Below are 55,727 nucleotides of genomic sequence, written 5' to 3' on the forward strand. Positions count from 1 at the left end.
TGCGACCGGCAGTCGAAAAGAGCAGGCCAACACCCGTTCAGTGAGACTCAGGCACGCTGACACCCAACCCGCTGACACCACACCACACAATCACAGGCGGCACCAGCCCCCTCCTTCGGCTTCATCCGATGCGGAGGTCCGTGTGCCCCACCCCGTTCGCGCCTATAGATCCGGTAGCACCGCCCTCGTCCGCGCTGTCGCCGACCCGCAGCCCGCTGCCTCGGCCTGGCCCGACCTGGGCGACCTCACTCCGGCCGGAGTGGCGTCACAGGCCGCGTGGCTGCGGGGTGTCTGGCGTGTCTCCGGAGTGACGGAGGGGATCGACCACGCCAGCCCCGTCCTCGCCGATCGCGTGCGGGCGCTGTGCGCCATCGAGCACCCGGCTCCGCGCGACGTGCGGCGCGCGGCGATGTCCGTCGCCCGCTACCTGCTGCGCGCGGAGAGTCGAGCGACGCCCTTCGGGCTGTTCGCCGGCGTCACCACGGCGTCCTTCGGCCGGGATGCGGGTGCTGTGTGGGGAGCGGAGCACCGGGCGGTGGTCCGGGCGAGCGCCGAGTGGCTCACCGCGATGGTGGCCCGCCTGGAGAGCAACCCCCCGTTGCTGGCGCACCTGCCGGTCGTCGCGAACAACGCGCTGACGGTGCGAGGCGACCGGATCGTCGTGCCGTACCAGGTGGACGCGCGCGGGCAGGGCACGGCGGCCGTGGACGTGTCGCTGCGCCACACCGCCCCCGTGCGAGCGGCGCTGGACGCCGCGCAGGCCCCGGTCCGCTTCGCCGACCTGGCGGCGAAACTGGCCGCCGACTTCCCCGAGGCGGGCCCGGAGCACGTCACAGCCCTTCTCACCCAACTGATCCGGCTCGGGGAACATCGGTACAGCGGTTATCGGTGAGAACGATCATGGGCGTCTAGCACAGTGATCCACTGCGCCGCTGGGGTTCGGTGAAACGCTTCCGGGCCCGGTCGGGGGCTGGCTACGGTCCGGCTCGTGCCGGTGGGATTTCTATGCGATGAGCAGGCCGAGGCGTACGGGACGTTCGCCGAGGAGCCGACGAGGCCCGAGCTGGAGCGGTTCTTCTTCCTGGACGACGTGGACCGGGACCTGATCGCCTTGCGGCGTACGAAGCATCACCGGCTCGGGTTCGCGCTCCAGATGTGCACGGTGCGGTACGTCGGGCTGTTCTTGGAGGACCCGCTCGCGGTGCCGTGGCCGGTGGTCGAGCACCTGGCCGTGCAGCTCGGCATCGAGGACCCGTCCGTGGTCAAGCGGTACACGGAGCGGCGCCAGACGCTGTACGACCACGCGTGGGAGATCCGGGACGCCTACGGCTACCACCCCTACGAGGATGCCGAGTGGGGCCGGCGGTCCGTACGTTCCTGCACGGGCCGGCGTGGACGCACGCCGAGGGTCCGAAGGCGCTGTTCGACCACGCGGTGGGCTGGCTGCGCCGTCACCGGGTCCTGCTGCCCGGGGTTTCGGTGCTGGCCCGGCAGGTATCGGAGGCGCGGCAGGTCGCGGAGAAGCGCCTGCACGCCACGGTCGCGGGCGCGGCCCGCCGCGCGGATCCGGCGCTACAGGGCGAGTTGGTGGCGACGTTGAAGACGCCGGAGGGCTCGCGGTTCTCGGAGCTGGAGCGGCTGCGCCGGCCGCCGACGCGGACGACGGGGACGGCGTTCGCCCGCGCGCTGGAGCGGGTGGACGAGATCGGCGCCTACCGGCTCGGGCGGCTGAGGCTGTCGCAGATCCCGCCGAACCGGATGGCGGCGCTGGCCAGGTACGCGCTGGGGTCGAAGGCGCCGCTGCTGGAGCGGGCGGCGGAGCCGAAGCGCACGGCGATGCTCACCGCGGTGATGCGGCACCTGGAGGCGAAGGCGATCGACGAGGCCCTGGACCTGTTCCAGGTCCTGATGGCCACCCGGCTGCTGAATACGGCGAAGCGGAAGACGGAGAAGGAGCGGCTGTCGACGCTGCCGCAGTTGGGAGAAGGCGTCACGGGTGCTTGCGCGGGCGGCGAAGGTGCTGTTCGAGGAACTGGAGCTGGTCGAGGAGCAGGCGACGGACCTGGACGTGGCCGCGCTCTGGGCAGCCGTAGAGGAAGTCGCTCCGCGCGCCGCCGTGATGACCGCGGCGGCCACCGTGGTCTCGCTGGTGCCCGAGGACGAGAACTCGGCCGAGGTCGCCATGCGGGTCGCGCTCACGAACCGGTACGCCACGGTCCGTCCGTTCCTCGCGTTGCTGGGCGAGTCGAAGGCCCTGGACGCGGCGAGTGCCGGGAAGCGGGTCCTGGCCGGGGTGCGCGGACTGCCGGCGCTGGCCCGGCGGAAGGTGGGCGTCAAGCCGCTGCTGCCGCGTGAGGTGGACGACAAGCTCGTGCCGTCGGTCTGCTCGCCCGGCTCCGGGAGAGCTTCGGCGAGTGCCACCGGCCCGTCGCCCACGGCGGCGCCGCCCCGGCGCACGACCTCGCGGCCTGCCCGTCGGCCCGCGCACCCCACTGACCGCCCGACAGCATCACGAAAAGGAAGTTCATGGCCAAGACCACACCGCCAGGTGTGCGGGACAGCCACACCGATCACGGATGTTCGCCGTCGGCCAGCTGCGCGTCCACGACCAGGCCGCGCTCGCCGGGATCGACCTGGGCACCACGACGCTGGTCGAGGATCGCCCTCGGCTACAGCAGCCCGGCGGCGAAGCAGGCGATGCACTGGTCGGTGGCCCGGATCGTGCTCCGCAACGGCCTGACCGGCGTCGCCAACATCACCAGCGAACACGTCGCCGAGGTCCTGGAAGCGATCCGCCTGTTCCCCGAGAACCCTGAGTTCGCGGCCTTCTCCCCATCGGCCGAGCAGTTCTACGAGGACCCGGCGAAGTGCTGGATCACGCACCTGCACCAGCTGGAGGTGGTGCTCTTCCACCGTGGCCAGGTCGCCGTCCAGCCGCGCAAGCTGATGCCGTCGTGGAAACCGCCCCTGGTGCTGCCGCCCCGGATGCAGGCCGTCGCGGAGAAGTGGCTCGCGGCCCGCCGGCTGACCGACGCCCCCTCGACGGTGGAGAAGCTGGAGCTCGCGGTCAGGGTCTTCGGGCAGTGGCTCGGCGAACACCACCCCGGCATCACGACGTTCGCCGACGTCACGCGCCAGCACTGCCTGGACTGGATCGGCCACATCGCCGAGGCACCGGCCCCGACCACGGGCAAGCCGCTGGGCGTCATGTCGCGGATCCAGCGGATCTCCGGGCTGTCGCAGTTCTTCCGGGACACCGCGCTCTGGCAGTACGACGACGTGCCCGGCCACACCCTCATCGGCGCCGGGGACGCACCGAAGTACACCGAGAAGGTGCCGCGGTTCATCCCCGAGCAGGACCTCGACCGGCTGATGCCCGCCATCGATGCGATCGCCTGCCCGTTCCAGCGGGCCGCTCTGCTGGTCGCCCGCTGGTCCGGAGCCCGCCGCACCGAGATCCAGCGTCTGCCGCTGGACTGCCTGGACCGCTACCCGGACGGCACCGCGCGGCTCCGCCTGTCCGGCCGCAAGACCTACAAGGAACGCGTCGTCCCCCTGCAGGAGGATGCCGCCGAGGCCCTGCAGAAGGTCATCGACCTGCGCAGACACGCACCCGAGCGGCCGTTCACCGATGAGCGGACCGGCGAGGAGATCCGCTACCTGTTCATGAGCCACGGCAAGCTGCTGTCGACGTACTACCTGTTCGAGACCCCGATCCAGGCAGCTTGCAAGGCCGTTGGCCTCGTCCGTCCCGGCGGGCGAGGCGGTACCGGCCGCGGCACCGTCTCGGCCCACCGGTTCCGCCACACGGTGGGCACCCAGCTCGCCGAACGCGGCGCGAAGCTCCACACCATCATGAAGGTCCTCGGGCACACCTCCGTGAACATGGCCCTCGTCTACGCGCAGATCAGCGACCAGGAAGTCCTGCGCGACTACCAGGCCGTGCTCGGACCCGGCGCCACCATCGCCGGCCCGGCCGCCGACGAACTGCGCAACGGCACGCTGCCCGACACCTCGGTCGACTGGCTCAAGACCAACTTCTTCAAAACCGAACTCGAACTCGGCCGCTGCCTCCGGCTCCCCGCCGAAGGCCCCTGCGAGTGCGACCTCTACCTGACCTGCGCGAAGTTCGTCACCACACCCGAGTACGCACCACGGCTGCGAGCACGACGCGAGGTCGAGCAGACCCTCGCCCGCGACGAGGCCGACCGCGGCTGGGACCGCGAAGTCGAACGCCACCACTGCACCAGCGAACGCATCGAGAGGCTCCTGGCCGACCTCGGCCAACCCGTCGACACACCGGAGACATGATCAACTTGAACTGTCCACATAAACTCGGACATGGTGTTCGGCCTGTTCAAGATCCTCGGTTACAACTTCAGCCCCCCGGTTCCGCGACCTGGACGACCAGCGGTTCTGGCGGGCCACGATGCCCGGCGTCGAGACCGGTACGTACGGCCCGGTGGAGGACTTGGCCCGCAACCGCGTGAACCTGAACGAGGTGATCACGCACTGGCCGGACATGCTGAAGGTCGCGGGTTCCCTGGTCACCAACCAGGTCCGCGCCTACGACCTGCTGCGCATGTTCGGCCGCGACGGCCGCCCGACCCTGCTGGGGGCGGCGTTCGCCGAGTACGGGCGGATCGCGAAGACCGAGCACCTGCTGCGGGTCGTCGACCCGTTGGACGACACCTACCGTCGGCAGATGAATCGGCAGCTCACCGTCCAGGAGTCTCGCCACAAGCTCGCCCGGGACGTGTGCCACGGCAAGCGGGGCACCATCCACCAGGCGTACCGGGACGGCATGGAGGATCAGCTCGGCGCGCTCGGCCTGGTCCTCAACGCCATCGTGCTCTGGACCACGAAGTACATCGACGCCGCCGTCGCCCAGCTCCGCGCCGGGGGCCATGAGATCCGGGACGAGGACATCGCCCGACTGTCCCCGCTCAAGCACCACAACTTGAACCTGCTCGGCCGCTACAGCTTCGCCGCCAGCGTGCCGGACGCCGGGGCTCTGCGCCCGCTGCGCGACCCGGATTCCCCGGAACTGGACGAGGATGAGATCGGTATAGGCGGAGAGTGAGAGCACCCTGCGCTCCGCGCTGAGCCTGTGTAGCGAGCGCCGCACCCCGAGGTGAGGGGTGCGGCGCCCGGATGGTGTGGGGATCCGGGGCATCCTGGTCGGTGGTGGTTACTTGGTATAGCGGTCGGCGAGGGTGGGGGCCTGGGCTCCGAAGGCGGCAAGGTCGGCGGTGAAGACGTCCTGGAGGACCTGGTAGTCCTCGACGCCGGGGGCGCTGACGGTCTCGCCGAGTTCGAGGCCACGCAAGGCGCCGGTGACGAGGTCGTCGGCGCTCATGCGGGGCACGGCGCTCATGTCCAGGCCCTGGGAGGAGTGGAACTCGGTGGCCACGACGCCGGGGCAGACGACGCCGACGGTGACGCCGGAGTCCTCGACCTCTGCGGCCAGGGTCTGGGTCATGGCGACCAGGTAGGCCAGGGTGCCGGCGTAGACGGCGCGGCGGGGCATGACGCTCTTGTCGGCGGGGCCGGAGAAGGCGATCATGCCGGCGACGTTGAGGATGGTGCCCGTGCCGCGCTGCTGCATGGGGCCTATTGCGGCGCGCATGAGCTGGGTGGGGGCGAGGACCTTGACGTTGACGAGTTCCTGGGCCTTGTCGGCGGGCAGGTCGGCCAGCGGCATGTAATGCGAGACGCCGGCGTTGTTGACGAGGATGTCCAGCGGCTCGGTGGCGCAGATCTGCGCGAGGGTGTCGATGCCGGCCGCGGTGGACAGGTCGGCGGTAACCGTACGCACGGCCGTGCCTGGGTGGGCGGCAGCGAACTCATCGAGGCGTTCCTGGCGGCGGCCGACGATGATCAGGTCGTAGCCGTCGGCGGCGAAGCGCTCCGCGAACGCCTTGCCGATGCCGGAGGTCGCGCCGGTGACGAGAGCGAGCTTGCTCATGAAAGAGGTGTCCTTTCGGTTTCCGGCTTCAGAGGGCCGGGGCGGTGGGGATGGCGTGCAGCCAGGCGAACTCGCTGCGGTACTGCTGGGCGACGCGTTCGGGCTGGTCATCGCCCAGGTCGTCGCCGGTCAGGGGGTATCCCTGGCGGTTGAGGAACCAGGACAGGAACCGGTAAGAGGGCCGGTAGGAGGCCAGCTCGGCGGGGTCCAGGGGCAGGGATGTGCCGGGAAGGACGGGGGTGAGGGTGTCCTTCTCGTAGATCGAGGTGATGGCGACGATGCGCCAGACCCCGTCCCCGCCGCGGCGGGCGCGGTATTGGGAGCGGCAGGTGGAGGCGAGGTCGGCCTGGACCCCGTCCACGTCGATGCGCCACTCGATGATCAGGGGCAGCTCCGCCAGAGCACGGTCGCCGTCCACGTGCACGGCGGGCGGGCCCAGCCGGTGCACGGCGATGTCCCCGCGCCCAGCCATCGCTTCGGTCTGGGCGGTGAACTCGGCGCACTGCCCGAAAACCAGCTCATCTCGATGCGGCTGTCGGCGCTGTAGCAGGCCGCCATCTGCTCGTACCAGCCGCGGTCGCGGCTCTGGCGCTCGCGCAGCACGAGCCGGGTGACCTCGCTGATGGTGTCCATGGCGGGCTACAGCCGTTCAGGCGGGTCAGCAGGGCAGGCAGGCCGCGTGCCCCGGACAGGCCCCGCTCCGTGACCTCGCCGGCCTCGATACCGGCGTCGCGCATGGCCTGGTCGAACAGTTCCATGTCCAGCGCCTCCACCTTGGACAAGTGGTCGACGTTGGCGGGGTGCACCATTGTGTTCAGCAGGCTCAGCGCGGCGCTGGAGGCACTGCCGAGCTTGAGGACGTCCACCAGGGGGCCGAGGTCCACGTCCAGATGGGCGGCGAGAGCCACGATGTCGGCGACGGAGCGCTGGTTGAGCATCAGCAGCGCGTTGTTGAACAGCTTCGCCGTCTGCCCCGCGCCGGCCTGACCGAGGTGCACGACGTGGGCGGAGAACGCCTCGAACACCGGGCGGCACCGCGCGACGGCGTCGTCGGGCCCACCGGCCATACAAGTCAGGCGCCCCTCCTCGGCCGCCGCTGACCGGGGCGTCCACGACCGCGACCCGACGGGCTGCGCACTGCTCGGCCAGGCGGGCCGCGGTGGCCGGGAGGCCCGTGTCGTGGTCGACGACGATCGCGCCCTCGCGCAGATGCGGCAGCATCTGCGTCACGAGGCGTCCCACGTCCTCGTCGGTGCCCACGCACAGAGCGACGATGTCGCACGCAGCCGCCAGGGCCTCAACCGAACCCTCCGCCGCGTGCGGGACACCGGTGAGGGGTTCCAGAGAGGCAGGGCGCCGGGCCCACACCCGCAACGGGAACCCGGCCTCGGCGATGGCACGAACCATCGGCAGCCCCTGGTCAACCAGGCCGAGGAATCCGACGACAGGAGCGTTCTTCGATGCTGTGGTCTCGTTCATGACCACCAGCATCCTTACTGATCGGATGATCAGGCAGTAGACGCGCTTTCCTGGGACTATCGGTACCAGGCTAGGCAAAAGCCGTTTCTGTCACCATGACCTCATGCCTACCACCGCCCTCGGCGAGGCCCTGCACGCCTGGCGCGACCGCATCACCCCCGACCAGGCCGGCCTGACCGGCACCGGCCGCAGACGGGCCCCCGGACTACGGCGCGAAGAACTGTCCCAGCTCGCCGGGATCTCCGCCGACTACATCATCCGCCTCGAACAGGGGCGCGCCAAAAACCCCTCGTCCCAGATCGTCGAAGCGCTCGCCCGCGCCCTGCGCCTGGACCGTCACGAACGCGAGCACCTGTTCCGGCTCGCCGGCCTCACCGTGCCCGGCCCCGGCACCGTGCCCCGCCATATCCCCCCGGGCGTCCACCGCATCCTCGACCGCCTGAGCACCACCCCCGTTGCCGTCTACGACGCCACCTGGACCCAGCTCTTGGCCAACCCCCACTACATCGCGCTCATAGGAGCATGGTCCGGCCCGGACCTCAACGCAGCCTGGCGCGCCTTCATCACCTCCACCACCCGCGTACGGCACACCACAGAATCCAACGGCGCCCTCCAAAAACTCCTCGCCGCCGACCTGCGCCGCACCAGTGCCCTCTACCCGCACGACACCGCACTCAACGACCTGATCACCCAACTCCGGCGACGCAGCGACCACTTCGCCGAACTGTGGGACACCGGAACCACCGTCGAACACCAGTCGAGCCGCAAAACCATCGACCATCCCAGCGTTGGCACGATCACCCTCGACTGCGACGTCCTCCACGTCGCCGGCAACGACCTGCGCATCATGGTCTACACCGCCCAGCCCGACACCGACGACGCCCAGCGCCTGGCTCTGCTGTCCGTCATCGGAACCCAGACTTTCACAAGCTGAGGGCGTCAAGTCTCGTCCGCGAGGCAGTAACACTGTCGTCAAACGATCGTTTGACGACAGGGGCGGCGGACGTCCAATGAACCCAGTGATTCCGGGACCCGACGGCGGCCCCGATCCAATGAGATCCGATGACGGATGACGACAGGGTTAGATGACACCCAAGGGTCCGATGCGGTGGCAGAAGCGGGGAAACAGCGTGGCCAATCTCGTCTACAAGCGGGTGTCGACCGACCAGCAGTCCACCGCCCGCCGGGACCTCGTCTTGGCCGAGGCCGGGATCGAGAACCCTGCCGTCTTCGAGGAGGACCCGGGCGCCTCCACCCGCTCCAGCGTCCGAAGTTCGGCGAACTGCTCACCTACGCGCGGCCGGGCGACACCGTGCACATCTCCGAGATGTTCCGCCTCGTGCGCGGCAACCAGCACATTCTCGACGTCCTCGAAGTCCTGCACCGCGACCAGCTCGCCCTGCGCATCCACGACGGTGCGTTCTCCGCCATGGACCTCACCGCCCGCCACCCGCGCACCGGCGAGCTGCTGTCCACCGTGAAGTTCATGGTGCAGACTCTCGCCGCCGCCGGCGAACTCCAACGCGACCTCCAGCGCGAGCTGACCTACGACGGACTGCGTGCCGCCGAGGCAAGGGCAACAAGGGTGGACACCGCCCCGCCCTCGCAGGCGGCGCGGTCGCCGATGCGCGCACCGTCTTCCTGGAAGGCCAGTCCAGCGCCGCCCTGGCCCGCGAGCACAACGTCAGCCGCGGCGCCGTACGCACCGCCGTTGACGACCTCCTGCCGGAGCACGTTGCCACAGCGGAGAAGACGCCGGCGCCGGAGCTGTCGGTCACCCTCGACATGCCGGGCAAGGTGGCCGACTTCCTCCGGAGCTCCGGGCTGGACGACGTCGAGCGAGCCGCGCTCGACCAGGGCGTGACCGTACGGCGCGGCCAGGGCTACACCCTGCGCGTCAGCGCCGTCCCCGCCGTGCACCGCCAGCTTCTCGCCCGCTGCTAGCCGCTCAACGGCGGCCAGGGCCTCCCCGCAGTGCCAGCCCAGCGCAAGGCCCGCCGCGAGTACGAGAACAGGGTCAGCGCCCTCGCCCCCTGACCATGATCGTTCTCACCGATAACCGCTGTACCGATGTTCCCCGAGGCCGAATCCGTAGTCTCCAGGCGCCCGGGCGGGGAGCGTGACGGCCCCCGCCCGGGCGCCTGGCCATGAGTCACGGCACGCGGGGCGCTGGCGCTGGGCTGCGGTGACGCTAGCCAGGTCGACTTACCGCTTCTCCGCCACGGACACGGCCTTGCTCGCGACCACGACGATGTCCTCGTCGCACAGCTCGGTGCCGGTACGGCTCAGGACGCCGGTGATGGAGCTCGCCAGGTCGTCGCCCAGTTGGAGCTCGGGGAAGGGCTCCAGGGCGAAGGCGGAGAAGCCGGAGGTCGGAGCGGTGGTCATCGGCCGGCCCTTCACCGCGGTTTCCTGAGCAGCGGCTCGCTGTAGAGGAGTTCGACGAACTCCTTGGAGGGCGGATAGCCGCCGGACCGATCCTGTGCGAAGGCCCGCAGGGCAGCGCGGCGAGCGGCTGCTGTGGTGGCATGTTCGAGGACACCGGCCTCGAGTGCGTCCCGGGCAAGGTCCGGCAGATGCGCGGTGAAGTCACCGTAGGCCTTCCTGGCCGCCTCAGCAACCCGGGCTGTGGCCTCCTCAAGGGTGTCCCAGCCGAGTCGGCCCAGCCCGTTGAAGCGCTGTGAGCGCAGTTGGGGGAACTCTCGGAGCAGGACCCGTTCCCGTTCGCTCCTCTTCGTCACCTCACGGAAAGCCGGCAGTCTCTCAAGATGGCTGGCCAGGCGGTCGACCTCTTCCGGTGTGGAGGGCGCTTCTTCGGGTTGGGGCTTCTCCTGTTCGATGCACTTTTCGCCTAGCTCGTCCAGTTCGTTCTCGAGCTGGTCCCACCACAGAGCGTCGGCGTGCCAGGTGTGAACGATGCCGCCCGCGACAAAGTGCAGGCGCAGTTCCTGGCATCGGCCGTGGTGTGTCCGGGCTCGTGCGAGGAGCGCGGTCAGTCGTTTGCGTCCGCCCGCGTCCAGGAGAACGAGGGTTTCCTCCTCCAGGCCGAACTCTTGGGCGTTGAAGAGCGCGTCGTAGTAGTAGATGAAGGGCGCACGGGCACGGGCTGCCAGGGCGACGAAGTCCTGTGCACTCATCGTGCCCGGGCTGATCACACATTCAAGGTGCTGTCCCCCCAGGCGCGTGCGGAGCAGTTCCAGGCTGTGGGAGGTGGCCCAGCCGGGGAGCTGATCGCGGACGGTGTCCAGCTCCGGCAGGACGTCCAGCTCAAGGGCCTGGGCGACTGCTATCGGATCAGCCTCGGGCGACGTGGTTCCCAGAGCGTGTTCAAGGGACATGACGGAGATCCTTCCCTCATCAGGGGTCCTGGTGGGGCCAGGTCAATGCCGGGATACGGAGGGGGGTGAACAACATCCCTTCCCGGAAGCCCGGCGACAACACTCGCCGACCGCGTCCTCTCCGGCGGCCGGCCTGGGTGAGTCCGCAGGTGAGGTCGACGAGATGATGACCTTGCCGTTCACGTGGCAGACCTGCACGGGCCGGATCAGGTATGCCTGCGGCCACGGCGCCCTCGCCCTGCCATGAGTGATGCGAACAAGCTTTCCCAGTTCATACAGCTAATCCCGTGTCTGCCGGGTTGTCAGTGCCTGCTCCTACCCTCGAGGAGGTGATTCTTCCAGCATCGGAAGGCGGTGCACGGTGGCGAACATCGTCTGGCACGAGAAGTGGCGCATCGAACTGGACCTGACCCGCGAGGACCTCGGCTGGAACACAAGGCCTACCAGGAGCGGATCGTGCAGGTGTCCGTGGCGGACGGGCACCGTGCGGACAGCGAGGTGCGTACTCCGGTGGGTCCGCGGTCGTGGATCCAGACCGACACGCTGGTCCAGGGCGCGGGCGGTATCCGGATCGGCTGGGAGATCCAATGGGGCCCGTACCCCGACCCGTTCGTGCGCGTCGGTGTCGAGGCAGGCGCCGTTGATCTCAACCTCGACGCGTCCGTCCGGGCGCGGGTAGGGCTCACGGGTCACCTGACCGTCGGGCCAGGACGCGATCTCGTCCCCCACCGCGAGTTCGCCGGCCAGGACCGGGACCACATCCGGATCGACGTCGAGCACCGTGCTCAGGTGGAGGATCTCCCCAAGCTTCAGCGGCCGCGCCAGAGCCCGCGGTATTCGGGAACGCATGTTCGTCATCGTTCCATGCAGACCTATCCCACTGCCTCGCCCCGGCCGCCAGACAGCTCGGTTGGTCAGATGCGGGGGGCCTTGACGGGTGAATTTTCCCTCGCGTACGCGGACGCAGTTCTAAGCATGCACGGTCAACTCGCCTACATCTTGGGGCACTTGACGCCACTTTAGGCCTTATGTCACGTTCGTTCCGCTTGGTCGGTTGTTAGGCCGAAGAGAGTAGCCGTGAGTGAGGTGTTGACCGCGTCGGCGGTCGGGCGGGACGACGTTGATCCGGACCAGGTGGCCCGGGGCGAGCCGCTAACGTTCGTGGGCGGGGTGCCGGTGTACGGCAGCGGGCGGGCGCCGGCCTTTCTGCGGACGAAGACCCAGTTGCGCCGGGTGCGGCGCAAGCCCGGAGCGGGGCAGCGCCCGGCCGCGTACATCTACACGCGCTGGTACGGGGATCGGGTCGCACTGTGGGATTCGGAGCAGTCGGCGAGGATGCGGCCGCTGCCGGCTCTGCAGCGCCGGCAGATGGAGCAGCGGCGCACCTGCACGGCGTGCGGCGAGGTGCTCCCGTCCCCGGTGTGGGGGACGTGCCGGCCGTGCAGGGACCGCCAGCGGCAGCAGGCGGCCGAGCTGCGGCGGCGTACGTGCCAGGTGTGCGGCACGATCTTCCGGAATCCGACGCCGCTGGGGGGATACAGCGGCGGGCTGCGCCTGGCCTGCGGCGAACACATCGAGTGCGGCCGAAAGGTGGCGCGGTCGCTGGTGGACCGGTCGTGCCAGCGGCGCCTGGTGCAGATAGTCCCGCTCGCGGTGTGGTCCACGATGAGCGAGCGGGAACGCGCCATGGCCGACCGGCACTGCGGTCCGTGTCAGGAGGAGATCGAGTGGGAGCGCGCCGAGGCGCAGCGGCCGACGGGCCGGGAGCGGTTAGACGACCTGGGGCCCACCATCGCGTGGGCGCAGAAGATCCTGGCCGAGCCGGAGGCGTACGCGATCCTGGACACCGAGACGACGGGCCTGGACTGCGACTCGCGGATCGTGGAGGTCGCCGTCACCACGGCGTCCGGGACGGTGCCGCTCAACACGCTTCTCGGCCCCGGCGAGCCGATCCAGGCTGAAGCGACGGCGATTCACGGCATCACCGACGCGATGGTGGCCGACGCCCCCTCCTTCTCCGAGGTCCTCCCCCCGCCTCACCGAGGCTCTCGCCGGGCGGAGGATCGTGATCTACAACCGGGAGTACGACACCGGACGGCTGCTGTGGGAACTCCACCTGCACCACCTCGCCCTGCACACGGCGGACCTGACCAAACCCCCCCGGTACGGCGACTGGCGACACCCAGCCGCACAGGCATGGCTGGACGCGCAGCAGTGGGAGGAGTGCGCGATGGAGCAGTAAGCCGCCTTCTACGGCGCCTGGCACCACTACTGGGGCAACTACACCTGGCAGCCGCTGGGCGGCGGCCACCGTGCCCTGGGCGACTGCCAGACAGTCATCACGCGGCTGGAGGAAATGGCCGCCTACCCCAACCCCTTCGACCCCGCGGAAAGGGTGGACCGCTGAGACGTCGGCGACGGCGTGCCGGGCCCGGAGGGCGGGCGGGCCGCAAGCGGAAGCCTACAAGGGCGTGCCGCTGCGACGGCATCCTGCCGCTCTCGCCCGCGCCAGCCCCTGACCCGCCGCTCCCCGTCCCCGCCCCGGGAACGCGAGAACGCGGCCGGCGAAAGCGCAAGGGCGGGCTGGCCGCAGGTCCGCGGGGACGACTCCGACTGTTGGAAGATCATGTACCCGCGCCGTCCGTACAACGACACCGGCCCCCAGCGCAGCGTCCTGCACCACGCCTCGTGCTTCGTCGCCCAAGGCTCCGCGGATCTCACCACCGACCAGGCGCGCGAGGCTCTGCGCCGGCCGGGCGCACAGGCGTGCGAGATGTGCGGCGCCGACCGGCTCATGGTCTCTTCGGATGGCCTGGGCACTGCCCGCTGACGGACGAGAAGCCGCAGTGCTGTCCCAACCGGGGGCGGGCGCGGCGGGTGGACGGGGCGTCTTGGCCCGTGATCGGCGCCCGCCGGCTTCTTCCTCTCTGGTGGTCATGTGCCGAGCGGGAAGGCGGGATCGCCGGTCAAGCACCAGATAAGGACACCGGTCAGCACCGTCCCCACCGCACTGATCACTTTGGTGGGCCGTCTTTGCAGGGTGACTTTCAGTCCTCCGAGGCGTAGCTGCAGGGTATGGAGGGGGTGGTTCGGTCTTCTCTGTCCGGCTCACGACGACTCCAAGAGGGGGTGTCGGGCGGGCCGGGCGGCTGAGCCGGCCCGCCGGTGAGGGATATGAGTGCTCAGAGGTGGTCGGTGAGCTCGACGAGTCGCTCGGCGAGTCGGTGGTCGGGGCGGCTGACGATGCCGTGGCTCGCCGTGGCAGCCAGCCGGTGGATTTCGTCCTTGAGCCCTTCAGCGGTGAGCGGTCCCCTGGTGCCGCTCTGCCGGATGTGGTGCAGGGCTGCCGTCGCGAGTCCGGCGCGGTTGGGCGGGAGGTGGGGGCAGCCGTGGTCGGAGAGGTGAGTGAACTCGTCGAACCAGAGCCTGGCCATCCTCTGCTCGTCGAACTGCAGGTGGTGCAGGTGGAGGCAGTAGGAGGCGATGCGGTTCCCCGCGCCGGCGGCTATCTGCCACCAGAACTGCGCGGAGTCCAGGTAGCCGGTCAGTCTCAGCAGGCACGCGAAGACCAGGATGCCTTCGACGTCGACCTGGTCCTCATCGGCGAAGTCGCCCAGTTGCGCGGATGCTTCCGGAAGGGTGACCACCCATCGGGAGATCATGTCGAGCCTGCGACGCGCTTCGCGGGACTGACGGAGCTGGACCACGGTGCGGTCCCGCCGGGTGCGGGCGGCGTCGTCCGCCAGGCGGCGCAGCGCCGCGCCCACGTCGAAGCCGTGAGCCGGGGTCGTGGGGACCGTGGCTTCTGCCAACAGGTCGTCGATGCCGGGTGTCACTTGTCCCCCTCGGGACGGTCGAAAATGCCCAGTTGGCGGCCGAGGCGGTCTCTGCCTTTGCGGCCGTGGTAGTCGACGGTGCGGGGGTCCAGCCCGAGGAACCAGGCGATCTTCCGGGTGGGGTAGCCGAGCAAATGACGCAGGACGATGACGTCGAACTGCCGGGGCGGGAGCTGGGCGATCGCCGAGTACAGGCCGATGCTCTCCTCCAGGTCCTTCAGCTGGTCGCGGGCCTTGTCCATGAGGCGGGTGAAGGCGCCCTTCGCGACGAAGGCCGGCCGCCGTTTCTCCCGGCGCAGCCGCTGGACGGTCGCCACCCGCATGATCATCCAGGCTTCTTCCTCGAAGTCCCGGCTGGACAGAAGGTCGTCCCAGGCGTGGAAGATCTCGAGCATGACGTGGTGGACGAGCTCTTCGGCCTCCTCCCGGTCACCGAGGAGCTCGGTGGCGTAGTCGTGGTAGATCTCCTGGCGGGAGATGTAGAACGCCTGGTAGTCCAGCGGCAGATCGAAGTGCTCCCCACTGTCCGGGGTCTGTCCGTCCGGCAGACCAAGAGAACGTCCGTCGGTCATCGGTGCCCCGACGAGGGGGCGGGTGCCGAGCGCACAAGACGGGGGATCGCCGCTGCCCCCCCGGGGGGCGGTGCGCACCGGCGGAGCGGCACAGCTCGTGCTGGTCATAGCCCCTCTTCGTGAAAACCCACGTCGGCCCGAACCGGCCAACGAAGGTGCACACACGGGTGGTTGTGCCGCCAGTTCGCTTACCAGCTAAGCGATTTCGGGTGCCCGACACTCACGCCGCAGGGGACGAAATCCCGCTCAGGGCGACCGTCTGACTACGTATTGCGTACAGTCGCGGGCGAGCGCACGCGTTACCGGCCGACGCATGCGCACCGCATTACTCAATTCGAGCAGGCGAACAGCTACCCAGCGTCACCAACGCCGAGGAGGGAGTAGCGGAGGTCACACCGCGACCCTCCGTCGCACATTCGAACGAAAGCACACATGAGGAATTCGTGAGCGAATCTGCCGCCGACCAGCAACCGAAGGGCTACACGAGGCTGCAGCCCACGCCGCACTCACGTCGCGCTGAGACAAACGTCAGGGTCACAGCAAGTACGAGAAGCGCAGCGCCCCGCCCTCCTCGCGGTAACCACCCCGGCCGCGCTTTCCGTAGGGGTGGGGAAGCACCCGGACAGCCACGATCCCGTAGGGCTTATCGCTCCTGCGGCGGGTCGCGGTGCGCAGTCGGCGACAAGGGCGACTCGGAGTCGAACTCGAAGGTCTCTATGGCAGCACCGGCGGGGAAATTCGGGTGATCATCCCAGACTTCGGCGAAGGCGACCAGGAGGTTCCATGAGGCGGTCGCGTGCAGTTCAGTGGCCGCGGCTGCCGCCGCCGAGGAGTCCCGGTGGAAGCGCACCGCCGCGGCCTGCCTGAGGGCGGCCAGGCGCAGGGCTTCGGCCGCGCGGCGGGCAGCTCGCCCTGGAGCGAGGCCCTGTCGGGGATCCGCGCGAACACGAATTCGATCACCTGCCTGACCTGCTCCTCGGTGATCCGCTCCACCCATTCCTCCCGGTCCGCATGGCCGTTCACCCGGCCCAGCGCTCATTGTCGCAGCTCAGATTTTCCGCCGCGTCGTCACCCGCGCCTTCGTCCCCGACCTCCGCGCCGGCCGTTTCCGCGCGGGTCTTCGCATCAGACGCGTCCGCTGCGCGCCGGGCGTCTACGAACTCACCTGGTCCGGAGCCGGACGCGCGACCTGGTCCTACGGGCCAGAGCGGATACAGGGGGCGCAGCACATCGTCTGGCGGCGTATCGGCGGGCACGGGATCTTCACCGGCCCGTGATGCGGCCACGAACGGTGAATTACCCGTGCCGCAGTCCGACCCCGATTCCCGGCTGGTACTGGCGCGGGAACGGCTGTCATCAGCACTCGCTTCCGAGCGGATCAAGCCAAAATTCCCGCCCCTATGGTGACAATCGCCGCTCTCCGGGGATGGGATGACATTGCCCAGGCTCATTTTCGGAATGGAGCACCATGTCGCATCACAGCACCGCACTCCAGCGCCTCGGCAAGGCGGCTGCCGCCATGGCGATCGCCGCCGCAGCATGCGGTCTCGCCGTGAGCCCCGCCGACGCGGCCCCCCAGCAGACGACCTCGACCTCCTCGGCCCTCGACGAGGGTAACCTCCTCCCCGGTGACGCACTGAGCGCGCACAGTTTCTTCGTCAACGTCGCCGGTCGCCCCGCGGAGTGGGTCCTCGCGGTCTCCGGCAGGGACCATGAGATCAGCTTCCTTCGAGGGAACAACCCTCCCCAGGATGATGTCGACCAGTGGCTCAAGGGGAACGGGATGTTCTGGAAGCCGGCGTTCATCACCATCGAGCTGCGGGACTACCAAGGCGCGGTCGCCCACCGCTATAACTGCATACGCCCTGGTCTCAAGCGGATCGACAACCCGCCGAGGGGAGACGGCAGGTCCAACATTCTGGTCACCGCCTCCTGCGAGAGCGTGAACCGCGAGTGGTAAATCAGACGTCTACGGGCGCTTCCTGAACGCTACTTTGACGTCGGTACGGCCAACGGTTTCGCCAACTACCTACCCGGCGCCGTCGAAGCCGGCGGCCGTACGGTAGTCGATCGGGTCACTGGTCACGAGGCTCCCCCCGGCGAGCTGACGCAAGGCCAGCGCCGGAGCGGTGCTCCTGGATGTCGCGGACCACATCGTCACCTCGGCCACGGTGGCGCTGTGCGTCGGCGCCGAAGGCCCACCGTACGCGCGCTCGTGCGCAGCGGAGGCCCTCGGGCCTGCCCCTGCCGACCTGTGCGGCAGACTCCTTCCGTGACCCCAGCGCAGCCGCGACGCGCCCTCGGCCGAGGACTCGGCACCCTCATCACCCCCGCCCCCGAGCCGCCCGTCACCGAGCCGGCACTGGATCTCTCCGCCGGTGCTGCACCGGGCGTCGAGGAGCACGCCGACGCCGCGGCGGAGGCGGCCTGCCGTCTCGCCGAGGCCGCGCACCCTACGGGCTGGAGCACCGTCGCTGTCGAGGACGCCGTAGAGGCGATCGATGTCCTGGTGGAGGCGCTCTCCACCCTGGACCCGCACTCCGCACGGCTCCTCGCCTCCGATCACGGGCACGACCGCGGCACTGCTCAAGCACCTCGCGCGTTCCCAGAGCGATAACCAGACCGCCGTCATCGCTGACGTCCCCGCCCGACAACGGCGACGTCGGCTCGGCCCCGGCCGACAGCACGGCCACGGGACGCGATAGCCCCGCCCGGCCGGGACCGCGTCCGCCGCGCTGGTCGAGCCCCTCGCCGTCCACGGAACCGGCGCCTGCGGGCTCGTCCTCGCCTCCGGTCGAGCTCAGCGCGAGGGCTGAGGCCGCGCGTGGTGTGGAACCTCGTCGCCGCGTGGGCAGCCGTCCCTCCACCGGTACGCGCACCGACTGGCACTGCGGTCCCGGCCGGGCTGCGAGGGGCTCGCCGGCTGAGGACGCCCGTCCGCCGGCTCCGCTGAGAAAGACGCCGGCCGTCGCGGCCCCGGGGTTCAGCGGGGCGCGGGGCCAGCGGCTACCGCGGCCGCCGCTCTCGGCGACGCGCTCGCCAGGTTCGGACCGAGCACCTACGCCCGCACTCCGGACTCCACCTGAGACGACACATCCCCCAGACGCAGCCGCGGCCGCGGGTGTGCGGTTCAGCGGCCGCGCCGCCGCATATAGAGGTCGAAGGCCCGGTAGACCATCGGCCGCAGCGGCAGGTCCCACTCGCCGACGTACCGCGTCGCCTGACCGCCGGTGCCGACTTTGAACCGGACAAGGCCGACGTGCGGGTCGTCGGCATCGAGGGTGGGGGTGATGCCGCGCAGGTCGTAGACGTCGCAGCCGGCCGCGAGCGAGTCACGGATCATCGCCCACTGGCAGGCGTGGGAGGCACGCACCTCGCGCTTGGCGGTGGAGGAGGCCCCATAGGCGTACACGGCGTGGGCGCCGACGCGGACCAGGACCGTGGCGGCGGCCAAGTCGCCCTGGTGACGGGCCAGGTAGAGCTTGATCCGCTCGGGGTCCTCGGCACTCAGCGCCGCGAACATGGTCTCGAAGTAGCGCAGCGGCCGGGGTGTGAAGTGGTCACGCTCGGCGGTGTGGACGTAGAGGTCGTGGAACGCCTTGAAGTCCTCCGGACCTCCGTGGCCGACCGTGACCTCGACTCCCTCCTTGGCCGACTTCCTGATGTTGCGACGCCACTGCTGGTTCATGCCCCTGAGCAGTTCGTCCTCGGTCCTGCCTATCAGCGGGAGCTCGTACTTGAACTGTGGGTGCCCGACCCCGAACCCGTCCTCCGGGCTCTGCGGCAGCCAGCCGGCGCCCCGGAGGCTGCCGTCCACGCGGGCACCGACCGGGTCGGTCCAGTGGCCGGTGATGTCGGTGAGCCGTTTGCGGCCCGGGTCGGTGATGCCCTCCTTGACCTGGGCGGCGCTCCAGGTGTGGGTGCGCACCGGCGGGCCGAGCCGGATCGCGAACGCGCCGTGGGCCTTGAGGTAGGCGGTCAGCGGATCGAGCCAAGCACCGATGTCGCCGCTCCAGTCGATGACCGGGCCCTCGGGTAGATACGCCAGCGTGAAGCGGTCGAGCCTGGGCACTGGGCGGTGCAGTACAAGCGCAGCACCAACCAGGCGCCGCCCCTCGAACCAGCCGAGGGACTCGCTGCGCCACTCGGTCTTGACGCCGCCCCACGCCGGGGTCTGCAGAAAGCTGACCGACCGCTGTGCCCGTACGAACGCCAGGTGCTCGGCGGCGGTGATCGGCGTGACCATCGGTTTCACGGCTTGGAGGTCGCATTGCTTGGCTTGGGGGGTGAAGGACATGTCGTCAGTCAATGGAGTGGGGTGTTGCCGGGGTGTATGCGATTCTCGATATGCCGACGATATGTCACCACCCGGCGGCTCAGGATCTGGTTCCGGCCGCCACCGGCCGGTGGCCCCATGGCGGGGAGCGGAATTCGGTCGATCCGCGCCACCGCGTCAGCCCTCCGAAGCCGCCCCCGGCCACGTGCCTCCGGCGTGTACGTGCACATCGGTGCATGTCGGGTGTCGACAGGGGCCGTGGTGCCGGCGCCGGAAGGGGCGCTTCGCTGCCGAGGTGCAACTCCAGGTGTTGCGGGAGCACCCTGCGGTACAGGGGCAGGACCGCAGCGCTCGTGATGACGGTGACCAGGACGAGAACAGGGAACGCCGGCTTGGTAAGCAGGCCCTGTGCCAAGCCGATGTCGATGAAGACGATGATCACCATGCCGCGGGCATCAGCCACCCCGCAAAGGCCTCGCGCCAGTCTGAAGCGGAGTGTCTTCATGGCCAGGGTGCTGCCGAGGTATTCGCCCGCCAATCCCGCCGGGAGCGCGGCGACGCCGAACAGCAGGGTGTCGGCCGAGAGGCTTTGCGGGTCGGTGGTGAGGTCGGTCGGGGCGAGAGTTCGAGCCGACCTGGGGGTTGGAATGAGCATGTGGTCCAGGCCGCGGACCGTGGGGAAGGCGGTGGTCTTGGTCATGGGTTCCTTCCCGACGCAACGCGTCGGGAAGGTTCATCGTGGGTTCCCTGTGCCCCGCCAAGTGGCCGCCGGTGGCAGCGCGCGCGGTGCCGGTTCACCTGGCCTCACGGTCCCGCGCGGACCAGGATTCCTCGTCCCGCATGGAACCGCTCGAAGACGCGCATGGGCAGCGATGCGGATTTTGCGTTGTAGGAGTAGCCCGACGGATTATGGAACCGCACGATCCCGCCTCGGACCGCATGAATCAGCACGAGGTGCCCTCCACGTTGCGGTTCGTGGGTTCTCGGGTCGCGAATCTCAGGAGACACCGAAGCGATCAGGACCTGCCCGGGGCGCACCGCTCGGGCGGATGCCTGGAGCGGTGCGTTCTCGACCAGTTGGCATGTGAAGCCGAATTGTGAGCTGACCCAAGCCATGAATGGCCGGTATATCAGTCCTTGGACCTTGCCATCGGGTTCCACCACGTAGCAGCCCCAGTCCAGGGCCTGCGCGAGGAGTTCACGCATCGACAGTCGGACATCCGTCCAGCCGTGCAGCAGGGACTGCAGGCAGGCCAAGCCGCAGATTTTTCGGGACCAGAACAGGTACTCCTCGCGCGAGTGGTATCCGTCGGAGGCCCAGTCGTGCAGTTGCGATGGATCGGTGCGCCTCAGGAAGACGTCGATACCCGATGGTGCGGCACGCCGGATGACGACCTCGTCGTTCCGGTCCAGGCTTCCCCACTGTGAGACGTAAGGGAGGCTTCTGTCATGTGATGGGAAAGTCGAAATAGACATCCGGGTACGGCTCGCTTTCCAGCGTGTAGTGCCACCACTCGCTGTCGTAGCGAGCGAATCCGCAGTCCGTCATGATGGAGCAAAGGCACTCGCGGTTTTCCGCTTCGATGGGTTCTATTCCTCCGGCTCCATGATGCGAGACCGAGTCCATGAGGTCGTGGCCGCCACCCATGGAAGCGTTTTCTCCGGTGGCAAGGGTGTGGAGCGTCAAGTCGACGGAACTGCCTCGGCTGTGGCCCGACTTGGCGGCCACATATCCCTTGTCGAAAAGCTCGGACCTCTCGATATTGGGGTAGTGGCGCTGCTTTGTCCGACCGTCCTCCGGCTGTTCTGACCAGCGCAGGAAGCAGTCGACGGCGCGTTGCGGACGGTATCCGTCCCAGACCAGCAGGCCGAAGCCACTGGACGCGGCTTTCTCCTGCGCTCGCCCCAGGGCTTCGCACAAGGCTTCGGTGCCGACTATCCGATTCACCAGGTATCCGTCTGCCGGCCGTCCGGTGAAGTTGTCCCGGGTGGCGTACTTGGCATCCCAGCGGATGCCGGGCACCAGCTCGTCCAGGTACGCGAAGTCACCGTTCATCGCTTTTTCCGGTCCAGTGTCATCGACACGAGCCGATCGATGACGTCGGAAAGCGGCATCCCGGCGGCGGCCATCATCCGGGGGTAGCGGCTGTAGGAGGTCATGCCGGGAAAGGTGTTGACTTCGTTGAGTACCACCTGGCCGTCGTCCTGGAGGAACATGTCCACGCGGGCAAGCCCCCGGCAGCCCAATGTGCGGTAGATGGTCTTGGCACTCTCCTGGACGCGCCGGCGCGATTCTTCGGAAATGTCGGCGGGAACGATGAACGTCGAGTTGTCCGAACCGGTCTCGGGTGAGGCCTCCTGGTGGATCCTGAAGAATCCGTGGGAGAGGGCTACACGGTCCACCTCGCCCGCGATCGGGGCGGAGGAGTTCCCCAGGATCGCGCAGCCGACCTCGCTCCCGGTCACAGCCTCTTCGATCAGGACCTTCGAGTCGTACTGCCGTGCGGCATCCAGTGCACCCGACAGGCCCTCCGCACCGGCGACTTTGCTGACGCCGAAGGACGAGCCCGAACGAGCCGGCTTCACGAAGACCGGATAAGGAAGCCGGTCGGCGTCGACCTTCTCGTTCTCCGTTACCACCTGGAAATTGGGCGTGGCGATGCCCGCGCTCTTGGCGACGGTATAGGTCAGGGATTTGTCCATGCACATGGCAGAGCTCTGGATGTCACAGCCGATGTAGGGAATGCCGGAGAGCTCCAACAGACCCTGGATCGCGCCGTCTTCGCCACATGTGCCGTGCAGAAGGGGCAACACGAGGTCCAGACGGACCACTTCGAATCGTTCCTGTTCCAGGACGAGCAGTCCGTGGACGCTGTGGTCGGGCGACAGCACGACCGGACGAGTCTCTGCGTTCTCCCAGTCCGTGCCGGGGGAGTCACAGAGCTGCCAGGAACCGGACTGCGTTATGCCGATCCAGTACGGTTCGTATGTGTCGCTGTCGAGGTTGTTTGCGACCTCTTGGGCGGACTTGACGGAGACGGGGTGTTCTTCGGAAGAGCCCCCGAAGATGATTCCGATCTTCAACTTGTTCATGCTTTCCCGTTTACGAAGTCGAGGCAGTTGAGGAGGCTGTTCCTGATGATGTCGCTCAGTGCGTGGTCGGTGTAATAGGCCATGTGCGGGCTGATGAGAACATTCGGCAGCTCCTGTAGCCGCAACAGCGAGCGGTTCTCGATGGGCTTGCTCCGGCAGTCGGTGTAGAAGATTCCTTCCTCACCGTCGAGGACGTCCAACGCCGCGCCACCCAGCCTGCCGCTCTCCAACGCCCACAGAAGAGCTTCGGTATCGATGAGCGGCCCGCGTCCGGTGTTGATGACGAACGCGCCGTGTTTCATCTGCTCGATGCGTCGGCGATCGATGAGACGGTGGGTTTCCGCGGTGAGCGGAGTATGGAGCGTGACCATGTCGCTGTGCCGAAGCAGCTCGTCGATCGGCGTGTGATCGGCGGGGGCCTCGGGGCGATTGTCGTAGGCCAGCACACGGCAGCCGAAGCCTCGCAGCCGGTCGATGACTGCTGTGCCGATACGTCCTGTGCCGACCACTCCGACAGTCAAGTCGCGCAGCTCTTTGCCGCGTGTCTCACTCAGTCGGTAGTCATGAGCGTCGGTGCGACGGATGGTGGCCTTCGCGTGACGCACGGCCATGAGCATCAGCATGAGCGTGTAGTCGGCAACACTGTCGGGAGAATAAGCCACGTTCCCGACGGAGATACCGACGCTTTCCGCATGGCTCACATCGATGTGGTTGTATCCGACGCTTCGTGTGGAGAGATACTCCACACCTACGCGGCTCAGTGCGCTGAGCGTGGCACGCGTGACCTGCGTCTTGTGACCGATGCTGATGCATCGGTTCCCGACTGCCAGGTCGACAGTGGCCTCGGATACCGCTGCCTTCGTGATGGTCGGCACCACGCCGAAGCGAGGCGCTATTTCTCGGAAGAGAAGAACCTCGTCCTGATCGCACCCATAGACCGTGATTCCCGTTGTCGAGACGGTTCGCGAGGTCGCCGCCGGCGCTCGGGTGCGGCACGTCACCGCTCGTGCTGGTCCGCTGGAATTCATGTCTTCCAGCCAAGAGGACCGGATGTTGCCGGCGCGTATGCGTTTTTTGATATGCCGACGATATGTTGCCGGCCGCTACAAGCTCAGGCCGATGCTTGACCCGATCTGCAAGGACGAGTCTCCAGCCCCTGGCGGATGCCGACAAGGCGAACGCGCAAGACCGCCAACGCTGCCGTCGGACTTGACGCTCACGCTGTCGGAGAGCCTGGTCGACCCCACGAGCGAGCCGGCGCGGCCGCCCAGCCGCGGCCATGCTCTCCCGGGGTGTTGGTCGACAACATATCGTCCGCGTATCGAAAACCGCATACGTGCCGGCAACACCAGGTCCTCTTGGCTGGAAGGCATGTTCTCCAGCGAACCAACCTCTGCCATCCGCTGCCTTGCCGCCCCGCCCCCGATCGCCGCCACAGCGACCGGACGGCTGTCAACGCTCTTCATCGATCCGTGCGCGGTCCAGACATGATCCCGCTCAGCCTCGGCGAGATCGCCACAGCAGTGGGTGGAACAGTCGAGGGCGACGGCGCCGTGACAGTGACCGCCCCGGCCGTACTCGACAGCCGCCTGGCCGAGCCGGGCGGCCTCTTCGTCGCCTTCGCCGGCGAACACGCCGACGGCCACGACTACGCCGACCAGGCCGGCCGGGCCGGCGCGGTGGCCGTGCTCGGCTCCCGGCCCACGGCGCTGCCGACCGTCCTCGTCGAGGATGCCAAGTCCGCCTTGCAGGCGCTCGCCGCCCACGTCGTGGCACATCTGCGCGACCGGCTGACCGTCGTCGGAGTGACCGGATCCCGCGGCAAGACCAGCACCAAGGACCTGCTGGCGGCCGTCCTGTCGGGTTCCGCGCCGACGATCGCCACGATCGGCTCGCTCAACAACGAACTCGGCATGCCCCTCACCATGCTGCGTTCCACCGAGGACACCCGGTTTCTCGTCCTGGAGATGGGCATCCGCCGCATCGGTGACATCTCCCGACTCACCGGCCTGGTCGCACCCGACGTCGGGGTCGTCCTCAACGTCGGCCAGGCCCACCTCAGCCATCTCGGGTCACGCGAGGCGATCGCCCAGGCCAAAGGTGAGCTGGTGCAGGGTCTGGCGCCCGGCGGCACCGCGGTCCTGAACGCCGACGATCCCCGGGTGGCCGCGATGCGCTCGCTCACCGACCGCCCGGTGCTGACGTTCGGCCAGGCGGAACACGCCGACGTTCGCGTGCACGACGTGGTCCTTGACCGGCTCGCCCGGCCGTCCTTCACCCTGCGGACCGCCGCCGCCTGGGCACCGGTCACGCTGCCGCTCGCGGGCACTCACCAGGCCCTCAACGCGGCGGCCGCCGCGGCGGCGGGGCTGGCGGTCGGCGTCCCCCTCGAAGTGGCAGCGGCGGCGCTGCCCACGGTCTCGCTGTCGAAGCGGCGCCTGGAGCTACGCGACCTCGCCGGCGGCGCAAGGCTGCTCGACGACTCCTTCAACGCCGACCCCGACTCGACCCGTGCCGCCTTGGACACACTGGCGGCAATCGAGGGAAAGCGCCGCATCGCCGTCCTCGGCGAGATGCTCGAACTCGGCGACGACAGCGAGGCTCAGCACCACGCCATCGGGGAGTACGCCGCCTTCCGTGCCGACGTGGTGCTCGCGGTCGGCGCCCGGCCGCTCGCCGACGGTGCCAAGGAGCGGGCGGTGGCACTGGCCGACAACGCCGCGGCCATCGAGTGGCTGCGCGGTCGGCTCACCGCCGGCGATGTGGTGCTTCTCAAGGCCTCCCGCGGGGCGCGCCTCGACGAGGTCGCCACCGCGCTCACCTCCAAGCCCACCCGCGGTAGTTCCCTGCGATCCCAGCCTGGGCGTCGGTGAACAGTGAGCGGGCGTCGCCGATGGTGGCCCGCATCTCTGCCGGCGCCGTCCGGGCCGCGTTGCAGGACACGCCCGGTACGGCTACAGCGCCTCCGCCACAGCCGAGAGGGAGGTTCATCAGGCCCGCCCGCCCCCTGTCAGGCTCGCTCGGCCTCCTGCTTGGGTGCGCGCTGACGCGGCGGGCAGGTGCACCGTGACACGGAGCCCGCCGGCGGAGCGGGGGGCGAGGGTGAGGGTTCCGTCGTGTGCCTGGATGATGGACTTGACGATGGCCAGGCCGAGACCGACACCCGCGTGGCTGCTGTGTATGCGTTCGGTGCCGCGCTGGAACGGCTCGGCAAGGGTCGAGACCATCCGTGGGGTGAGCCTCTCGCCACTGTTCTCGACAGTGAGCACCACCGTATGGGGCCGGACGCTGGTATTCACCCATACGATGCCCTTTTCAGGCAGGTTGTGGCCGATCGCGTTGTGCAGAAGATTCGTCGTCATCTGCAGCAGGAGCGCAGGTGAGCCGATGGTGGTGCCCACGTCGCCGGAGGTTTCGATGGTGACGCCCTGCTTTTCCGCCAAGGGGAGGAGCGTTTCAGTGGCTTCTTCCGCCAGGAGGGACAGGTCGACGCGTTCCCTGGTGAACGACCGCTGGTCGGCCCGACTGAGCAGGAGCAACGCTTCAGTGAGATCGATGGCCCGGGTGTTGACCACGCGCAGGCGCTCGACCAGCTCACAGGTGTCACGGTCCGGATCGTTGCGGGCCGCGTCGAGAAGCGTCTGCGTGACCGCCAGCGGAGTGCGCAGTTCGTGAGAGGCATTGGCCGCGAATCGCTGCTGTCCGGCGACGTGGGCTTCAAGCCGCGCGAGCATGGCGTCGAAGGAGTCGGCGAGCTCGCGGAACTCGTCTCGGCGGCCCGGTAGACGGATCCGGTGGGAGAGCGGTCCGTCCCCCACCTTGCGTGTGGCATCGGTGATGTGTGTCAGCGGAGCGAGCATCCGGCCGGCCAGAATCCACCCGCCGACGAGACCGAACACCAGCAGGAACGCCAGCGCCAGGATTCCCGCCGGGACGAAGACGACCGGGCCGAAATTGCCCGGGTCGAAGACGCGCAGGAAGTCGGACCGATCGCGGACGTCCAGGCTGTTCGGCCTGCTCCGCAGAAGGAACAACCACACGGCGGCGAGCAGCAGGGCGCCCGCGATCACGAGGAACCCGGCGTAGCTGAGGGTGAACTTGAGGCGGACGCTCAGCCCTTGACGCCTATCCACGCACCGCTCCCCCGTCATCGGCGTCCGGTCCCGCGTCGATGCGGTAGCCGACCCCAGGCACGGTGGCGATCAGCCAGGGCTCGCCGAGGCGTTTACGCAGGGCCGAGACCGTGATGCGCACGGCATTGGTGAACGGATCGGCGTTCTCGTCCCACGCCCGCTCCAGCAACTCCTCCGCGCTGACGGCACCGCCTTCGGCAGCGACGAGGACTTCGAGCACAGCGAACTGCTTCCTGGTCAGCGCGATGTAGCGGCCCTCGCGGTAGACCTCGCGGCGGAACGGATCCACACGCAAGCCCGCGATCTCCCGCACAGGTGGCCTGTTGTGAGCTCGCCTGCGGTCAAGCGCTCTGAGCCTGAGCACGAGTTCGCGGAGTTCGAAGGGCTTGGTGAGGTAGTCGTCGGCGCCGATCTCGAACCCGGTGGCCTTGTCGTCGAGCAGGTCGGCAGCGGTCAGCATGAGGATGGGCATGCCGCTGCCGGAAGCGACGATGTGTTCGGCGATCTCGTCACCGCTGGGTCCGGGGATGTCCCGGTCGAGGACGGCGATGTCGTAAGCGTTGGTGCTCAGCAGCTCCAGAGCGGTATCACCATCACCGGCGGTGTCGGCCGCGATCGCTTCCAGGCGCAGCCCATCGCGGATGGCCTCTGCCATGTAGGGCTCGTCCTCGACGACTAGTACACGCATAGCCTGATGCTACGAGCCGACACGTATCGTCACTGTATCGAAAACGGGATACGGGCCGGCGGCATCGCACTCCCTTGGCCGAAGACATGAACGAGCCACACATACCGGCGGTGTAGTGCTTTGAGTGTTTGGTCGATGGGGAGGTCCGTGGTGCCGGCCGTCTCGGGGCGTCGTCGGCATGGCCTCGGGTTCGTGTCGTGGCCGCCTTGATGTGGAATTTGATGATGTCCGGAACGCGTCCAGTCTTTTGGCTACCAGCCGGTGCGCGGGTGACGTGTACGCATCACACTCGGTATGCCCGACGCCGCGCCGGGCATTGGGGAGGGAATGCAGTGCGTCTCCGTAAAGCCCTGACGACGGCCGCGGCCGTCGCGGCCACCACCTGCGCGTTCATCACCATGCCCACCGCGGCCCACGCCACCACCCAAGGCGGCGAGTGGTGCCGCGACTCGGTGTACACCGATGCCAACAAGGCCCAACTCCAGCCGTGCATCGGTATTGACCCGGGCGGGCACCTATATATTTCAGGCCATATGCTGCAAGGGCCGACATACTGCGACCATCGCGAATGCGGGCTGAAGCCGGCCAAGCTCTGGTTGCAGCTCAACCGGGTCGTCAACGGGCAGGTCCAGGGGGGCGGACCGAAATGGATCAACAACGTGTGGCTGGATGGCAGCCAGTCGTTCACCGTCAAGTTCGGCGGTGTGAACCCCGATCCGCCGCACGGTACCTGGTACAACGCTTCGATGGGCTACATCTTCGGCCCGGACGGCAAGTGGTACGACAACGTCCAGTCCAAGGTCATCTACTACGGATGAGTCACTGTCACGTCACGGCCACCGTTCCGTCCTGCCGTTGAGGAGAACCCTGTGAAGTTGCGGCTCTACGCTGCCGTCATCGCCGCCCTGGCAGCGACAACGGTGGCCCCGGCCCCCGCCGCGCACGCCAGCGACCACAACGGGCTGGCGTGCCGGGGCGGCTACAGCACCCCCGGTACCGCCCCGGCCCCCATCGACAAGAACGGCGTGCAACTCGATGCCTGCCTGGAGATCCAGAACAACCAGATCGTGGCAATGCGCGCCTACACCTTCACCACATCCGGGCACGCGGTCGAGTTGGTGCTGCGTCTCATGGAAGACCCGTGGAAATCCGGGCACCTGGTGCGGATCTCCTGGAACCGCTCCGGCCGGACGATCAATGGCAAGGACACGTACCGGTCGGCACTCGGTCCCGTCGAGCACGGGACCTACTACCTTGCGTCCGCCGGCTACATCCTGAACGGTGTCGAATACGACGACGTCCAGTCCCAGGTGCTCTGGCAGCCCTGACCCGAGCCGACCCCCTTTCCCCGCTGCATGACCTGCTGCATGCCGCGCAGTGGGGGCGCGGGCCCCCCTGATGGGCCATCGGCCGGCGCGGCCGATACGGCAGTGCCCCGGACGGCCGGTCACTGCCAACCCGCCACCCTCTTCCGGGGGTTGGCCGCCGTTGCAAGCTTCCGCCGCGCCAGCGTGCCCCGGTCGGCCTGGTGCACCCGTGCCGGCAGGGCACTCTCCCGCAGACCGCCGCCGGCTTCGGTATCGCCGTCGGCACCGCCCACGCGTACGCGACAGCCATCTTCGGCCTGCTCGCCGGCCGTGCGCCTGGGCTGCCGCGTGCCCTGCGCGGGGCCGGTCCCGACTGCGTCCTGCCGGACGGCACCCTGGCGGAGTGCGGCCGGACCGGCGACAGCCGGACCGGCCACTCCAGCTATCGCCGCCGATGCGGGGTGAACGTGCAAGTTGTGACCGACTCGGCCGGACGGCTGCTGTGGGTCTCGCCCCCCGCACTGCCCGGCCGGGCCCATGACCTGGCCGCGGCCCGCATCCACCGAATTATCCGGATCCGCGAACGTCAGGGCATCCCGGTCTTCGCCGACCGTGCCTGCCTGGGAGCCGGCCCGTGGGTGATCACATCCGTCAGACGCCCGTTGGGTGATGGACTGTCACCGGCCCAGCAGATCGTCAGCCGCGCGCTTTCCGCGGCACGGGCGCCGGTCGAGTGGGGTGTGGCCCGGCGGGAGTCCTGGCGGGTCTTCCGCAAAGCCGCCCGGTGCAGCTTGCATCGAGAGTCGGTGGTCGCCAGAGCGGTCCTCGCCTTGGAGCAGCGACACGGAACATGCTCGCTGCCCCGTCCGGGCAAGCGGAGAGCGGCTCCTGTCCTGGTGCGGCGTACGTTCGGCGCCGTCGCGCCCGACGTGTCGTGGTGGGGCGGCATGACGCAGATCGGCACTGGAGTGTCTCCCCAGGTTTTACGGGCGGAGCGGCTCGAGTGGCCGTTGGTCATGGGGCCATGCCGTCGGTGTCGAAGTGTCCGGTGGCGGGCACGGCTGCCTCTGGGGTTTTGTCCCGGCCCAGTCTCTTTGTGGGGCCTTGGCCCTGTCCTGGGGCCAAGGCCAAGCCAAGGCCCGCCGGCCCTGTGGAACGGGCCTGTCCGGTAGTCCGTTACCGGCGCGGGGTGCGCGCCTCGATCCGGTAGTCGAAGGCGACGCCGCTGACGCTGGATGTGGTCACCCCGCCGTCGACGGTGAGGACGGCCCCGTTGACGTAGGACGCGGCGGGCGACAGCAGCCAGTCGATCGCCTCGGCGACCTCCTCCGGCTCACCCGGCCGCATGGCGGGAGACAGCCGGGTCGCCTCCTCGTACCCCGCGTCGGCTCCGCCTGCCAGCCCCGCCTCCGCCGCGAATCGCGTCATCCGCCGGTCGGCCATCTCCGTCCGCACCCAGCCCGGGCACACCGCGTTGGCCCGCAGCCCCTGCGGCCCGTAGTCGACGGCGAGGGAGCGGCAGAGGTGGAGCAGACCCGCCTTGGACGTCGCATAGGCGGCGTTGCCGGCGCTGTTGCGGAGCGCGGCGACCGAGGCGACCGCGACCACCGCGCCGCGGGCGGCCAGCAGATGCGGCAGTGCGGCACGCAGCAGCAGGAACGGGCCGGTGAGGTTGGTCCGTATCAGCTCTTCCCAGTCCTCGACCGTGGTGTCGCCGACCGCGCCGGGCCGCCCGATTCCGGCGTTGAGCACCACACCGTCGAGTCTCCCGTAGGTCGTCACCGTCGTCTCGACGAGCTCGCGCACGGCCTCGGGGTCGGTGGTGTCGGAAGGGTGTGCCAGTGCTCCGGTCTTCTCGGCCACCTGGTGCAGCGGCTCGGGCCGCCGCCCGGAGATCACGACTTGGTGCCCGGCGGTGCGCAGCAGCCGGGCGGTGGCGGCCCCGATTCCCGTTCCTCCGCCCGTCACCAGGACAACACGCTGTTCCGACATGGTCGTTCGCCCTCCGAAGGTGGTCGGCTTCCCGTTCCCCGCACGGTGATCATACGAAGCGCCGGCGTCGCCGGGCCGAGCGGGTGCCGCTGCCGTCGGCATGTGGCCGGGTGCGGGGCGAGGGACGACTGCGGCGAAGGGCGCAGCGGCGTACATGGTGTTGAGAGGCTTGGTGGCGCGCTCGGGTTTGACGTGGAAACTTCCGCCGGCTGCTTTGGGTGTTGGGGCCGCGGACGTGCTTCAGTTGGGCTGCCGCCGCGGGGTGGCGGGGGCCTGGGAGACGATCGCGCCGAGAGGCCCGGTGTAGGTGGTGCCCGGCTCGGTCACGGCGCCGGGGAAAGGGCCCGGGCCGTGATGCAGGACGCTGACGTAAGTTCTGGGGCAGGAGCACACGGTCGCCGACTTCAAGTGTGCCCGGCCCCTTCCGGTGGAAGCCGTAGCCGTCGACGGTGACGGTCTGGTCGCCGTCGTCCTCGAAGGGGCGGCTCTGGCGTCGAGTTCATCGCGCCGGGTCCGTAGACGACACCACGGGCACGACCCGGTCGGGCCGGTGTTTCCCGCCGGCCACGGCAGCTTCTGCGGATCCTCCTTGATCCGGTTGATGTGCTGTGGGATGTCCGGGCTTCGTCGGCACCGGCACCCGCACCCGCTTCAGGGCCGCCCTCTCGTCCGCGCCGGAGTGGGCCGGGGTCTGGACCCGGGTGCGCCACCGCCGGTGAGCGGCGATCGTCATGCCGAGCGCGTGATGCAAACCCCGCCGTGCCGCCCTGGCATGCCGCCGCATGTCTTCCTGCTGTGCTTGACGGGAGCCGGGGCGAAAAGGGAACCGGGGCCATAGCAGCGTTCACGGCAGCCAACGACCGGCAAGCGACGACCGCGCGCCCCTGATCCGCACGGCCTGCACGGCTGCCCTCGGAGTCGGCACGAACAATGACCTGGCCTTTCGTCACGGCCGTCAGCGCCGATCCGTCGTCATGACGGTGGAAACCAGCAGGCCGTCAGGACTCCGCCACCGACATCTGGTTGACGGCTCTTTGCTGATACTTCTCTGCAGACCATCGTCGCCTGATTTGGTGTCACGTCACCGCTGCTTTGCGGCAGCCGGAGCGGCCGACGCGCCCGTTCGCCCTTCATTCTTGATCGGACGATCCAGAAACGTTACGGTAGATACATGGCGAGGACCCGGGAGTTCGACACCGAGGCGGTGGTGAGCCGCGCGATGGAGCTGTTCTGGACGCGCGGGTACGAGGCGACCTCGGTGCGCGACCTCACCCGGCACCTCGGGATCGGCCAGGGGTCCCTGTACGCGGCGTTCGGCGACAAGGACGGCCTGTACCGGGCGGCGCTGGAGCACTATCGCAGCACGTTCGCGGCGGCCGCCCTGAGCGGTCTCGAAGAGGGCGCGGACGCCCGCTCGGCGATCCGTGCGCTGCTGGTCGAGCGGATCAGGATCGCCGTCGAACACGACGGGCGGGGCTGCCTGTTGGTCAACGCCGTCACCGAGCGCCTGCCCGAGGACCGGCCGACCCGGCGCGTCGTACGGGATGTGCTCGCCGCCAACCAGGAGGCGCTCGCCGACCTGCTGCGCGCGGCCGCCGAGCGCGGCGAGATCTCGTCGCGGCACGACGCGTACACCCTGGCGGCCTTCCTCGTCACGTTCCTCAACGGTCTCCTCGTCTCCTCGAAGGTCACTCCGGATGCCCGCGTCCTGGAACCTCTCGTGGAGGTCGCGCTGACCACCCTCGACTGACTTTTTTCCGCCCGGAATCTGTATCGGCCGATCCAGATAGGGCATCGGACGATCCGGAGAAGTCGCCGAAACGGGCCGCGGGCGCGGCCGAGCGATACCGGGCACCCCACATTCGGAAGGCGGAACCATGATTGTCGACCATCACCAGGCGCCCGTCCGCACCGGGCGTGCCACCGTCAACGGGACGAGCCTGCACTACCGGACGGCCGGATCCGGCCCGGCGGTCGTGCTGCTGCACGGCGTGCCGAAGACCGGTTACCACTGGCGGCACCTCGTCCCCAAGCTGACACCGCACCACACCGTCGTCGTGCCCGACCTCCGCGGCCTCGGTGACTCCGCCCGTCCCGCGGACGGCTACGACTCCGCGACCATGAGCGACGACATCGCCGCGCTGATGGCCCACCTCGGGCACGACACCTACAGCGTGGCCGGAGAGGACTGGGGCGCCGTGACCGGCTACCAACTGGCCGCCCGGCACCGCGCTCACGTGCGCTGCCTGGTCTTCGCCGAAGCACTGTTCCCCGGTTTCGGCTTCGAGGACCACGCCGCGCTCACCCGCGAGAACGTCTCGGCCGGCACGCACTTCTGGCACCTGGGCTTCTACTTCCAGCCGGACGTGCCCGAGATGCTCATCGCCGGACACGAACGCGAACTGATCACCTACATGATCAAGAACGAGCGCAGCCACCCGGACACCGCCACCCCCGACGCCATCGAGGAGTACGTGCGCTGCTACTCCCTGCCCGGCGGCATCCGCGCCATGCTGTCGATCTACCGGGCCATGCTCGTCGACGCCGAGCAGAACCGGCAGGCGGCCCGCAGAAAGCTGGACATCCCCGTCCTGGCCCTCGGCGGTTCCGGTTTCCTCGGCGACCGCAACGAGTCCCAGATGCGGCTGTTCGCCCACCGGGTCACCGGCCACGTCTTCGACGCCGGGCACGACCTCGCCGAGGAGGTACCCGACGAAATGGCGGACGTCATGCTGCCCTTCCTGGCCGAGCACGCGTAGCCGAACGACCGGAGGGGCACCGGGCGCCGGCCCGCACGGCCCGTGTCCGATCGGGCCGATTCCGGATCTGCCGATGCGAAGCTGCGGCCGCGTGGCGGGTGGGTGGGTGGGTGGGAGCGAGGACCGGGGTCTGCCCGCTCCGGGTCGAGGGCTTTTGGCAGCGAGCCCTGTACGACGGAGCAGCATCGCCGCCGGCAGCATTACCGCCTGCGTCCGCGCCCACACCGTCGCCGGCCCCCGCCGGGGCCGGACGCCTGCGCCTTCAGACGATGGTCCACGGTTGCCCGACGGCCATCCGTCTGGTGGCCGCCGGTCTGCTCGTCCTCACCTCGGCCGTCGCCGTCCTGCTGATCGACCACGATCCCCGCACCAGTGCCACGGACGTCGATGCCGGCGACCGCCGCCCGGCCGTCGTCGGCCGAACCCTCGGGTGGCCCGGGCCACCCGAGGGGGGCGACGGGCACGAGGGTGAAGGCGGACGCGCGGGGGCCGCTGCCTTTCGATGCGGCCGGCCCGCCGCCCGCCGCAGTGCCGGTGCCGTGTGCCGTGTGGCGGGCGGCGGGGGCGGTGGTCAACCAGGTGGTGACGGCGTGGTCGGGGCGTCCAGGGCCCTGGAGTGGTGCGGCCGTCATTTCCTCTTTACCGCCGGCAGTGCGGGTGCGGTCGCAGTGGTCGCTGCTGCGGACCTCCGTCGGCACCACCGCTCTCGGGCCATGGACGAAGCCACCCTTCTCACCCCTGTCCCCGGCGTCGCTCGCGTTGTCGCCCGGGCCGGACGCCCTCTCCTTCCGGGCCGCTTGGCGGGAGCCTGTCGGGGTGGTGGTGCTGCGGGCGGCGCCCTTGCCGGTCTTGCCGCCGTCATCGGTGCCGGAGCCTTTCGCCTTGGCCGCCGGTGCCGGGACGCTCGTGGTGGCCGGAGGTGCCGCCCGTGCCGGACGGCTCTGCGCCGGTTCAGCAGCGGCTTGCCGGAACGTTCTCGGTCGCACCTCGGCCGGGGAGGGTGAGCGGCCGGTGAAACGGATGCAGGAGCGATATGTGAGCGCTCGCCTTTCGGGTGGCGCGCCGGTTTCATGCCGGGGAGGACTTTTCCGGTCTTGAGGACGTGCGTGGAGAGGGCGGGTGATCAGCCGGTGGAGTTTGGTGTCTTCGCCGGCAACGCCCGGCGCGGGGCCGCGGGTTCGCCGGGGCAGCGTTGCGTGGATCTGGTCGCGCTCTGGTGCGCTGGTCCCGCGTCGCGTTCAGCGGGGAGGTTTTGGCAGGGGCGGCCGGGCGGGCGGCGGGCCGGATGTGTGCGGGGGTTCTCGGGTACGCCGGGGGGCGGGGATGTGCCGGGGGCCGGGGATGTGGCTGATGCGGCTTGGTGAAGGGGCGGGCGGGGCCGGGCGGGGCAGCATGGTTGTCGCCGGTGAGGTGTTCGTCTTGTCAGAGGCGCTTTGTCGGTGGTCTTTCCGTTGTCGTCGGTGAGTTGGTGCGGTGTGAGTGTCCGTCGCTCCCTTTTTCATCCGGTGCTCCGGGCGGCGGTGTTTCGGAAGGTGGCCGGATCAGCGTTTTGATGGCGGCGCAGAGCAGGTCCAGGCTGCGGGTGAACTTGTCGTCCGGTCCGTGTGCGACGGCGGCGGCCGTCGTCCGGGGGAAGTTCTGGTGGAGGGCGGTGATGTCCTCGGCGGTGACCGGCGTCACGGGTGGGTCGCTTTGCTCTTGGAGCACATAACCGGTGACGTGACTGAGCAGGGTGTCGGCGGCGGTGCCGCAGTGCTGTGGGGGCACGCCGGCGTCGGCGAGGGTGGTGAGCAGCCGTTCCATCAGCGAGAGTGCGCCGGGACTGAGGGTTTTCGGGCTGCCGGCGAGCATGATCGCTCCACCGGGGTGTTGCCGGATGCTCTGCCTCAAGGCGGTCATCTGTGCCGTGACGTGTGCCGGCCAGCCTGCTTGCGGGGGAAGTCGGGCCAGGGCGGCGGTACCGGCCTGGTAGGCCTGTTCGGCCACCCGGTCGGCCATCAGATGGAGCAGTGCGGTCTTGCTGGGCACGTGGTAGTAGAGGCTGCCGGCGTGCACGTTGAGGTGGTCCGCAACCTGGCGCATGGAGAAGGCGTGGTAGCCGGTCCGGGCGAAGACCGCCATGCCCGCGTCGGTGATCAGGTCTGCGGTCAGTTTCACGGCGGCAGTCTAGCGATCCGCACCAGTTTTCAAACAGTGTTTGAAAGAGGTCCGGGGCGCGCTAATGTCATGGTCATCGCAATCGCACACGGTTCGAAGGGGGGTGGTGACGATGGGCATCGTGCTGTTCAACGTGACCACGGCGGCACTGATGGTGCTGATGTTCAACGGCGGTCTGGCCCTGCTCGGCCGGAGCACACTGGGCCGGCGGCGAATCCCCTGGGCCGGTGTCGGCCTGACCTTGCTCGCACTCGCCGGTGTGGCCCTCCAGCTTTGCTGGCCGGGGGCGATGGGCGCGCTCGACGCGGACCCGTCGAAATCCGGCTGGTGGCGCCCGGTCACCTCTGTCTTCATGCAAAACGGCGGCTTCGGCGGGGCGGCCTGGAACATCGCCACCCTCGCCGCCGTCGCGATCTTCGCCGACTGGTTCTGGGGCGCGCCGCTGGCACTCGGCCTGTTCACCGCAGGCATCCTGCTGCCCGAGCAGATCGACAAACTCTGGGGCCAGACCTCCCACAGCACCGACCCCCGCAATTTCGCCGGCAGTTCCGGTGCCACCTACTTCCTGGGCGCGACGCTGGCCGCGGCCCTGCTGCTGCGCGGCGGAGCCGATGAGAACCCGGACAGCGAGGTCGCCGGGAAGAGCCCCGGCGGCGAAAGCGCGGAGCGCGACCAGGCCGTCCGCAAGAACCGGCTGCTGGCCCTCGGCGTGCCGGTGCTGGGATTGGCGATGTGGTTCACGCAGGAGAACGGACACGGGCTGGTCGCCGGCTATGGCTTCGCCCTCGGCGCACTCGCCTGCGCCGCCTTGCACACCGTCCTGCATCCGGACCGCGACCTGCGACAGCCGCCGCGCACCACGGTCGCCTCGCTGACCGGGCTCATCGGCCGGCGACCTCGTAACGCGGGCTAACCGGCAGGCCCTCCCCCGCCGCCCTCTCCCCTTGATCGGGAGGGAGCGGGGCATGCCGGAAAGGCCGGAAAGTCTGTGCCGGGGAGTGCCGCAAGCCCGTGGAACAGGTGGCCACGATGCCGGGGCAACCGGCTGTGACGCGGCCCGTACGGTCGACCGTGCGCTGGGCGTGAGCGACGGACGTTCCGGCACTCCGGCGTGACGGTGTTCCGGCGTTCCGGCACCGCCTGCTGGCAGGCTCTCGGCTCGGCGCGTTCCTCGCCGCCCATCACGTCCCCGGTGCCGAGCTCGCCGTGTTCGCCGTGTTCGCTGTGTTCGCTGTGTTCGCTGTGTTCGCCGGCGGCGCGATTCGTGAGGTGGCCGCGGGCATCCTGCATACGGCACCGGTGTCGCGGTATCCCCATCCCCGGGCTCAGGATTCCGGCCGGCTCCATCAGCACAGGGTGCGCCTCCGTCTTGGGGGTGTTGCCCGGCGACGGCGGGAAGCCGGATTGCGGCGTGCCGGTGGTGGATGTCCTGCCGGTTTCGTGGTCGCCGATGCCGGTGCCAGGGCCGCCCCGGGGGGCATGCTGTGCCGGCTGCTCAGCCGCACCAGCGGCGTGGGGGGGAGCACGTCGGCGACAGTGGTGGGGGCGGCGATTGTCTGGCCCGTTTCATTGGGGGTGGGCGGATCGCCGGTCTGGCCGGCTGGTCCGGCGTCACCATCTCCAACGTCACCAGGCGTACTTCAGCGCCGCCTCCTGCGGTGTCCTGGCCACGGGTCGTGGGGGTGGTCGCGGGCCGTGGGGGTGGTCGCGGGCCGTGGGGGTGGTGGCCCTGGGGCGGAGCCGGGACCAGGCGCTCAAGGGGCTGTCCCGCTTGGGCCGGAGCGCGCTGTGACTTTGCCCGAGGGTGCTTTCGCGCCGGCATGGGGCATGCGGGCGAGCCAGCCTCCGGGGTGCAGACCATGCTGCCGTGTTCGGCCGGCCCGTACGGTGGGGTCGGCGCGGCCGGCGCCGAGGTGGCCCGGTTCGCATGCGCCTTCGCGGGCGGTGGCGTGGCACCGGGCGGTATCCGGGTGCTGCCGGCCGCCGTGGTCGACGTGATACCGGCCCGTGCGGTCGAGGGGGGGTCCGGGATGTCTCTTCTGTTTGCTCAGGGGCCGTACGTGACGGGCTTTCACCGAACCGGGGTGGCGCGAGGTCGTGGCCGGGCGCGGGTGCGCGGCTTCGCTGTCGTCGCATGATGTCCGGTTCGTGGTCGTGCGCGTCCCGGGAGGGGTGCAGGTGGGGTGCGCCGCGGGTGTCACGGAACAGTCCGGCCGTGTTGTACGTGATGCCTGGCAGCCGCAGTGTTTTTGTGGTTGAGGGGGGTTGCTCCGGCGCTTCGCCGGTCGCCGTGGCCGTACGGCGGACTCGATGGCCGGCCCGGCGCGCCTCGGTCGGCGGCCCGGGTGACGGCGTCCCCGCCGTGGTGGCACCTCTGGTGCGGGGGCGCGGGCTCGGGGTTTTAAGGTTCCGGGCCCTGCCGGAGCCGGTCTTTACGCGGCGAAGCCGACGTTGGTGACGTACTCGTACTGGCCCCACTGCGACCCCAGGTCCGGGAGCACGTCCGTCGTCCACGCGTCGTCCAGGCCCCGGTCGTCACCGGCCGCCCAGGACGCGACGATGCGGTCCCAGCGGCGTACGTTCATCGTCCGGTACTCCATCACGCGCTGCAAGGGGCGGGGAACCTGGGACTGGTTGAGGGGGTGGATCTCCACCCTCGTCCCGCGTCCGTCACGGTTGAGGCGTTTGAGGAGGTGCCGGGCGACGTTCTGCCGGCGCACCGCCCGGTACGCGGCGTCGATCCGCTCCAGGTTCGCCTTCGACGGCCGGCGCCTGCCCTCCAGCCACGCCTTCAAGGTCCGGTCGGTGACCGCCAGGCCGGCGTCGCGGGCGGCCTGACGGCTCTTGCCCGACGTGGTCAGGTAGTGCAGGCGCGCCATCAGGCCGCGCTTGGCGGTCACCGGGGTCGTGATGCCGCCCGCGAGTTCGTCGAGCCGGCGGGCCACGGCGTCACTGCCCCTGATGCCGCGGGCGCCGAACTTGCCGAAGTCGAGGTTCCTCTGCGGCACTACTCCTCCCCCTGCCCCTGCGTCGCGGTGTGCCCGGCGGTATCGGTTCCGGCGGTGTAGACGTCCTTGATCTTGACTTCGGTAACGCCGCGGCCCTCGGGGAAGACACGGCGCCAGTCGCCGATGACGTGGAGCTCGTCGGTGCCCATCGCCCGGACGACCGCCAGGCCCGCGTCGTGGGCTTTGAGGGCCTTGAGCCACAGGTTGGAGAAGGCCTGGGAGCGGATGATGTGCATCCAGTCCGGGCGGTACAGCTCCCGGTTGTAGTTCGACTCCCCCATGGTCGAGACGAACTTGGAGTACATCGCCTTCACATACTCCAGCGTCACCTCGTCGTCCTCGGCGATCGCGGTGTCCCGGGCGTCCTTCAAGGCGATGCGGAACTTCTCCAGAAGGTTCTCCGTGGCGCCGGAGGTGTAGGACTCGTGGATCTCGGGGGGTGCGCACAGGCCGTACGCGGGGCCGGACAGGCGCAGCAGCAGGCGCAGCGTCGGCTCGGTCACCCACAGCGGCCCCGGCTCGTCGCGCCGGCCGATCGGATTCGGCAGCACATCCTCGTGCTCCCATACGGGCGGGGTGATCAGGTGGACACCGGCGCGACGGCGGTCGTGGGGCAGGCCGGCGGAGTGTTCCAGTTGTCCGAGAGGGAGGTGGGTCTTGAGGGCGGAGAGGTAGGCGCCGTTGATGTCCAGCGCCGTCACCTCGTGCACACCGGGCGGCAGCTCGTGGCGGGTCCATTTGGGGCGCGCCTCCCAGATCTGGTCGGCGCCGCGGGCAGTCTGCTTCTTGAGGATGTCGGGGATCCAGGGGTGGGCGATCACGTCGTAGCGGGCGCCCTTGCGGGTCTCGTCCAGCAGGCGCATCGCGTCGGGGATCGCCCGCTTCAGCAGCACCGCGGTGGCCGCTTCGACGTCGCCGTGGTGCTCGGCGAGCGCGGCCTTGACCGCCTGGGTGATCAGGTCGGCGGAACCGGACGGCTCCTGGAAGGCGCGACGGGACGGGCCCTGGGAACGTTCAGAGGGACGCGCCGTCGTGCGCGGTGTGCGTGCCGCCGGTTTCCCGGCCGGGGCGCCTTCGCGCTGGGCGGGCGCTGCGACGGGCCGGGCGTGCGGCGCGGTGGGCGTGCCGGGCGCGGCAGTGGTGATCTGGCAGTCGGCCGGATGAAGGTGCTGGGCGAAACCCGCCACCCGGGTCCCGGCCGGATGCCCACACAGCACACACGGCTCAGGCGCGGCAAGGGTCTCCACCTCATCGCCGTCAGCGCCTTCTTCGGCGGGGGACCCCGCCTCGTCAGCGTCTTCTTCGGGCCCCGGGGAAGCGAAGGGAGCCGGAGGAGCATCACTCGCGGCAGGGGGCTGGTCCCCGGTCGGCTCAGCGGCAGACCCCGCGACGGGGGTAGCGCCAGTGGCAGTGGTGCCGGTGGTGGTGCCGGTGGTGGTGATTTTGGCGGCCAGTCCGTCCAGCAGATACGCGTACTTGGCGCGGGTCTCGCCGACCGGATCCCGGCCGCTCTCCCACCCGGCCACCGTGGACGGGCTCACCTCCAGTGCCCGGGCCACCTGCGCCTTGGACAACCGGGCCCCCTCCCGCAGCTCCCGGCGCCTGCCCGGCCCGGGGAGCTCGACCTGAGGGCCGACAGCGGCGAGCAGCGAGTCGATCGCGTCGAAATCACCCACCGGCCTGCTCCCTTCAGATGTAGGTGACGGGGTTGCGGGACAGATGCGGACTCGGAGTGGGCCGGCCGACACGCGGGTCACCGAGCAGGACCTTGCCCTCGAGGGCATAGCGGTCGCCGTGCTTGGAGATCCCGGTGATCACCGCGACCGCGAGAACGGTGCCCTCAAGATTGATGATCTGCGCCTCCTCCTGAGCCAGGGCCCGGTCGGCGTTGAACTTCCAGATCCCGCGGCCCGCCTGCCAGGCCTCGTCCTCGCTCATCCCCGGACGCCACCCCAAAACCACCCGCCCGAGACGGTCGTCCGGGCCCGCAGCCCGTTCGGCACCGATCCGGATCTGCAACACCCCGCCCACCTCCCGCCGATAGGACAACTATGAAACTTGTTACGAAGTAACAGTGACCATGGAACTTTACAACACTTTGCAGAGCGGAGGGGCTTGCCTGCTCTACCCGGGGACGAAGGGGCACGACGGAGGAGTGGCGGGAGGGAGGAAGGTGAGGAGGGCAGAGGGCGGAAGACGGAGGGCGAGGACGCGGGAGGGGGCGGCGGAGAGCGGGGCGGGCTCCCCGCGTGGAAAGCATGCGGTGTCAGCGGGCGACGGGCTACGCCCAGGGGCGCGAGAACGCGGGCTTTCCGGATGCGCATGCTCTGCCCGCAGGCGACAGGCTCCGCAGAGACCGATGAGGTGAGGGCACGTGTTTCTCGCGCAGGGTGGGCACGCTGTGCCCGTAGATGACGGACTGCACGGAGACCGGCCCACGACACGCGGACCGCGCACGACACGTACCCGCCCCCCTGAAAGCCAAGACGACGAAGCGCCGCGGGACGGCGAGGGCAAAGATCGTCATGTGACGCGCTCCGGGCGGACCGCGTACGCGTGACCTCAAAGAATCGCGGACCCGCCCCCGGAGCAAGGCACACGGCAGGCTCTGACTGGACACTCGCCCGCGACCGACCGGGGTGAACGAGCACACCCGAGGGGCCGACTGCACTACCGGCAGCAGCAGGATGGCGCTGCCGGCGGCCCGCGAAGACGGACCCCCTTCCGGTCCCGGCTTCCAGGGTGGCGCGGGCGCTGGATGCCAGGACGCCGGCCACGCGAACCGGCCGCACCACGCCACGCCGACCCGCGCACCCAAGATCCACGCAGGAAAAGCGCTCCGGCACCCGCCGCCAACACGCCGGGTGCCAAGGTGCGACTGCACCGACGAAAAACCGGCAACGGCCACTGGACGGCGGGAAGTTACGGGAACCCCAGCGGGTGACGGCGGGGAGCGGGCACTCAACCGGCTCCATACCCGCCGCACAACGCGGCGCGGCGCGGGCGCCACCCCAGACCACTACCGGACAGCGGACAGTACGGCTTAGGCGGCGCGGAGAACGCCCACACCCCAAACAGCAGCAGCATCGTTTCCGAAGCAGAAACAGCCATTCACCTTGAAAACACAGACGCAAGGGCGCGGAAGCCCTTTGGAAAACCAGGCCGACCTGGATCCTCCCGTCGCGCTTCGGAAGGTGCGACATCTGCCACCGGATGCGCCGCCCGCCCCAGCCCACTCACCACCACACCACCACGCCGAGGATGCCAAGCATGGGTGAGACTCCTACGAACTCGTACGACCGGGCAGCCTTCCCACGGAAGAGCCTCCTTCGCTCTCACGACGTCTCTCGCAGCACACACACCACCGTCAGCCTCGCGAAGCGCCTGACGCGCTAAGCCACCAGGCCGGTAACCGGAGAAACAGGCACACTGCCCCGGGACAGCACATGACATCCTTGGAGAGCCCTTACAGGGTCTTCGTCCACCCGCTGGACGACTCGCCGGAAGCGACGGCGACGCCGTTCCGCTCCTCACGCCCGGACGGTACCCGCAGTGGCAAACCGGCACCGGGCCGGTCCGATTCCACGCGGCGAGTCCGTCGATGCACGTAAGGCCCCAGCGGGCGACGGGGCTGTGCGAGCTGCTTCCCGTCCGCGGCCCCGACCAACTCACCCACCGGCCTCACGACCGAGGTACAGCGAGCCCGGCAGCCCTCCACCACCACGGCCCCCTCAGCGATCCGCAGGGGCGACCTGCCGGTGCAACAGTCACCGACCGGGGATCCCCTCCCCCTGCCGCTGGTGGGGCCGACGTCACAACGGGCTCACGGCCAGTGTGCGTCCGAACGAAGAGACAGCGCCGTACCCCTGCGTCACGGGCCCTCTCCACAGCAGGCAGCATTCGGAAGAGCGGCAAGCACAGCGACCGGCATGACAGGCGTCCGTGCCCGCCACGCGCACCCCGGCCACTCCGGGGCAAGGCAGGATGGAGACCATGACCGAGATCTACACCCCCCGCCTGCTGCTGCGCCGATGGAACGACGATGACCTCGCCCCCCTGACCGACATCCACACCGACCCCCACGTCATGCGCTGGATCGGCGACGGCTCCGTCCTCGACGAAGACGCCACCGCGCAGACCATCGAAGAGTGGGAAGAGGAATGGGACGAAGAAGGCTTCGGCGTCTTCGCCGTGGAACTCCTGGGCTCAGGCGAACTCGCCGGCGCCGTGGGCCTGACCACCACACAACTCCCCGCGGACACATCACACGACGTACAGATCACCTGGCGGCTCGGCCGACCCTACTGGGGTCAGGGCTACGCCAGCGAAGCCGCCCACGCCACCTTGGAATACGCCCTCCAAGACCGCGGCCTCGACCACGTCATCGGCATCGCACGCACCGACGACGAAGCCTCCGCCAACGTACTCAACAAACTCGGCATGACACCCACACAACACACCACCCACCCCACCCACGGCCACCCCCTGACCATCCACACCATCGACCTCACCCAATACCAAACATAACCACCACCACACCACCCGTTTCCCTCGAGGAAGAGGACGCGCAGGCAGCGGCGGTGCTGGGCGACGGTCCGCTCGGCGGCCTCGCTCGTGTTGTGTCACAGATGCCACCGGTCCGCGACCTGCACGGCCTGGGGCGCCCCGGCAGCGGCGCCCTCCGCGAAGGACGGAGCCCGGTCGCGGCAGACCACCTTGGTGCCTGGACGCTTGGTCAGCCACGCGGCCAGTGTCGACGCCTCCCGGTCGGGCAACAGGTCCACCGGCCGGCGTGTCTCGACGTCGACCAGCACGGTGCCGTTGGTGCGGCCCTTGCGCATGGCGTACTCGTCGACGTCGACCACCCGCGGGGCCGGGACCTCGGGCTCGGGCAGGGTCGCGACCAGCCGCAGGACCGTGCTCCGGCTGACGGGCACCCCCAAGACGCGGGCCAGGCGGGCCCCGGCGCAGCCGGCGAGCGCGAGGCCCACGCTCGCCGGCATGGACCGCAGCCGCTCGGTCTGCCGGCCTGCCGCCGGGTCAGCCCCGGTATCTACTCGACAAAGGCCCCCCGCCCGCACGACGCGTTGCGGCATCTGAACCGGCGGACACGCGAGGACAGCACCACCCGGCGGCCCCCACTCGGCACATCGACAGGAATCGCAGGTAGGAGCTACGAACCCGCCCCGACCGGCCCCCGCAGCCAGGACACTCGGCCCCGCCCGCCAAACTTCGCATCGAGCAGAACAGCTTCTTTGCTCACGACGACCGACAGCACCACGACGTCCGCGATCGACGGGAACAGCAACTCCTCCAGCCGGAGCACGTCCTCTTGCACGGCCCCGAACTTCGGCCACATCCACCGGGTTGACGATCACTTGCGGGCAACTTCCTGGAAGCCACTCCGACCGTCAGCCATCACTCACCGTGCACGGATCACAGAAGTTGAGCCAGAACCCCAGTTGCGCCGGCAGTCGTTCACGAGTTCCGCCAGGCACCCGCAGGCCGGAAGGGTCGATGTCCACGAGAACGGCCAGGCACCCGCCGATGGTCGGCAACGGCGCGATGGCGGCTGCCCCCTGCCCCCATGGCCAGCGCTTGCGCCCCGGACTGCGGACGGGCCGCAGAGGGCTCCCCCGCCGGCCACCACCGAGCTGCCGCCCGGATCCGTGAACATCCGGCGCGGGTACCGCCTCCCGGACTGCTGCCGAAACCCTGCTTGGCGACGTGAGCAGAGCCACGCTCAGCGCGCTTCGCGCTCCGGTTCGCGCACCGTCGCCGTACCCACCCCGCCCGTACGGCGAGCACCGTCACCGGGGAGGAGCGTGGTCATCGCCAGGGCGAGGAGGACGAGGGCTGCGGCCAGGCAGCCGCCGACGGTGAGGCCTTCGGTCATGGCAGCACGGGCCGCCTTCGCGGCGTCGGCGGTGGCGGGGGCGCTCGACAGGGGTTCGATGGCGGCACCGGCACTGTCGGTGACCGTCTGGGCCAGTGATCCCGCCCGGGAAGCGGGCATGCCGCCGGCGGTCAGCCGCTCGCGCACACCCGTGCCGAGGGTGGTGAGGAAGACCGTGGTGAGTACCGCGATGCCCAAAGCGGAACCCAGTTGGCGGAAGGCGGACTGGACACCCGCCGCCTGCCCGGCCTGGTAGCCGGGAACATCGGCGAGGGCGACGTTGGTGACCTGAGCGGTGGCGAAACCGACACCGGTGCCGTACACGAAGAGCGCCAGCGCGATGGGCCACCACGGGCTGTCCACAGCGGCCACCCAAGCCAGCAGCCCCAGCCCGGCCGCCTCGAGCGCCAGTCCCACACGGACCTGGCCGAGAGGCGCGATCCGCCGTGCCGCCCCGAAGCTCGCCCCGCTGGCCACGAAACTCCCCACCGCCAGCGGCAGCAGGGCCAACCCGGCCTCCAGCGCGCTGTACCCCAGAGCGAACTGCAGCCACAAGGGCAGCACGGCGATGATGCCGAACTCTCCCAGACCGATGATCACGGTCACGATGTTGCCGTTACGAAACGACGTGGTGGAGAACAACCGGAGGTCCATCAACGCCCCGGCGCTGTCGCCGCGCCCGGCGAGGACGGCCTGTCGTCGGACGAACGCCGCCAGCGCCGCGGTCCCCAGGAGCAGGGCGGCCAGGACGGGCGACGGACCGCCACTCCACGACCCGCCCGGCACCTTCAGCGGCCGGATGACAGCCCACCACCCGTACGTCCGCCCTTCGACCAGAGCGAAAGCCACAAGACCGAGACCGAGCACGGAAAGAAGCGTCCCGGCCGGATCGAGACGCCCGGCGCCGCGCGGGGTGGGCGCCAGGAACAGCAGGCAACCGGCACCAATCAGCACGGCGAGCGGGATGTTGATCCCGAAGGCCCACCGCCAGGAAGCATGCACCGCAAGCCAGCCGCCCAACAGCGGGCCCAGCGCCGACGCGGCGCCGATGGTCGAACCCCACACCGCGAACGCCCGGGCTCGTTCCTTCCCGTCGAAAACGGCGTTGAGCAAGGCCAGGGAAGCCGGAAAGATCATCGCGGCACCCACCCCCTGCGTGAAACGCGCGGCCACCAGCCACCCGCCCTCGGGCGCCAGAGCCGCCGGCACGCTCATGCCCCCGAAGAAGACGACGCCCCACATGAAGACCCGGCGGGCACCGACGATGTCCGCCAGCCGCCCGGCCGGCAGCAACAACGCCGCCAAAACGATGGCGTAGGACTCCTGCACCCACTGCGTCTGCGTGGACGTCATCCCCAGATCCCCGACCACCGACGCGACGATCACGTTGACGATCGTGGCATCCACCACGATCAAGGCCACCCCCAAAGCGACGACGACCAGGCCCAACCATCGGCGGGCGGGAAACCGGACGGCACGCACCACACTCACCCAGCACCTCCACGGTGAAGTATCTCTATGGTGGAGAGATATCGCGGTGAAGGTAAAGTGAGGGCGGCTGGTTGTCAACAAGCACGCCGGCGCCCCGGCGCCGGTGCGAGACGAAAGGCGGCTTCGGATGCGGGAGCCCGGCAAGGCCGAATACGTCGCGGCCCAACGTGACCGACTCGCCCAGGAGTTGCGCGCCTACGGGGCGAGTTTCACCGAGCTCGGACGGCGCTTCGCCACACTCCTGGGCGTGCACTCCACCGACGCCTTCGCCCTACTGGAGATCGCCGCGGCGGAAAAAGCGGGAGCCCCCCTGTCCCCCGCCCTGCTCAGCAGACGGATCTCCCTCTCCTCCGGAGCCATGACAGCACTGCTCAACCGCCTGGAACACGCCGGCTACATCACCCGCACCCGCGAACACACCGACCGGCGGATCGTCACCCTGCGCAGCAACGGACGCGCCGAAGAACTCGCCGACCAGTTCTTCGCCCCGTTCAACCAACGGCAAGACGCCATCCTGACCACTTACCCGCCCCAGGCCTTGCGAGAATTCGAGACACTCCTCACCCGCCTGCGCCACGCCCTGGACGACGACCCACAAACAGCCACCACGGGCAGCGGGCAACCGTAAGGACGCGGAACGAGAAACCGACCGCTCCACAGGGCACGCCCGAGGCAGCCACCGCCCCCACCCGCCCACACCACACCAACCAAACCCACACAACACCAACACCCCCAACGCCGGCGGTCCCGGTTCGCCGCGACCGCCGCGCCCCGTAGCGGCCAGCCGTCCGCCTTCACCGTTCCCCGGCCGCCCGGTTTGGTTTCCGACACGTGCCGTCGCGGCGTCGAGCAGGGTCCGCGCAGCGCCCGGTTGATGCAGGTTCAGAGAAAGACCCCGGACATCACCCCCACACCGGAGCCCAGCGGGAACCCGCCCGGGACGTACCGGTCCGAGTCCCCGATGAACGCGATGCGCAGCCGGTTTTTATCGCGGCTGTGTTTTGCAAGCCGCGCGGGCCGCGCCCACCACCGCGGCCGCTTGCGTGAAGGAGATGCCGAGCCTTTTTTGAATGTCCCGGGTGACCTTGTAGGTGGTTTTGGCGGCCCCGCCGATCCCCCCGCTGCCCTTCGTGGCGCAGACCGTATTGCCCTGTTCGACGAGATCGTCGGCGCTGACCCCTGACGGCTTGTTTTCGGTGTTCTCCAAGAGCTCGAGGAATATTCTCCGCTTCGCGCCGCTCAGTTCGCCGAAACCTGATGCCGCCGAGCCCGATACTGTCGAGACTGCCCCCTTGGGGCTGCGGGAGCCTGCGTCCGAGGTGCCGCAGGCCGTCGCGGTGAGTGTCATCGCGACGGCTGCCACACCCAGAGCCATCGGGCGCTTCGCCGTCCGTGTCGTCATTTCCTGGACCCCCATAGCCGGTGCGGCACCGTCAGGACACAGCCGGCGCCGAATGGACGGGCTTTGTGGCGGGCCGGCGGGAAGCCGCCCGCTTCGAGAAGGAGCAGCCTTTTCTCATAGCGTTCACGACAATGGAGACGGCCTCCAGGTAAATCGTCGGCATCGCCACATCCCCTCGGCTCACACTCGAAGTCATATCCGCGAGAGAACCGTACCGCCTGGCGAGCGGGAAAAACGGGGTGCCCATATAAAGCCTCTGGATTTCATTCCCCAGTACAACAGCGGGATACATCCTTCGATGTACCCCACGAGTTCGGTATGCGGCCACGGACGGCACGGCACACCCCCACACCCACCCGCACCACCACAGCCCGACCTCACAACACACCACCCCACCAAAACGATCACAGAACAAGAACCAGCACCTTGAGCTTGCGGATCAACCGGCCTGCCATGCGATGGCGGAGACTCGGGAAATGACCACATCGAGAGACCCGGCGCAGGAGGGGCCCAGTTCGGCCACGCTCCCGGGAAAGAGGCCCGGGCCGTGACACAAGACACTGACGTACCCCTCAAACAAAAACACACGGACACCCACTCCGACCGTGCCAAGACCGCAACAATGGCGGCGTCCTGCCCTGGCTCGCCGAGGTGGCCGGCCCCGAAGGTCGCGTGTCGGCAGCGGACCGGATCGCGCGGAACATTTCGCAATCGGCGAGGCGCGCATGCGCCAGGACGGTCCCCCGGCGTGCCGTGGACGCGCGCCACGCGAACGTGCTCGGCCTCCCTCACGCCGACGGCTCCTTCGACGCGTGCGGTGCGGGGCGGGGCGCCGAAGTCCTCCGGCACCTGGACGGTGACATGCCCGGCCGAGTCCTTCGGGAGCTACGTCGAGTCGTACGGTCACGTCGTATTGGCGGCCTTTCAAGTGCCGGGCGTCACAGCGCTCGCAGTACAGCCCGGCCAGCCGTTTCCCCTCACCGGCGATCGGCCGCGCCCGCCCCGCCCCGGAGGGCGAGGACGGCGTTTGCGGCGTCTGTCTTGGCGGGTCTTCGGACCGGCCCTCATGGCAGGCCAAAGCGGTGGCAGTTCTGTGCGCTCGTCCCGGGTCCCTGCTCCCGCTTCCGTCAGCGGTTCGTCTGGCGGGCGCCGGTGATCGCTGCGTCGCGGTAGCCGCAGAAGGCCAGTTCCGGCTTGGTGTAGTGGGTCCACGGCGCGGCCCCTATCCAGCCGTCCAGCAGGCGGAACTGTTCCACCGCGCCCGCGTAGCGCTCCTGCTTCGTCAGGAGGTATGCCAGGAGGTGACGGGCGTCGGCCAGCCAGGGGTGGTCGGGGCGGCACGCCGCGACGTCCGTCAGTGCGGCGTTGATCATGGTGGTGAGGTGGACCGAGCGGTAGGTGACGTCCGGGGCGTCGTCGTCGAGGTGGTGGTACCAGTACTGCAGCGGAAGCATGGTCATCAGGTTGCCCGGCGGGAGCGTGCGCGCCGCCGTCCATGCGAATTCCAGGGCCAGTTCCTCGGATCCGCGCCAGCGCGGGAACCAGTACGACAGCGCGCCCGAGTGGGCGCCGAAGTGGTACGGGGCGCGGGCGGTGATCTCCGCCCACAGCTTGCGCATCTCCTCGTGTGACGCGCCCGTGCCCTTGTAGAGCGGGATTTTGGCGATGTACGGAGTCGGGTCCTCGGGCGCGGCCAGGGCGATGGCCCGGGCGAAGTCCTCCCTCGCCTCCTCCAGCATGTGGTGGAAGCCCGCGAATTGTTCGGCCGTGGTGTCCTTGGCCCAGGCCGTGCCGCGGATCTGCCAGGCCACGGCCACCTTCGCCTCGGCCTTGACGAGGGCCGCGCCCGGGTCGTCGGGGCGTTCGGTCTCCCAGGCCCGCAGCCAGGAGTCGTCCTCGGCCGCCTTCTCCGCGATGATGCCGGCCAGTGCCGAGCGCCGTTCCCAGTCGGTGCCCGTCGCCTCGAGTCCCCGCGCGGCTGGCCGCCAGTCGCCCCGCCCCAAGGCCGCCACCACAGCGATGGCCTCGTGGTCGGCGAAGGAACGGTCCGCGTTCTGCCGCTCCGGCGGCAGCCAGCCCTCGGCGGCCAGTTGGGCGGCGGACGGCGTGGCGCGGCGCTTCCTCCACATCCAGACGGCGGCGGAGACGGCGATGACGATGAGGGACAGCAGCATGCGGGGAAGGAATCCGATCGGTCGGTCAGCGGCGGGATTCAGCAGTCGGGGCGGTCAGTGGGTTCGTGCGGAGGGGGTCGTGCGGAAGGGGCGGAAGGGTTCGTGCGGCGGAGCCGTGCCGGGGGCGTCATCGATCGCCCGCCGTACCGTCCGCGCCACCACCGTCTCCTCCGTCGTGTCGTCCGACGGCAGCGGCGGACGAGCGGGCTCCGACCGGAACGTTACCCATCGGGCCCGCGCCGTTTCGACCAGGGCCGATTCAGCCGGTTCAGCCGATTCAGCCGGTTCAGCCGGTTCAGCCGGTTCAGCCGGTTCAGCCGGTTCAGCCGGTTCGGCCGGTTCGGCCGGTTCGGCCGGTTCGGTGAGGTCACACGGGCCGTAGGTGTCACGTCGGCGCAGGAAGCCGTGAGCGGACCGCTCCGTCGCCCCGGCCGTCTCCGGGACGCGGGCGGGCGGCCGGCGATCCGTCACGGCCGTCCGGCGTCCACGGGGTCGAGGACCGCCGTCAGGTCGGTGGCGGCCCTCCTGCCGGCAGGCCGGTGCCTCCGTCGTCCTCGCCGCCGCGCGAACGCGTCCCGCGGGGAGCGGACTTCACGGGGATCGGGCTTCACCGGCGGCCAGCGCGTACATGGCCCGGTGCTCAGGGGCCTGGGGCTGGGTCGGTACCCGCTTCGTTCAGCCGCCGCGGCGTACGCGGGCCGCCTTGCGGGCTTCGGCCAGGGCGCGGGCCTCGGCGGCCTTGCGGGACGGCTTGCCCTTGCCGGCGGGCGAGGTGCTCTTGTTGGTGCCCAGGCCGCGGAAGGGGGCGTTGGTGTTCCGGGGGCGTGACGCGTCGGCGGGTTTGCCGTCGAGGGGGGTTCCGGTGGGGGGCTTGGCGCCGGTGAGCCGGCTCAGTTCCGCCTCGCCCGAGCGCACCTTGGTGACCGTCGCCTCGACTCCGGCCTCGGCCGTCAGCCGGCTCATGTCCCGGCGTCCGCCCGGCAGGACCAGGGTGACGACGCTGCCGCACCGGCCGGCGCGGGCGGTGCGGCCCGCGCGGTGCAGGTAGTCCTTGGCGTCGGTGGGCGGGTCGACGTTGACCACGAGGTCCAGGCCGTCGACGTGCAGGCCGCGGGCCGCGACGCCGGTCGCCACCAGAGCGGTGATCCGCCCGTCCTTGAACTGCGCGAGGGTCCGGGTGCGCTGCGGCTGCGACTTTCCGCTGTGCAGGGCCGCGGCGTGCACCCCGTTGGCCCGTAGGTGCTTGGTGAGCTGGTCGACCCCGTGCTTGGTGTCCAGGAACAGCAGGACACGGCCGTCACGGGCCGCGATCTCCGTTGTAACGGCGTAGCGGTCGGGGCCGTGGACGACCAGGACGTGGTGCTCCATCGTCTTGACCACGCTCGCGGACGCGTCGGCCGAGTGGGTGGCGGGGTCGTGGAGGTAGCGGCCGACCAGATGCTCGACGTCGCGGTCCAAGGTGGCCGAGAACAGCATCCGCTGGCCGCCGGGCCGCACCTGTTCGAGCAGCCCGGTGACCTGCGGCAGGAAACCCAGGTCGCACATCTGGTCGGCTTCGTCGAGGACGGTGACGCGCACGCGGTCCAGGCGGCAGGCCTTGCGCTCGACGAGGTCGTGCAGACGGCCCGGGGTGGCGACCACGACCTCGGCGCCGTCGCGCAGTGCCGCGGTCTGCCGGCCCACCGACATGCCGCCCACCACCGTGGCCGTCCGCAGCCGAAGCGCGTCGGCGTAGGGCGCGAGGGCCTCGGTGACCTGCAGGGCCAGCTCTCGGGTGGGTACCAGGATCAGGGCCAGGGGCTGTTTCGGTTCCGCGCGCCGTCCGGCCGTCCGGACCAGCAGCGGCAGGCCGAAGGCGAGCGTCTTGCCCGACCCGGTACGCCCACGGCCCAGGACGTCCCGGCCCGCCAGTGCGTCGGGCAGCGCGGCCGCCTGGATCGGGAAGGGCTCGCGCACACCGCGCTCGGTGAGCACGCGCAGCACCTCGGCCGGGAGCCCGAGGCCGGCGAAGGAGGCCACGGGGGAAGGTGCCGGAGCGGAGGGGGCGGCTCGGGTGGGGTCGCCGGGCGGGACGTCGGAAACCGGGTGCGTCACGAAAAGCCTTCCTTGGGGGAACGAATGCGGGAAGGCCTGCAGCGGCAAACACGGCCAACGAGAAAACCGAGGGCGCGTGGAACAGGTCGCGCGCTCCGCCGGCCGCCACAACCGTCCGAACGCATGATGGTAACAAACGCGGCGATCGGCGATCCCTGTCGGCGGCCACGCGGTCGGTGTCAGGGCGGTCTGCGTCAGGTGGCCTGGTCTTCGCCGGGGGCGGGAGCGCGGAGAAGGTGGACCTGCTGTTCGGCGTCGGTGAAGCCGAGGGCGTGGTAGAGGCGGATCGCGTGATACGCCGGGTCGGCGACGATGACGAGTTTGCGGGCGCCGAGCCGGCCCAGACCCCACCGGCCGGCGTGGTGGACGAGGGACGAGGCCAGCCCCCGCCTGCGGTACGCGGGGTGGGTCTCGACGTTCTGGAAGCGCGCCGGCCCGCTGCCGTCGTGGAACAGGCCGACGCCCGCCCGGACCCGGCCGTCCACGAAGGCCCCGAACCAGGCGCCGTGGCCGGCGTCACAGAGCCTGCGGTACCCGGCGACCTTGCGTTCCAGGAACCGCCGGTGGTCGGCCGTCATCGTGAAGTGGTCGTCACACGCGACGCGCAGTTCGAGGGCCTGGGCCCAGTCCTCGTCGGTGGTCAGGGAGCGGATGTCCGCGGTGCTGCGCGGCTCGGCGGGCGGCGGCAGCCGGGTGGCGGTCAGCACGGTGCTCGCCTCGGCCGTCACGCCGAGGTCGGCCAGTTCACGGGGGTCGCCCGCGTCGCCGTCGGTGCCGTCCACTCCGAGCGCGAGGTGTTGCGCCCGGGGGAATTCCCGGGTGAACGCCGTTGACCACGTCCGAGCGTCGCCGGCGCGGGGTGGGGTCGCGAGCAGGACGAAGTTCCCCCACCAGAAATCGGGGTTGGCCGGGGTGCGGACCACGATGTGCGAACCGCGATCGGTGATGTCGGAGCCGTCCATGGCCAGCAACATCAGATCGGTCCGGAAACCGAGCGAGATCACCTTCATCCGGCTGACCCTACGGCTCCGCACCGGATCCGTGGGGACGTGCGCGCGGGCCGATTGCCGCTCGCTTCCGTCTCGCCGATTCCCCCGGCGGCCTCCGTCCCGGCGCCGTCGGCGGTGCCGGGCGCCGGGTGGTTCAGCGGAGGACGGGCAGGTGAACGGACGCGATGCGGCCGGCCGGGTCGAAGTCGATCTCGGCGGTGGCCGGGCCGGGGAGGGTGGCGACGATGCGGTGGCCGTCCTCGCGCCACGGGACGGCGTGGTGGTCGAAGAATCCCGTGACCACCCGGCGGGGAGAGCGGCCGATGAGGGAAGCGCCCGTCATCAGGATCCTCGGCAGGGTGACGGGGTCGAGACCGGCGCGGGGGACCCGGGGGTCGTCCGGCAGGAAGTAGACCTGGGTCGTGGGGCCGGCGGGCATGCCGATGTAACCGGGGGCTCCGGTGACGCCCATCCCGGCGAAGGCCAGGGTCTCGGCGGCGCGCCGCGGGTCGGCGAAGCCGGACAGGTCGAGAACCTCCTCGGTGAACTCGGCGATGCCGTGGTCCCGCCCGAAGCGCTCGGCTTCCTCGGTCGGCGCCACGACCGGGGTGCCGCGCAGACCGGGATTGGCCCAGCCCCACATCCAGGAGTGGTCTTCCGCGTCGTAGGTGCCGAGCACGGCGACGCGCAGTTCCACGTCGCCCTGCCGGTACAGGCACGCGGACAGGTCCGCACTCCACTCGGACGGGGGCAGGAACGCGGTGAGAGCCTGCAACTGGGCGGCGCCCCAGGCGGCATGGCGCTCCGCCTCGTGGAGGAAGGCATCGCTGAATTCGATCATGGTGGGTGACCCTAGCGGAGCCGGGTCCGCCCGGTGACTCCGGCCCCTTCGGTGTCCCGCGAGCGGCCGCGGCCGACGCTCCGGCATGTCGTGATCCGGTCCCTCGGGGAGCGTGCGCCCTGGCGTCGGATGCGTACGGCGTGCTCTCGTCGCGCGGGAGGTGCTGTTCGCCTCTCCCCCACCTCGTTCCCGTCGGCTGCCGCGGGGCCGGTCCCCGTCGTCCGGTTCCGCCTTTGTCACCGGAGGTATGACCATGAACGCGGAGGCCCGCCGCAACGCGGCCCGGCTCGTCGAGGAATCCGTCGTCTACTTCCACTCCGCCGCCTTGCGCGTGGCCGCCGTCACCGGCGTGGCCGATCACCTCGTCGAAGGTCCTCGCACTCCGGCCGAACTCGCCGAGGCCACCGGCACGTACGCCACCGCCCTGCACCGGGTGCTGCGTCTGCTCGCCACCCGGGGCCTGGTCGAGGAGGACGCCGAGGGCCGGTTCCGGCTGACGGCGGCGGGCGAGCCGCTGTGCACGGACGCGCCCGTGTCCGTGCGGTCGGCGGTGCTGATGCTGACCGATCCGACGATGTGGCGGCCCGCCGGCGAGATGTCCCGTTGTCTGGAGGACGGCGGGTCCGTATTCGGCCACATCTTCGGCATGCCGTTCTTCGACCATTTCGCGCGCGACGCGGAGACCGCCGCGGTCTTCCATGAGGGCATGGCCGCCCTGTCCGAGACGGAGAACGTGCCCGTCGCCGACGCGTACGACTACCCGCCGGAGGCCACCGTGGTCGACGTGGGCGGTGGCCGGGGCGGCCTGTTGTCGGCCGTCCTGAACGGCCGCCCGGGGCTGCGTGGCGTCCTCTACGACCGGCCGCACGTCCTGGCGGGGCACCGTCTGGACGTCCCGGGGACGGTGGGGCGCTGGTCCCTCGAGGAAGGTGACTTCTTCGCCTCCGTACCCGCCGGTGATCTCTATTTCCTCAAGCGCATCCTGCACGACTGGGACGACGAGCAGTGCGTCACCATCCTGCGCAACTGCCGTGACGCCATGCGCCCCGGTGGGCGCGTCCTCGTCGTCGACGCCGTCATCCCGCCCGGGAACGAACCCCACATGGGCAAGACGCTGGACCTGATGATGATGGCCTCGCTCACGGGCCGGGAACGCGCGGAGGACGACTTCCGTACCCTCTTCGAGGCGGCCGGTCTGCGCCTGTCCCGGGTGGTTCCCACGCCGTCGGTGCTGTCGATCGTGGAAGGTGTGCCGGTTTTGGAGTGAGCGCCGGAGTGAGCACCGGAGTGAGCGCCGGGGTGTCGGTGCGGGGCGCCTCGGGTGCCGGTGGTGGGGCCGTGCGGTTCCCGGCGGCCGTCAGTTCCGCCAGCGCGAAGCAGGCTACGCACAGGGTGAGCAGTCCGGCGATCAGGTCGGCCGTGTCGCCGACGCCCAGGAGGGCCGACGTCTTCGGTGAGCGTCCCACGTCCATCCAGTCGCCGGAGCCGAAGGCGGCGCCCACCCCCGTCCAGGCCATCACCAGGGGGACGCGTACGCGCACCCGTCCCCCTCGCCGGAACACCAGCGCGTACAGGCCGGCCGCACCGGTCAGGGCCGCCACGCCGTGCACCAGGTCGCGCGTGCGGCCGATGGCGTCGCGGTGGGCCGCCCATTCCGCGTTCACGCCGAGTTCCGACCCCGTCCCCCACAGCAGACGCAGCGCTCCCGAGAGGACGAGGAACCCGAGGGCGAGCGCGGTGAGTACCCGCTGCATGCCCAGCGTTCCGGCGGGGTCGGTCAGTTCCCGTAGGCGGGTGCGCAGCAGTGTGCCCCAGCGCTCGTCTGCGTACAGGGCGAACGCCCCGAGCAGGACCAGCCCTTCGGCGATCAGGCCGCCGTAGACGACGGCGAACACCCACGGCCGGAGCATGTCGTTCGCCATGGCCGGGTTCTCGGCGCCGGTCACCGCGATGACGCCCAGGCCGACCGGCACGGTGATCATCAGGGTGACGAGCATGCCCGTCGCCACCCACATGGGGAACAGGAGCAGCCACGCGCGCACGCGTCCGCCGCCGGGCCGGGTGAGGGCGTGGGCGATCAGCGCCGCGATCGCGTCCATCCCGAAGGTCACCGCGTTGGCCGCGACCCACTCTCCGCGCGACACCTCGCCGAGGTCCTCGACCCCGACGTCGGCCCCGGCGATCCAGAGCAGTTTCAGAATCAGATACGGCATGCACGCGACGACGGCGAACCG

The 55,727-nt window shown here is 69.8% G+C and carries 51 protein-coding genes and 6 pseudogenes; 24 read left to right on the forward strand and 33 right to left on the reverse strand.

Translation table 11 applies throughout. The features are described from left to right. The first annotated feature begins 259 nt into the window (after positions 1-259). From ACZ6X9_RS29275 to ACZ6X9_RS29290, 4 genes and pseudogenes are all read left to right on the forward strand, one after another. Positions 260-892 carry a lantibiotic dehydratase gene (locus ACZ6X9_RS29275; RefSeq protein ID WP_469781030.1) on the forward strand — a complete coding sequence of 211 codons (633 nt, stop codon included), beginning with the start codon at positions 260-262 and terminating at the stop codon, positions 890-892. 96 nt (positions 893-988) lie between these two features. Beyond that, positions 989-2,377: pseudogene (locus ACZ6X9_RS29280) on the forward strand (DUF4158 domain-containing protein); the annotation flags it as partial. Between the two features lie 149 nt (positions 2,378-2,526). Beyond that, positions 2,527-4,311 (forward strand): tyrosine-type recombinase/integrase, encoded by a 1,785-nt coding sequence (locus ACZ6X9_RS29285; protein ID WP_469781031.1) that lies wholly within the window; start codon positions 2,527-2,529, stop codon positions 4,309-4,311. Between the two features lie 24 nt (positions 4,312-4,335). Next, positions 4,336-5,083, forward strand: a pseudogene (locus ACZ6X9_RS29290) (Tn3 family transposase); the annotation flags it as partial. A gap of 108 nt (positions 5,084-5,191) precedes the next feature. On the opposite strand, the gene ACZ6X9_RS29295 reads toward ACZ6X9_RS29290, so the two are convergent. From ACZ6X9_RS29295 to ACZ6X9_RS29310, 4 genes and pseudogenes are all read right to left on the reverse strand, one after another. Further along, the gene (locus ACZ6X9_RS29295) at positions 5,192-5,968 is read right to left on the reverse strand and encodes an SDR family NAD(P)-dependent oxidoreductase (RefSeq protein WP_469781032.1); all 777 of its coding nucleotides are present in this window, start codon (positions 5,966-5,968) and stop codon (positions 5,192-5,194) included. Positions 5,969-5,996: 28 nt separating this feature from the next. Then, entirely contained in the window at positions 5,997-6,539 is a 543-nt protein-coding gene (locus tag ACZ6X9_RS29300) for a nuclear transport factor 2 family protein (RefSeq protein WP_469781204.1), read from the reverse strand. Continuing rightward, the gene (locus ACZ6X9_RS29305) at positions 6,487-7,035 is read right to left on the reverse strand and encodes an NAD-binding protein (protein ID WP_469781205.1); all 549 of its coding nucleotides are present in this window, start codon (positions 7,033-7,035) and stop codon (positions 6,487-6,489) included. Before ACZ6X9_RS29305 ends, ACZ6X9_RS29300 begins: the two co-directional genes overlap by 53 nt. After that, positions 7,015-7,459 (reverse strand): annotated as a pseudogene (locus ACZ6X9_RS29310) (NAD(P)-binding domain-containing protein); the annotation flags it as partial. The gene ACZ6X9_RS29305 and the pseudogene ACZ6X9_RS29310, both read right to left, overlap by 21 nt. Before the next feature lie 91 nt (positions 7,460-7,550). Between ACZ6X9_RS29310 and ACZ6X9_RS29315 the strand changes: the two are divergent. The 3 genes and pseudogenes from ACZ6X9_RS29315 (at position 7,551) to ACZ6X9_RS29325 (ending at position 9,391) form a co-directional block, all read left to right on the forward strand. Further along, the gene (locus ACZ6X9_RS29315; protein WP_469781033.1) at positions 7,551-8,381 is read left to right on the forward strand and encodes a helix-turn-helix transcriptional regulator; all 831 of its coding nucleotides are present in this window, start codon (positions 7,551-7,553) and stop codon (positions 8,379-8,381) included. A 135-nt stretch (positions 8,382-8,516) separates the two neighbouring features. Beyond that, a pseudogene (locus ACZ6X9_RS29320) lies at positions 8,517-8,963 on the forward strand (recombinase family protein); the annotation flags it as partial. Between the two features lie 269 nt (positions 8,964-9,232). Next, the gene (locus ACZ6X9_RS29325; RefSeq protein ID WP_469781212.1) at positions 9,233-9,391 is read left to right on the forward strand and encodes a hypothetical protein; all 159 of its coding nucleotides are present in this window, start codon (positions 9,233-9,235) and stop codon (positions 9,389-9,391) included. Between the two features lie 261 nt (positions 9,392-9,652). Here the strand turns inward: ACZ6X9_RS29325 and ACZ6X9_RS29330 are convergent, their stop codons facing one another. The 5 genes from ACZ6X9_RS29330 to ACZ6X9_RS29350 form a co-directional block, all read right to left on the reverse strand. Beyond that, entirely contained in the window at positions 9,653-9,835 is a 183-nt protein-coding gene (locus ACZ6X9_RS29330) for a coenzyme F420-0:L-glutamate ligase (RefSeq protein WP_469781034.1), read from the reverse strand. 11 nt (positions 9,836-9,846) lie between these two features. Beyond that, entirely contained in the window at positions 9,847-10,785 is a 939-nt protein-coding gene (locus ACZ6X9_RS29335) for a hypothetical protein (protein WP_469781035.1), read from the reverse strand. 315 nt (positions 10,786-11,100) lie between these two features. Continuing rightward, positions 11,101-11,634, reverse strand: a complete 534-nt coding sequence (locus ACZ6X9_RS29340) for a hypothetical protein (protein ID WP_469781036.1) — start codon at positions 11,632-11,634, stop codon at positions 11,101-11,103. Positions 11,635-12,062: 428 nt separating this feature from the next. Next, the gene (locus ACZ6X9_RS29345; protein WP_469781037.1) at positions 12,063-12,473 is read right to left on the reverse strand and encodes a hypothetical protein; all 411 of its coding nucleotides are present in this window, start codon (positions 12,471-12,473) and stop codon (positions 12,063-12,065) included. 24 nt (positions 12,474-12,497) lie between these two features. Further along, complete coding sequence (locus ACZ6X9_RS29350; protein ID WP_469781038.1) at positions 12,498-12,710, reverse strand: hypothetical protein; 213 nt, start codon at positions 12,708-12,710, stop codon at positions 12,498-12,500. On the opposite strand from ACZ6X9_RS29350, the pseudogene ACZ6X9_RS29355 reads away from it, so the two are divergent. The 3 genes and pseudogenes from ACZ6X9_RS29355 to ACZ6X9_RS29365 all read left to right on the forward strand — a co-directional run. Then, positions 12,667-12,756 (forward strand): annotated as a pseudogene (locus tag ACZ6X9_RS29355) (hypothetical protein); the annotation flags it as partial. The gene ACZ6X9_RS29350 and the pseudogene ACZ6X9_RS29355 overlap by 44 nt on opposite strands. Positions 12,757-12,850: 94 nt before the next feature. Further along, complete coding sequence (locus ACZ6X9_RS29360; RefSeq protein ID WP_469781039.1) at positions 12,851-13,027, forward strand: hypothetical protein; 177 nt, start codon at positions 12,851-12,853, stop codon at positions 13,025-13,027. A 384-nt stretch (positions 13,028-13,411) separates the two neighbouring features. Beyond that, the gene (locus ACZ6X9_RS29365) at positions 13,412-13,615 is read left to right on the forward strand and encodes a DUF6233 domain-containing protein (protein ID WP_469781040.1); all 204 of its coding nucleotides are present in this window, start codon (positions 13,412-13,414) and stop codon (positions 13,613-13,615) included. Positions 13,616-13,967: 352 nt separating this feature from the next. Here the strand turns inward: ACZ6X9_RS29365 and ACZ6X9_RS29370 are convergent, their stop codons facing one another. Next, the gene (locus ACZ6X9_RS29370; protein WP_469781041.1) at positions 13,968-14,621 is read right to left on the reverse strand and encodes a hypothetical protein; all 654 of its coding nucleotides are present in this window, start codon (positions 14,619-14,621) and stop codon (positions 13,968-13,970) included. Further along, entirely contained in the window at positions 14,618-15,193 is a 576-nt protein-coding gene (locus ACZ6X9_RS29375; protein WP_469781042.1) for a sigma-70 family RNA polymerase sigma factor, read from the reverse strand. The genes ACZ6X9_RS29370 and ACZ6X9_RS29375 overlap by 4 nt, the downstream gene beginning before the upstream one ends. Positions 15,194-16,661: 1,468 nt before the next feature. Between ACZ6X9_RS29375 and ACZ6X9_RS29380 the strand changes: the two genes are divergently transcribed. Next, positions 16,662-17,153, forward strand: coding sequence for a hypothetical protein (locus ACZ6X9_RS29380; RefSeq protein ID WP_469781043.1), 492 nt, complete (start codon positions 16,662-16,664; stop codon positions 17,151-17,153). A gap of 69 nt (positions 17,154-17,222) precedes the next feature. On the opposite strand, the gene ACZ6X9_RS29385 is transcribed toward ACZ6X9_RS29380, so the two are convergent. Then, complete coding sequence (locus ACZ6X9_RS29385) at positions 17,223-17,354, reverse strand: hypothetical protein (RefSeq protein WP_469781044.1); 132 nt, start codon at positions 17,352-17,354, stop codon at positions 17,223-17,225. 111 nt (positions 17,355-17,465) lie between these two features. On the opposite strand from ACZ6X9_RS29385, the gene ACZ6X9_RS29390 reads away from it, so the two are divergent. Continuing rightward, positions 17,466-17,810, forward strand: coding sequence for a hypothetical protein (locus ACZ6X9_RS29390; RefSeq protein ID WP_469781045.1), 345 nt, complete (start codon positions 17,466-17,468; stop codon positions 17,808-17,810). 513 nt (positions 17,811-18,323) lie between these two features. Here ACZ6X9_RS29390 and ACZ6X9_RS29395 read toward each other — a convergent pair. The 6 genes from ACZ6X9_RS29395 to ACZ6X9_RS29420 form a co-directional block, all read right to left on the reverse strand. Next, positions 18,324-19,490 (reverse strand): lipid II:glycine glycyltransferase FemX, encoded by a 1,167-nt coding sequence (locus tag ACZ6X9_RS29395; RefSeq protein WP_469781046.1) that lies wholly within the window; start codon positions 19,488-19,490, stop codon positions 18,324-18,326. Between the two features lie 79 nt (positions 19,491-19,569). Beyond that, positions 19,570-20,169 (reverse strand): hypothetical protein, encoded by a 600-nt coding sequence (locus tag ACZ6X9_RS29400; protein WP_469781047.1) that lies wholly within the window; start codon positions 20,167-20,169, stop codon positions 19,570-19,572. 104 nt (positions 20,170-20,273) lie between these two features. Next, positions 20,274-20,945, reverse strand: coding sequence for a hypothetical protein (locus tag ACZ6X9_RS29405; RefSeq protein ID WP_469781048.1), 672 nt, complete (start codon positions 20,943-20,945; stop codon positions 20,274-20,276). Then, positions 20,917-21,525, reverse strand: a complete 609-nt coding sequence (vanX, locus tag ACZ6X9_RS29410; protein WP_469781049.1) for a D-Ala-D-Ala dipeptidase VanX — start codon at positions 21,523-21,525, stop codon at positions 20,917-20,919. The genes ACZ6X9_RS29405 and vanX overlap by 29 nt, the downstream gene beginning before the upstream one ends. Next, complete coding sequence (gene vanA, locus ACZ6X9_RS29415; RefSeq protein WP_469781050.1) at positions 21,522-22,562, reverse strand: D-alanine--(R)-lactate ligase; 1,041 nt, start codon at positions 22,560-22,562, stop codon at positions 21,522-21,524. The genes vanX and vanA overlap by 4 nt, the downstream gene beginning before the upstream one ends. Further along, the gene (locus tag ACZ6X9_RS29420) at positions 22,559-23,590 is read right to left on the reverse strand and encodes a D-isomer specific 2-hydroxyacid dehydrogenase family protein (protein WP_469781051.1); all 1,032 of its coding nucleotides are present in this window, start codon (positions 23,588-23,590) and stop codon (positions 22,559-22,561) included. Before ACZ6X9_RS29420 ends, vanA begins: the two co-directional genes overlap by 4 nt. A 459-nt stretch (positions 23,591-24,049) precedes the next feature. Here ACZ6X9_RS29420 and ACZ6X9_RS29425 point away from each other — a divergent pair, with 459 nt between their 5' ends. Beyond that, entirely contained in the window at positions 24,050-25,435 is a 1,386-nt protein-coding gene (locus tag ACZ6X9_RS29425; protein WP_469781052.1) for a UDP-N-acetylmuramoyl-tripeptide--D-alanyl-D-alanine ligase, read from the forward strand. Between the two features lie 117 nt (positions 25,436-25,552). Here ACZ6X9_RS29425 and ACZ6X9_RS29430 read toward each other — a convergent pair whose 3' ends face one another. Next, positions 25,553-26,713: a sensor histidine kinase gene (locus tag ACZ6X9_RS29430; protein ID WP_469781053.1), complete on the reverse strand. Its 1,161-nt coding sequence runs from the start codon at positions 26,711-26,713 to the stop codon at positions 25,553-25,555. Continuing rightward, the gene (locus tag ACZ6X9_RS29435; protein ID WP_469781054.1) at positions 26,688-27,383 is read right to left on the reverse strand and encodes a response regulator transcription factor; all 696 of its coding nucleotides are present in this window, start codon (positions 27,381-27,383) and stop codon (positions 26,688-26,690) included. Before ACZ6X9_RS29435 ends, ACZ6X9_RS29430 begins: the two co-directional genes overlap by 26 nt. A gap of 332 nt (positions 27,384-27,715) precedes the next feature. Between ACZ6X9_RS29435 and ACZ6X9_RS29440 the strand changes: the two genes are divergently transcribed. The 3 genes and pseudogenes from ACZ6X9_RS29440 to ACZ6X9_RS29450 form a co-directional block, all read left to right on the forward strand. Beyond that, positions 27,716-28,201, forward strand: a complete 486-nt coding sequence (locus ACZ6X9_RS29440) for a hypothetical protein (protein ID WP_469781055.1) — start codon at positions 27,716-27,718, stop codon at positions 28,199-28,201. Between the two features lie 51 nt (positions 28,202-28,252). Further along, positions 28,253-28,711 carry a hypothetical protein gene (locus tag ACZ6X9_RS29445; RefSeq protein ID WP_469781056.1) on the forward strand — a complete coding sequence of 153 codons (459 nt, stop codon included), beginning with the start codon at positions 28,253-28,255 and terminating at the stop codon, positions 28,709-28,711. A 155-nt stretch (positions 28,712-28,866) separates the two neighbouring features. Then, positions 28,867-29,535: pseudogene (locus ACZ6X9_RS29450) on the forward strand (transposase family protein); the annotation flags it as partial. Between the two features lie 331 nt (positions 29,536-29,866). Here the strand turns inward: ACZ6X9_RS29450 and ACZ6X9_RS29455 are convergent. Next, positions 29,867-30,682 (reverse strand): SDR family NAD(P)-dependent oxidoreductase, encoded by an 816-nt coding sequence (locus ACZ6X9_RS29455; protein ID WP_469781057.1) that lies wholly within the window; start codon positions 30,680-30,682, stop codon positions 29,867-29,869. A 1,171-nt stretch (positions 30,683-31,853) separates the two neighbouring features. Here ACZ6X9_RS29455 and ACZ6X9_RS29460 point away from each other — a divergent pair. Both ACZ6X9_RS29460 and ACZ6X9_RS29465 read left to right on the forward strand, forming a co-directional pair. Continuing rightward, entirely contained in the window at positions 31,854-32,432 is a 579-nt protein-coding gene (locus ACZ6X9_RS29460; RefSeq protein ID WP_469781058.1) for a TetR/AcrR family transcriptional regulator, read from the forward strand. Positions 32,433-32,559: 127 nt separating this feature from the next. Further along, positions 32,560-33,441 (forward strand): alpha/beta fold hydrolase, encoded by an 882-nt coding sequence (locus ACZ6X9_RS29465; RefSeq protein ID WP_469781059.1) that lies wholly within the window; start codon positions 32,560-32,562, stop codon positions 33,439-33,441. A 1,422-nt stretch (positions 33,442-34,863) separates the two neighbouring features. Here ACZ6X9_RS29465 and ACZ6X9_RS29470 read toward each other — a convergent pair. Further along, a complete protein-coding gene (locus ACZ6X9_RS29470; protein WP_469781060.1) occupies positions 34,864-35,598 on the reverse strand; it encodes a TetR/AcrR family transcriptional regulator in 735 nt (244 codons plus the stop codon). A 112-nt stretch (positions 35,599-35,710) separates the two neighbouring features. Between ACZ6X9_RS29470 and ACZ6X9_RS29475 the strand changes: the two genes are divergently transcribed. Next, positions 35,711-36,511: a hypothetical protein gene (locus ACZ6X9_RS29475; RefSeq protein WP_469781206.1), complete on the forward strand. Its 801-nt coding sequence runs from the start codon at positions 35,711-35,713 to the stop codon at positions 36,509-36,511. Positions 36,512-37,448: 937 nt separating this feature from the next. Further along, a complete protein-coding gene (locus ACZ6X9_RS29480) occupies positions 37,449-37,736 on the forward strand; it encodes a hypothetical protein (protein ID WP_469781061.1) in 288 nt (95 codons plus the stop codon). Positions 37,737-38,030: 294 nt separating this feature from the next. Here ACZ6X9_RS29480 and ACZ6X9_RS29485 read toward each other — a convergent pair whose 3' ends face one another. From ACZ6X9_RS29485 to ACZ6X9_RS29495, 3 genes are read right to left on the reverse strand one after another with little or no spacing between them, the layout of a single operon-like run. Beyond that, on the reverse strand, positions 38,031-38,606 hold the full coding sequence (locus ACZ6X9_RS29485) for a transcriptional regulator (RefSeq protein ID WP_469781062.1): 576 nt from the start codon (positions 38,604-38,606) through the stop codon (positions 38,031-38,033). Next, the gene (locus tag ACZ6X9_RS29490) at positions 38,606-40,282 is read right to left on the reverse strand and encodes a helix-turn-helix domain-containing protein (protein ID WP_469781063.1); all 1,677 of its coding nucleotides are present in this window, start codon (positions 40,280-40,282) and stop codon (positions 38,606-38,608) included. Before ACZ6X9_RS29490 ends, ACZ6X9_RS29485 begins: the two co-directional genes overlap by 1 nt. Before the next feature lie 13 nt (positions 40,283-40,295). Continuing rightward, the gene (locus tag ACZ6X9_RS29495; protein ID WP_469781064.1) at positions 40,296-40,544 is read right to left on the reverse strand and encodes a hypothetical protein; all 249 of its coding nucleotides are present in this window, start codon (positions 40,542-40,544) and stop codon (positions 40,296-40,298) included. A gap of 2,055 nt (positions 40,545-42,599) precedes the next feature. On the opposite strand from ACZ6X9_RS29495, the gene ACZ6X9_RS29500 reads away from it, so the two are divergent. Beyond that, positions 42,600-43,133, forward strand: coding sequence for a GNAT family N-acetyltransferase (locus tag ACZ6X9_RS29500; protein WP_469781065.1), 534 nt, complete (start codon positions 42,600-42,602; stop codon positions 43,131-43,133). A gap of 95 nt (positions 43,134-43,228) precedes the next feature. Here the strand turns inward: ACZ6X9_RS29500 and ACZ6X9_RS29505 are convergent, their stop codons facing one another. The 3 genes from ACZ6X9_RS29505 to ACZ6X9_RS29515 form a co-directional block, all read right to left on the reverse strand. Beyond that, positions 43,229-43,609, reverse strand: a complete 381-nt coding sequence (locus tag ACZ6X9_RS29505) for an ISL3 family transposase (RefSeq protein WP_469781066.1) — start codon at positions 43,607-43,609, stop codon at positions 43,229-43,231. Positions 43,610-43,779: 170 nt separating this feature from the next. Continuing rightward, positions 43,780-43,944 carry a hypothetical protein gene (locus ACZ6X9_RS29510; protein WP_469781067.1) on the reverse strand — a complete coding sequence of 55 codons (165 nt, stop codon included), beginning with the start codon at positions 43,942-43,944 and terminating at the stop codon, positions 43,780-43,782. Positions 43,945-44,349: 405 nt separating this feature from the next. Next, complete coding sequence (locus tag ACZ6X9_RS29515; RefSeq protein WP_469781068.1) at positions 44,350-45,993, reverse strand: MFS transporter; 1,644 nt, start codon at positions 45,991-45,993, stop codon at positions 44,350-44,352. A gap of 127 nt (positions 45,994-46,120) precedes the next feature. Between ACZ6X9_RS29515 and ACZ6X9_RS29520 the strand changes: the two genes are divergently transcribed. After that, complete coding sequence (locus ACZ6X9_RS29520) at positions 46,121-46,621, forward strand: MarR family winged helix-turn-helix transcriptional regulator (protein ID WP_469781069.1); 501 nt, start codon at positions 46,121-46,123, stop codon at positions 46,619-46,621. Between the two features lie 357 nt (positions 46,622-46,978). Here ACZ6X9_RS29520 and ACZ6X9_RS29525 read toward each other — a convergent pair whose 3' ends face one another. Beyond that, complete coding sequence (locus tag ACZ6X9_RS29525; RefSeq protein ID WP_469781070.1) at positions 46,979-47,368, reverse strand: hypothetical protein; 390 nt, start codon at positions 47,366-47,368, stop codon at positions 46,979-46,981. Positions 47,369-48,028: 660 nt separating this feature from the next. Between ACZ6X9_RS29525 and ACZ6X9_RS29530 the strand changes: the two genes are divergently transcribed. Beyond that, positions 48,029-48,568 carry a methyltransferase domain-containing protein gene (locus ACZ6X9_RS29530; protein ID WP_469781207.1) on the forward strand — a complete coding sequence of 180 codons (540 nt, stop codon included), beginning with the start codon at positions 48,029-48,031 and terminating at the stop codon, positions 48,566-48,568. On the opposite strand, the gene ACZ6X9_RS29535 is transcribed toward ACZ6X9_RS29530, so the two are convergent. The 4 genes from ACZ6X9_RS29535 to ACZ6X9_RS29550 form a co-directional block, all read right to left on the reverse strand. After that, positions 48,523-49,569: a hypothetical protein gene (locus ACZ6X9_RS29535; RefSeq protein WP_469781071.1), complete on the reverse strand. Its 1,047-nt coding sequence runs from the start codon at positions 49,567-49,569 to the stop codon at positions 48,523-48,525. The two genes, ACZ6X9_RS29530 and ACZ6X9_RS29535, sit on opposite strands and share 46 nt — an antisense overlap. Positions 49,570-50,244: 675 nt before the next feature. Further along, positions 50,245-51,663, reverse strand: coding sequence for a DEAD/DEAH box helicase (locus ACZ6X9_RS29540; protein ID WP_469781072.1), 1,419 nt, complete (start codon positions 51,661-51,663; stop codon positions 50,245-50,247). Positions 51,664-51,857: 194 nt separating this feature from the next. After that, a complete protein-coding gene (locus tag ACZ6X9_RS29545) occupies positions 51,858-52,673 on the reverse strand; it encodes a GNAT family N-acetyltransferase (protein WP_469781073.1) in 816 nt (271 codons plus the stop codon). Positions 52,674-52,806: 133 nt separating this feature from the next. Next, positions 52,807-53,493: a DUF6882 domain-containing protein gene (locus tag ACZ6X9_RS29550; protein ID WP_469781074.1), complete on the reverse strand. Its 687-nt coding sequence runs from the start codon at positions 53,491-53,493 to the stop codon at positions 52,807-52,809. 253 nt (positions 53,494-53,746) lie between these two features. On the opposite strand from ACZ6X9_RS29550, the gene ACZ6X9_RS29555 reads away from it, so the two are divergent. Further along, entirely contained in the window at positions 53,747-54,760 is a 1,014-nt protein-coding gene (locus tag ACZ6X9_RS29555) for a methyltransferase (RefSeq protein WP_469781075.1), read from the forward strand. Positions 54,761-55,727 lie beyond the last annotated feature (967 nt).

It is taken from the genome of Streptomyces sp. NPDC052910, from assembly GCF_055585605.1.

Excerpts from the sequence above, each read along its gene's own strand:
- ACZ6X9_RS29285 (WP_469781031.1), top strand. The coding sequence starts at position 2,527 with ATGGCCAAGACCACACCGCCAGGTGTGCGGGACAGCCACACCGATCAC.
- ACZ6X9_RS29295 (WP_469781032.1), bottom strand. The coding sequence starts at position 5,968 with ATGAGCAAGCTCGCTCTCGTCACCGGCGCGACCTCCGGCATCGGCAAG.
- ACZ6X9_RS29305 (WP_469781205.1), bottom strand. The coding sequence starts at position 7,035 with ATGGCCGGTGGGCCCGACGACGCCGTCGCGCGGTGCCGCCCGGTGTTC.
- ACZ6X9_RS29315 (WP_469781033.1), top strand. The coding sequence starts at position 7,551 with ATGCCTACCACCGCCCTCGGCGAGGCCCTGCACGCCTGGCGCGACCGC.
- ACZ6X9_RS29325 (WP_469781212.1), top strand. The coding sequence starts at position 9,233 with ATGCCGGGCAAGGTGGCCGACTTCCTCCGGAGCTCCGGGCTGGACGAC.
- ACZ6X9_RS29330 (WP_469781034.1), bottom strand. The coding sequence starts at position 9,835 with ATGACCACCGCTCCGACCTCCGGCTTCTCCGCCTTCGCCCTGGAGCCC.
- ACZ6X9_RS29335 (WP_469781035.1), bottom strand. The coding sequence starts at position 10,785 with ATGTCCCTTGAACACGCTCTGGGAACCACGTCGCCCGAGGCTGATCCG.
- ACZ6X9_RS29340 (WP_469781036.1), bottom strand. The coding sequence starts at position 11,634 with ATGCGTTCCCGAATACCGCGGGCTCTGGCGCGGCCGCTGAAGCTTGGG.
- ACZ6X9_RS29345 (WP_469781037.1), bottom strand. The coding sequence starts at position 12,473 with ATGGCGCGTTCCCGCTCGCTCATCGTGGACCACACCGCGAGCGGGACT.
- ACZ6X9_RS29365 (WP_469781040.1), top strand. The coding sequence starts at position 13,412 with ATGTACCCGCGCCGTCCGTACAACGACACCGGCCCCCAGCGCAGCGTC.
- ACZ6X9_RS29375 (WP_469781042.1), bottom strand. The coding sequence starts at position 15,193 with ATGACCGACGGACGTTCTCTTGGTCTGCCGGACGGACAGACCCCGGAC.
- ACZ6X9_RS29380 (WP_469781043.1), top strand. The coding sequence starts at position 16,662 with ATGTCGCATCACAGCACCGCACTCCAGCGCCTCGGCAAGGCGGCTGCC.
- ACZ6X9_RS29395 (WP_469781046.1), bottom strand. The coding sequence starts at position 19,490 with ATGTCCTTCACCCCCCAAGCCAAGCAATGCGACCTCCAAGCCGTGAAA.
- ACZ6X9_RS29400 (WP_469781047.1), bottom strand. The coding sequence starts at position 20,169 with ATGACCAAGACCACCGCCTTCCCCACGGTCCGCGGCCTGGACCACATG.
- ACZ6X9_RS29405 (WP_469781048.1), bottom strand. The coding sequence starts at position 20,945 with ATGTCTATTTCGACTTTCCCATCACATGACAGAAGCCTCCCTTACGTC.
- vanX (WP_469781049.1), bottom strand. The coding sequence starts at position 21,525 with ATGAACGGTGACTTCGCGTACCTGGACGAGCTGGTGCCCGGCATCCGC.
- vanA (WP_469781050.1), bottom strand. The coding sequence starts at position 22,562 with ATGAACAAGTTGAAGATCGGAATCATCTTCGGGGGCTCTTCCGAAGAA.
- ACZ6X9_RS29420 (WP_469781051.1), bottom strand. The coding sequence starts at position 23,590 with ATGAATTCCAGCGGACCAGCACGAGCGGTGACGTGCCGCACCCGAGCG.
- ACZ6X9_RS29425 (WP_469781052.1), top strand. The coding sequence starts at position 24,050 with ATGATCCCGCTCAGCCTCGGCGAGATCGCCACAGCAGTGGGTGGAACA.
- ACZ6X9_RS29430 (WP_469781053.1), bottom strand. The coding sequence starts at position 26,713 with ATGACGGGGGAGCGGTGCGTGGATAGGCGTCAAGGGCTGAGCGTCCGC.
- ACZ6X9_RS29435 (WP_469781054.1), bottom strand. The coding sequence starts at position 27,383 with ATGCGTGTACTAGTCGTCGAGGACGAGCCCTACATGGCAGAGGCCATC.
- ACZ6X9_RS29455 (WP_469781057.1), bottom strand. The coding sequence starts at position 30,682 with ATGTCGGAACAGCGTGTTGTCCTGGTGACGGGCGGAGGAACGGGAATC.
- ACZ6X9_RS29460 (WP_469781058.1), top strand. The coding sequence starts at position 31,854 with ATGGCGAGGACCCGGGAGTTCGACACCGAGGCGGTGGTGAGCCGCGCG.
- ACZ6X9_RS29465 (WP_469781059.1), top strand. The coding sequence starts at position 32,560 with ATGATTGTCGACCATCACCAGGCGCCCGTCCGCACCGGGCGTGCCACC.
- ACZ6X9_RS29475 (WP_469781206.1), top strand. The coding sequence starts at position 35,711 with ATGGGCATCGTGCTGTTCAACGTGACCACGGCGGCACTGATGGTGCTG.
- ACZ6X9_RS29495 (WP_469781064.1), bottom strand. The coding sequence starts at position 40,544 with ATGAGCGAGGACGAGGCCTGGCAGGCGGGCCGCGGGATCTGGAAGTTC.
- ACZ6X9_RS29500 (WP_469781065.1), top strand. The coding sequence starts at position 42,600 with ATGACCGAGATCTACACCCCCCGCCTGCTGCTGCGCCGATGGAACGAC.
- ACZ6X9_RS29505 (WP_469781066.1), bottom strand. The coding sequence starts at position 43,609 with ATGCCGGCGAGCGTGGGCCTCGCGCTCGCCGGCTGCGCCGGGGCCCGC.
- ACZ6X9_RS29520 (WP_469781069.1), top strand. The coding sequence starts at position 46,121 with ATGCGGGAGCCCGGCAAGGCCGAATACGTCGCGGCCCAACGTGACCGA.
- ACZ6X9_RS29525 (WP_469781070.1), bottom strand. The coding sequence starts at position 47,368 with ATGGCTCTGGGTGTGGCAGCCGTCGCGATGACACTCACCGCGACGGCC.
- ACZ6X9_RS29535 (WP_469781071.1), bottom strand. The coding sequence starts at position 49,569 with ATGCTGCTGTCCCTCATCGTCATCGCCGTCTCCGCCGCCGTCTGGATG.
- ACZ6X9_RS29545 (WP_469781073.1), bottom strand. The coding sequence starts at position 52,673 with ATGAAGGTGATCTCGCTCGGTTTCCGGACCGATCTGATGTTGCTGGCC.
- ACZ6X9_RS29550 (WP_469781074.1), bottom strand. The coding sequence starts at position 53,493 with ATGATCGAATTCAGCGATGCCTTCCTCCACGAGGCGGAGCGCCATGCC.
- ACZ6X9_RS29555 (WP_469781075.1), top strand. The coding sequence starts at position 53,747 with ATGAACGCGGAGGCCCGCCGCAACGCGGCCCGGCTCGTCGAGGAATCC.